This window comes from Rhizobium sp. LARHSG275, assembly GCF_052871115.1.
On sequence record NZ_JBIXJN010000010.1, the window covers coordinates 55,170 to 110,504 of the forward strand.

At 60.5% G+C, this 55,335-nt stretch carries 56 protein-coding genes, 1 tRNA gene and 2 pseudogenes (2 of these 59 running past the window's edge); 25 read left to right on the forward strand and 34 right to left on the reverse strand.

All coding sequences use genetic code 11. The annotated features are described in order from the left end of the window. Positions 1-1,384, reverse strand: the 5' portion of a protein-coding gene (locus tag ACIPSK_RS15175; RefSeq protein WP_162117166.1) for an adenylate/guanylate cyclase domain-containing protein. Its footprint begins 1,862 nt before the window's first position; 1,384 of the gene's 3,246 nt are visible here — the first part of the coding sequence; it begins with the start codon at positions 1,382-1,384; the stop codon falls past the left edge of the window. A 272-nt stretch (positions 1,385-1,656) separates the two neighbouring features. Between ACIPSK_RS15175 and ACIPSK_RS15180 the strand changes: the two genes are divergently transcribed. Then, complete coding sequence (locus ACIPSK_RS15180; RefSeq protein WP_162117165.1) at positions 1,657-1,908, forward strand: ribbon-helix-helix domain-containing protein; 252 nt, start codon at positions 1,657-1,659, stop codon at positions 1,906-1,908. Positions 1,909-1,910: 2 nt separating this feature from the next. Next, positions 1,911-2,261, forward strand: a complete 351-nt coding sequence (locus ACIPSK_RS15185) for a type II toxin-antitoxin system RelE/ParE family toxin (RefSeq protein ID WP_162117164.1) — start codon at positions 1,911-1,913, stop codon at positions 2,259-2,261. A gap of 209 nt (positions 2,262-2,470) precedes the next feature. On the opposite strand, the gene ilvB is transcribed toward ACIPSK_RS15185, so the two are convergent. Further along, entirely contained in the window at positions 2,471-4,174 is a 1,704-nt protein-coding gene (gene ilvB, locus ACIPSK_RS15190; RefSeq protein WP_162117163.1) for a biosynthetic-type acetolactate synthase large subunit, read from the reverse strand. Between the two features lie 424 nt (positions 4,175-4,598). Then, positions 4,599-5,687 carry a LacI family DNA-binding transcriptional regulator gene (locus ACIPSK_RS15195; protein ID WP_162117162.1) on the reverse strand — a complete coding sequence of 363 codons (1,089 nt, stop codon included), beginning with the start codon at positions 5,685-5,687 and terminating at the stop codon, positions 4,599-4,601. 346 nt (positions 5,688-6,033) lie between these two features. Here ACIPSK_RS15195 and ACIPSK_RS15200 point away from each other — a divergent pair, with 346 nt between their 5' ends. The 5 genes and pseudogenes from ACIPSK_RS15200 to ACIPSK_RS15220 form a co-directional block, all read left to right on the forward strand. Beyond that, the gene (locus tag ACIPSK_RS15200) at positions 6,034-6,996 is read left to right on the forward strand and encodes a sugar-binding protein (RefSeq protein ID WP_162117161.1); all 963 of its coding nucleotides are present in this window, start codon (positions 6,034-6,036) and stop codon (positions 6,994-6,996) included. A 79-nt stretch (positions 6,997-7,075) separates the two neighbouring features. Further along, complete coding sequence (locus ACIPSK_RS15205) at positions 7,076-8,617, forward strand: sugar ABC transporter ATP-binding protein (RefSeq protein WP_162117160.1); 1,542 nt, start codon at positions 7,076-7,078, stop codon at positions 8,615-8,617. Between the two features lie 42 nt (positions 8,618-8,659). Next, positions 8,660-9,685, forward strand: a complete 1,026-nt coding sequence (locus tag ACIPSK_RS15210) for an ABC transporter permease (protein WP_162117159.1) — start codon at positions 8,660-8,662, stop codon at positions 9,683-9,685. Positions 9,686-9,828: 143 nt separating this feature from the next. Next, positions 9,829-10,191, forward strand: a complete 363-nt coding sequence (locus ACIPSK_RS15215; protein ID WP_162117033.1) for a hypothetical protein — start codon at positions 9,829-9,831, stop codon at positions 10,189-10,191. An 18-nt stretch (positions 10,192-10,209) separates the two neighbouring features. Next, positions 10,210-10,521 (forward strand): annotated as a pseudogene (locus ACIPSK_RS15220) (OB-fold nucleic acid binding domain-containing protein); the annotation flags it as partial. A gap of 60 nt (positions 10,522-10,581) precedes the next feature. Here ACIPSK_RS15220 and ACIPSK_RS15225 read toward each other — a convergent pair. From ACIPSK_RS15225 to ACIPSK_RS15250, 6 genes and pseudogenes are all read right to left on the reverse strand, one after another. Continuing rightward, positions 10,582-10,941, reverse strand: a pseudogene (locus ACIPSK_RS15225) (helix-turn-helix domain-containing protein); the annotation flags it as partial. Positions 10,942-11,373: 432 nt separating this feature from the next. After that, on the reverse strand, positions 11,374-13,524 hold the full coding sequence (locus ACIPSK_RS15230) for a mechanosensitive ion channel family protein (RefSeq protein WP_162117158.1): 2,151 nt from the start codon (positions 13,522-13,524) through the stop codon (positions 11,374-11,376). A 340-nt stretch (positions 13,525-13,864) separates the two neighbouring features. Then, a complete protein-coding gene (locus ACIPSK_RS15235; protein ID WP_162117157.1) occupies positions 13,865-14,554 on the reverse strand; it encodes a DUF599 domain-containing protein in 690 nt (229 codons plus the stop codon). Positions 14,555-14,651: 97 nt separating this feature from the next. Further along, positions 14,652-15,614, reverse strand: coding sequence for a 5-oxoprolinase subunit C family protein (locus ACIPSK_RS15240; RefSeq protein ID WP_162117156.1), 963 nt, complete (start codon positions 15,612-15,614; stop codon positions 14,652-14,654). Further along, positions 15,611-16,318, reverse strand: coding sequence for a 5-oxoprolinase subunit B family protein (locus tag ACIPSK_RS15245; protein ID WP_168724792.1), 708 nt, complete (start codon positions 16,316-16,318; stop codon positions 15,611-15,613). The genes ACIPSK_RS15240 and ACIPSK_RS15245 overlap by 4 nt, the downstream gene beginning before the upstream one ends. A 111-nt stretch (positions 16,319-16,429) precedes the next feature. Beyond that, complete coding sequence (locus ACIPSK_RS15250; RefSeq protein ID WP_162117155.1) at positions 16,430-17,209, reverse strand: LamB/YcsF family protein; 780 nt, start codon at positions 17,207-17,209, stop codon at positions 16,430-16,432. Here ACIPSK_RS15250 and ACIPSK_RS15255 point away from each other — a divergent pair. Then, positions 17,093-17,581: a hypothetical protein gene (locus tag ACIPSK_RS15255; RefSeq protein WP_162117032.1), complete on the forward strand. Its 489-nt coding sequence runs from the start codon at positions 17,093-17,095 to the stop codon at positions 17,579-17,581. The genes ACIPSK_RS15250 and ACIPSK_RS15255 overlap by 117 nt on opposite strands. Beyond that, entirely contained in the window at positions 17,578-18,099 is a 522-nt protein-coding gene (locus tag ACIPSK_RS15260; protein WP_162117154.1) for a PAS domain-containing protein, read from the forward strand. The genes ACIPSK_RS15255 and ACIPSK_RS15260 overlap by 4 nt, the downstream gene beginning before the upstream one ends. Positions 18,100-18,174: 75 nt before the next feature. On the opposite strand, the gene ACIPSK_RS15265 is transcribed toward ACIPSK_RS15260, so the two are convergent. Both ACIPSK_RS15265 and ACIPSK_RS15270 read right to left on the reverse strand, forming a co-directional pair. Next, positions 18,175-18,552: a hypothetical protein gene (locus ACIPSK_RS15265; RefSeq protein ID WP_162117153.1), complete on the reverse strand. Its 378-nt coding sequence runs from the start codon at positions 18,550-18,552 to the stop codon at positions 18,175-18,177. Between the two features lie 65 nt (positions 18,553-18,617). Beyond that, positions 18,618-19,295, reverse strand: coding sequence for a hypothetical protein (locus tag ACIPSK_RS15270; RefSeq protein ID WP_162117173.1), 678 nt, complete (start codon positions 19,293-19,295; stop codon positions 18,618-18,620). Positions 19,296-19,576: 281 nt separating this feature from the next. Here ACIPSK_RS15270 and ACIPSK_RS15275 point away from each other — a divergent pair, with 281 nt between their 5' ends. Continuing rightward, positions 19,577-20,185 carry a TerC family protein gene (locus tag ACIPSK_RS15275; RefSeq protein ID WP_017964345.1) on the forward strand — a complete coding sequence of 203 codons (609 nt, stop codon included), beginning with the start codon at positions 19,577-19,579 and terminating at the stop codon, positions 20,183-20,185. A 21-nt stretch (positions 20,186-20,206) separates the two neighbouring features. On the opposite strand, the gene ACIPSK_RS15280 is transcribed toward ACIPSK_RS15275, so the two are convergent. The 3 genes from ACIPSK_RS15280 to metG are packed head-to-tail and all read right to left on the reverse strand — an operon-like array spanning position 20,207 to position 23,373. Beyond that, a complete protein-coding gene (locus ACIPSK_RS15280) occupies positions 20,207-21,031 on the reverse strand; it encodes an MBL fold metallo-hydrolase (RefSeq protein WP_162117152.1) in 825 nt (274 codons plus the stop codon). A gap of 4 nt (positions 21,032-21,035) precedes the next feature. Next, a complete protein-coding gene (locus ACIPSK_RS15285; protein ID WP_162117151.1) occupies positions 21,036-21,818 on the reverse strand; it encodes a TatD family hydrolase in 783 nt (260 codons plus the stop codon). A gap of 4 nt (positions 21,819-21,822) precedes the next feature. Beyond that, complete coding sequence (gene metG, locus ACIPSK_RS15290) at positions 21,823-23,373, reverse strand: methionine--tRNA ligase (protein ID WP_162117150.1); 1,551 nt, start codon at positions 23,371-23,373, stop codon at positions 21,823-21,825. A gap of 234 nt (positions 23,374-23,607) precedes the next feature. Between metG and ACIPSK_RS15295 the strand changes: the two genes are divergently transcribed. Continuing rightward, on the forward strand, positions 23,608-24,396 hold the full coding sequence (locus tag ACIPSK_RS15295; RefSeq protein ID WP_017964350.1) for a sulfite exporter TauE/SafE family protein: 789 nt from the start codon (positions 23,608-23,610) through the stop codon (positions 24,394-24,396). Positions 24,397-24,476: 80 nt separating this feature from the next. On the opposite strand, the gene ACIPSK_RS15300 is transcribed toward ACIPSK_RS15295, so the two are convergent. The 4 genes from ACIPSK_RS15300 to ACIPSK_RS15315 all read right to left on the reverse strand — a co-directional run bounded on the left by ACIPSK_RS15300 (position 24,477) and on the right by ACIPSK_RS15315 (position 28,655). Next, positions 24,477-25,502, reverse strand: coding sequence for a DNA polymerase III subunit delta' (locus ACIPSK_RS15300; protein WP_162117149.1), 1,026 nt, complete (start codon positions 25,500-25,502; stop codon positions 24,477-24,479). Beyond that, positions 25,495-26,175, reverse strand: coding sequence for a dTMP kinase (gene tmk / locus ACIPSK_RS15305; protein WP_162117148.1), 681 nt, complete (start codon positions 26,173-26,175; stop codon positions 25,495-25,497). Before tmk ends, ACIPSK_RS15300 begins: the two co-directional genes overlap by 8 nt. Before the next feature lie 132 nt (positions 26,176-26,307). Further along, on the reverse strand, positions 26,308-27,501 hold the full coding sequence (locus ACIPSK_RS15310) for a D-alanyl-D-alanine carboxypeptidase family protein (RefSeq protein WP_162117147.1): 1,194 nt from the start codon (positions 27,499-27,501) through the stop codon (positions 26,308-26,310). Between the two features lie 71 nt (positions 27,502-27,572). Continuing rightward, positions 27,573-28,655, reverse strand: a complete 1,083-nt coding sequence (locus ACIPSK_RS15315) for a septal ring lytic transglycosylase RlpA family protein (protein WP_162117146.1) — start codon at positions 28,653-28,655, stop codon at positions 27,573-27,575. A gap of 405 nt (positions 28,656-29,060) precedes the next feature. Here ACIPSK_RS15315 and ACIPSK_RS15320 point away from each other — a divergent pair, with 405 nt between their 5' ends. Further along, positions 29,061-29,570 carry a hypothetical protein gene (locus ACIPSK_RS15320; protein ID WP_162117145.1) on the forward strand — a complete coding sequence of 170 codons (510 nt, stop codon included), beginning with the start codon at positions 29,061-29,063 and terminating at the stop codon, positions 29,568-29,570. 115 nt (positions 29,571-29,685) lie between these two features. After that, positions 29,686-29,889: a hypothetical protein gene (locus ACIPSK_RS15325; protein WP_017964356.1), complete on the forward strand. Its 204-nt coding sequence runs from the start codon at positions 29,686-29,688 to the stop codon at positions 29,887-29,889. Between the two features lie 107 nt (positions 29,890-29,996). Here the strand turns inward: ACIPSK_RS15325 and ACIPSK_RS15330 are convergent, their stop codons facing one another. Continuing rightward, positions 29,997-30,323 carry a GYD domain-containing protein gene (locus ACIPSK_RS15330; protein WP_162117144.1) on the reverse strand — a complete coding sequence of 109 codons (327 nt, stop codon included), beginning with the start codon at positions 30,321-30,323 and terminating at the stop codon, positions 29,997-29,999. Between the two features lie 232 nt (positions 30,324-30,555). After that, positions 30,556-31,611 carry a type I restriction endonuclease gene (locus ACIPSK_RS15335; RefSeq protein ID WP_162117143.1) on the reverse strand — a complete coding sequence of 352 codons (1,056 nt, stop codon included), beginning with the start codon at positions 31,609-31,611 and terminating at the stop codon, positions 30,556-30,558. Between the two features lie 473 nt (positions 31,612-32,084). Between ACIPSK_RS15335 and ACIPSK_RS15340 the strand changes: the two genes are divergently transcribed. Further along, positions 32,085-32,174 (forward strand) — tRNA-Ser (locus ACIPSK_RS15340). 508 nt (positions 32,175-32,682) lie between these two features. Here ACIPSK_RS15340 and ACIPSK_RS15345 read toward each other — a convergent pair. Next, the gene (locus tag ACIPSK_RS15345) at positions 32,683-32,997 is read right to left on the reverse strand and encodes a hypothetical protein (RefSeq protein WP_017964360.1); all 315 of its coding nucleotides are present in this window, start codon (positions 32,995-32,997) and stop codon (positions 32,683-32,685) included. A 329-nt stretch (positions 32,998-33,326) separates the two neighbouring features. Further along, entirely contained in the window at positions 33,327-33,980 is a 654-nt protein-coding gene (locus tag ACIPSK_RS15350) for a hydrolase (protein ID WP_162117142.1), read from the reverse strand. Between the two features lie 153 nt (positions 33,981-34,133). On the opposite strand from ACIPSK_RS15350, the gene ACIPSK_RS15355 reads away from it, so the two are divergent. Then, complete coding sequence (locus tag ACIPSK_RS15355; protein ID WP_017964362.1) at positions 34,134-35,030, forward strand: LysR family transcriptional regulator; 897 nt, start codon at positions 34,134-34,136, stop codon at positions 35,028-35,030. Between the two features lie 475 nt (positions 35,031-35,505). On the opposite strand, the gene ACIPSK_RS15360 is transcribed toward ACIPSK_RS15355, so the two are convergent. Both ACIPSK_RS15360 and ACIPSK_RS15365 read right to left on the reverse strand, forming a co-directional pair. After that, complete coding sequence (locus ACIPSK_RS15360) at positions 35,506-36,648, reverse strand: hypothetical protein (RefSeq protein ID WP_162117141.1); 1,143 nt, start codon at positions 36,646-36,648, stop codon at positions 35,506-35,508. Between the two features lie 67 nt (positions 36,649-36,715). Continuing rightward, entirely contained in the window at positions 36,716-37,123 is a 408-nt protein-coding gene (locus tag ACIPSK_RS15365; protein WP_017964365.1) for a DUF3024 domain-containing protein, read from the reverse strand. Positions 37,124-37,284: 161 nt separating this feature from the next. On the opposite strand from ACIPSK_RS15365, the gene ACIPSK_RS15370 reads away from it, so the two are divergent. Next, positions 37,285-37,605: a hypothetical protein gene (locus tag ACIPSK_RS15370; RefSeq protein ID WP_017964366.1), complete on the forward strand. Its 321-nt coding sequence runs from the start codon at positions 37,285-37,287 to the stop codon at positions 37,603-37,605. A gap of 120 nt (positions 37,606-37,725) precedes the next feature. On the opposite strand, the gene ACIPSK_RS15375 is transcribed toward ACIPSK_RS15370, so the two are convergent. The 3 genes from ACIPSK_RS15375 to ACIPSK_RS15385 all read right to left on the reverse strand — a co-directional run bounded on the left by ACIPSK_RS15375 (position 37,726) and on the right by ACIPSK_RS15385 (position 40,203). Continuing rightward, a complete protein-coding gene (locus ACIPSK_RS15375; RefSeq protein WP_017964367.1) occupies positions 37,726-38,553 on the reverse strand; it encodes a transglutaminase-like domain-containing protein in 828 nt (275 codons plus the stop codon). Between the two features lie 97 nt (positions 38,554-38,650). Continuing rightward, complete coding sequence (locus tag ACIPSK_RS15380) at positions 38,651-39,532, reverse strand: transglutaminase family protein (protein WP_026154157.1); 882 nt, start codon at positions 39,530-39,532, stop codon at positions 38,651-38,653. Positions 39,533-40,047: 515 nt separating this feature from the next. Beyond that, the gene (locus tag ACIPSK_RS15385) at positions 40,048-40,203 is read right to left on the reverse strand and encodes a hypothetical protein (RefSeq protein ID WP_017964370.1); all 156 of its coding nucleotides are present in this window, start codon (positions 40,201-40,203) and stop codon (positions 40,048-40,050) included. A 192-nt stretch (positions 40,204-40,395) separates the two neighbouring features. Between ACIPSK_RS15385 and ACIPSK_RS15390 the strand changes: the two genes are divergently transcribed. After that, the gene (locus ACIPSK_RS15390; protein ID WP_017964371.1) at positions 40,396-40,533 is read left to right on the forward strand and encodes a hypothetical protein; all 138 of its coding nucleotides are present in this window, start codon (positions 40,396-40,398) and stop codon (positions 40,531-40,533) included. A gap of 549 nt (positions 40,534-41,082) precedes the next feature. Next, positions 41,083-41,337 (forward strand): GlsB/YeaQ/YmgE family stress response membrane protein, encoded by a 255-nt coding sequence (locus tag ACIPSK_RS15395; RefSeq protein ID WP_162117140.1) that lies wholly within the window; start codon positions 41,083-41,085, stop codon positions 41,335-41,337. Positions 41,338-41,437: 100 nt separating this feature from the next. On the opposite strand, the gene ACIPSK_RS15400 is transcribed toward ACIPSK_RS15395, so the two are convergent. After that, complete coding sequence (locus ACIPSK_RS15400; protein WP_026154158.1) at positions 41,438-41,719, reverse strand: hypothetical protein; 282 nt, start codon at positions 41,717-41,719, stop codon at positions 41,438-41,440. A gap of 219 nt (positions 41,720-41,938) precedes the next feature. On the opposite strand from ACIPSK_RS15400, the gene ACIPSK_RS15405 reads away from it, so the two are divergent. The 7 genes from ACIPSK_RS15405 to ACIPSK_RS15435 all read left to right on the forward strand — a co-directional run bounded on the left by ACIPSK_RS15405 (position 41,939) and on the right by ACIPSK_RS15435 (position 49,149). After that, positions 41,939-43,831 carry a peptidylprolyl isomerase gene (locus ACIPSK_RS15405; RefSeq protein WP_162117139.1) on the forward strand — a complete coding sequence of 631 codons (1,893 nt, stop codon included), beginning with the start codon at positions 41,939-41,941 and terminating at the stop codon, positions 43,829-43,831. A gap of 8 nt (positions 43,832-43,839) precedes the next feature. After that, positions 43,840-44,856 carry an anthranilate phosphoribosyltransferase gene (gene trpD, locus ACIPSK_RS15410; RefSeq protein WP_162117138.1) on the forward strand — a complete coding sequence of 339 codons (1,017 nt, stop codon included), beginning with the start codon at positions 43,840-43,842 and terminating at the stop codon, positions 44,854-44,856. 9 nt (positions 44,857-44,865) lie between these two features. Beyond that, a complete protein-coding gene (gene trpC, locus ACIPSK_RS15415; protein ID WP_162117137.1) occupies positions 44,866-45,678 on the forward strand; it encodes an indole-3-glycerol phosphate synthase TrpC in 813 nt (270 codons plus the stop codon). 1 nt (position 45,679) lies between these two features. Beyond that, on the forward strand, positions 45,680-46,177 hold the full coding sequence (moaC, locus tag ACIPSK_RS15420; RefSeq protein ID WP_162117136.1) for a cyclic pyranopterin monophosphate synthase MoaC: 498 nt from the start codon (positions 45,680-45,682) through the stop codon (positions 46,175-46,177). Then, a complete protein-coding gene (locus ACIPSK_RS15425; protein ID WP_162117135.1) occupies positions 46,174-47,397 on the forward strand; it encodes a molybdopterin molybdotransferase MoeA in 1,224 nt (407 codons plus the stop codon). Before moaC ends, ACIPSK_RS15425 begins: the two co-directional genes overlap by 4 nt. A 109-nt stretch (positions 47,398-47,506) precedes the next feature. Then, the gene (locus tag ACIPSK_RS15430; protein WP_162117134.1) at positions 47,507-48,475 is read left to right on the forward strand and encodes a hypothetical protein; all 969 of its coding nucleotides are present in this window, start codon (positions 47,507-47,509) and stop codon (positions 48,473-48,475) included. 29 nt (positions 48,476-48,504) lie between these two features. Then, a complete protein-coding gene (locus ACIPSK_RS15435; protein WP_162117133.1) occupies positions 48,505-49,149 on the forward strand; it encodes a hypothetical protein in 645 nt (214 codons plus the stop codon). A 44-nt stretch (positions 49,150-49,193) separates the two neighbouring features. Here the strand turns inward: ACIPSK_RS15435 and ACIPSK_RS15440 are convergent, their stop codons facing one another. The 6 genes from ACIPSK_RS15440 to ACIPSK_RS15465 form a co-directional block, all read right to left on the reverse strand. Further along, on the reverse strand, positions 49,194-49,868 hold the full coding sequence (locus tag ACIPSK_RS15440; protein ID WP_162117132.1) for a class I SAM-dependent methyltransferase: 675 nt from the start codon (positions 49,866-49,868) through the stop codon (positions 49,194-49,196). Between the two features lie 25 nt (positions 49,869-49,893). Next, entirely contained in the window at positions 49,894-50,328 is a 435-nt protein-coding gene (locus tag ACIPSK_RS15445; RefSeq protein WP_017964381.1) for a GNAT family N-acetyltransferase, read from the reverse strand. A gap of 65 nt (positions 50,329-50,393) precedes the next feature. After that, positions 50,394-52,364: a DEAD/DEAH box helicase gene (locus tag ACIPSK_RS15450; protein WP_162117131.1), complete on the reverse strand. Its 1,971-nt coding sequence runs from the start codon at positions 52,362-52,364 to the stop codon at positions 50,394-50,396. 99 nt (positions 52,365-52,463) lie between these two features. Beyond that, on the reverse strand, positions 52,464-54,320 hold the full coding sequence (locus ACIPSK_RS15455; protein WP_162117130.1) for a CHASE2 domain-containing protein: 1,857 nt from the start codon (positions 54,318-54,320) through the stop codon (positions 52,464-52,466). Positions 54,321-54,325: 5 nt separating this feature from the next. Then, positions 54,326-54,844 (reverse strand): FecR domain-containing protein, encoded by a 519-nt coding sequence (locus ACIPSK_RS15460; protein WP_162117129.1) that lies wholly within the window; start codon positions 54,842-54,844, stop codon positions 54,326-54,328. A 138-nt stretch (positions 54,845-54,982) separates the two neighbouring features. Next, positions 54,983-55,335, reverse strand: the final stretch of a protein-coding gene (locus ACIPSK_RS15465; RefSeq protein WP_162117128.1) for a citrate synthase. It continues 793 nt past the right edge of the window; the window shows 353 of its 1,146 coding nt (coding positions 794-1,146); the start codon falls outside the window, past its right edge — the gene reads right to left on this strand; the stop codon is at positions 54,983-54,985.

The following is a 55,335-nucleotide window of genomic DNA, read 5'->3' on the forward strand; positions in this document are numbered from 1 at the left end:
GCTCCAGCCGGTCCATCATGAAGCGAAGCACTTCCAGCGAGGCAGCGTCCGCCCAGTGCAGATCCTCGATGACAAGCAGCAGGGGACCTTGCGCCAGCCGCCGCTCGAAGACGGTGCGGACGGCATAGAAGATCTGCCGCCGCAGCTGCTCCGGCTCGATGTGCCGCAACGCGCCATCGGGATCGCCGAGGCCGAGGACATGCAGAAAGAGCGGCAAAAGTCCCTCGACCTCCTCCTGCGTCAGATCGAGCGCGCGGAACCCCGTTGCCAGCAACTGCCGCGCCCTGTCGAGATCGTCTCGCTCGCCGATGCCATAGGCGCTGCGCACGACCGCGCCGAGCGTTCCATAGGATTGTTCGCCGAGGGGAGAGCAGGTCGCTTTGCGGATGGCGAGGCCTTGGAAACGGGCGGCATTGCTGGCTATCGCGACGAATTCATTGACCAGCCGCGACTTGCCGATGCCCGCTTCGCCGATCAGTCGGACAAGCTGCGCAGCACCACCGCAGGCAAGATCGAGGCATGTCAGCAACCGCGACATTTCCGCATCCCGTCCGATCATCGGCGCCTGAAGGCCGAGACTCTCGAGCCCGCGCGCCGTATGCGGCGCTTCCGACAGCCCCGTCAGCCGATGGACAAGGACGTTTCCGCTTTTGCCGCGCAACGCCTGCGCACCGAGACTCTCGAAGGCAAAGGCATGGCGGGTGAGGCGATAGGTCAGCGGCCCGACAAGGATATCGTTTTCGCCGGCCATGGATTGCAGCCGTTGGGCGGTGTTCACGGTGTCGCCGGTCACCGAATAGGATTTTGCACTGACCGCGCCGAAGCCGCCAGTGACGACAGGGCCGCTATTGATGCCGATATGCAGACGCAGCGGCACGCCGGCGCGGGCGTGCCAGCGCTCGCCGACCTGTGTCGCCCGACCGATCATATCGAGTGCGGCACCGAGCGCCCGGACCGGATCGTCCTCATGAGCGACCGGCGCGCCGAACAGCGCCAGTAGCGCATCGCCGACGAACTTGTCGACGAAGCCGCCATAAGCCTCGACCGCCTGGGTCATCTCTTCGAACAATTCGTTCTGCAGCACCCGCATGACTTCGGGGTCGATCTGCTCGCTCAGCGTCGTGAAGCCGCAGAGATCGGCGAAGAGCACGGTTACCGGCCGCCGGTCGGCGTCGCCCTCCGATTTAGACAGTGCCGTCTCGATCTTAGGCTTCGTTGCGGGTTGGACTTTACCGGAAATCGGCGCGCCACATTGGGGGCAGAAGGCAAAATCGGGCTGACAGGGATTGCCGCAGGCGGCGCAGGAAAGCGGCTGCCTTGCGCCGCATCGCGGACAGAAAGCAAAACCGCTTTGAATATCGAAACCGCAGCCGGCACACTCCATCGCATGCGTCTCACGAAAGCCCAAACTGTTACGGCTATTTCAGCCGCAATCAGCGGGCCTCAAAACAGGGACAAGCATGAACCTGCTGTCCCAGGCCCGCAAGCGCTAAACAAGCGGCGGACCGACGATGATGATCTTGTTCAAATGATGCCTGAGAAAGCCAGGCTGCCGAGCGGGTTCGAAAGACCATATCGCAATCCAATTCTTTGTGATGAATATTGACAATATATGCTACGCTTCCCACGATAGAAGAGGAGCAAAAGGGTAAGCCGATGGCATCAGGCAGCATTCATGTGAAGGTCAGCGGCGCGCTGCAAGACCACATTCAACAGCAGATCGGTGACGACGGTCTCTATGAGAATGCGAGCGAGTACATTCGCGCCCTGATCCGACGCGATTTGCAAACGCGCGACGAGGCATGGGATGGCCTGCAAAAGGAACTTGCACCTGCGATGCGTGCCGACGACAGCGAGTTTGTCGCCGTTTCCGCTGAAGACGTTATCCGCCGCAACAAGCGCCGCTGAGCATGGCAGCTTATCGGTTTTATCCACGCGCTGACGCCGCGCAAGACAAGATTTGGCGCGACACTTTCGAGGCGTGGGGAGAAAAGCAGGCAGATGCGTACATTCTCGGGCTGCATGTTTATTTGCAGCGTTTATGCGAAGATCGGCTGATCTGGCGACAGCTTCCGCAACGTCTGGCGGTTCCCGCAGACATCAGGCGTCGGGCCTATTTCAGCCGCTATGAGCATCACTACCTGTTCTTTCGTGAGCTTGAGAACGGTGATCTCGGCGTCATGAGCATTCTTCACGAACGGATGGATTTACCGGTGCGGCTTAAAGAGGACTTGGCCGCGCTTTCAAACAAAGGGTCATGACACAGGATCTTTGATCGGAGGGCGGGTATCTGGAATTTCTCGGGCAGCAATTCGGCGTGTCTGCGGGCTGGAGAAAATCGATCCCATCGAACGGTACAAAGACATGATCGAGACGCCAGTCTCGATCATGAGGTCCTTGGCCAGCATCGACGATGACTGCGGTTCGCAGGATCGCACGGCTTGCTTTTGGCGTGTTCGATCACCGGCCCTTACTGCCGAAGGGTGCCGGCGAACCTCGCAACCCGGCAGTGAAGGAGCACTGGCCGGTCCGCGTCGATCATCTCCTCGATCCTGGCGTCGAGTTCGCTCGGGCTCTCGCAACGAAGGCCGACGCCGCCATAGGCTTCCGCGAGCTTGGTGAAATCGGGCAGTGAGGCCGAATAAGAGCGCGCTCGACTGTTGCCATCCGGCATGGGATCCCATTCTTGCGCCATGCCCGGATGCTCATCGCTCAAGACGAAAATCTTGATCGGCGCTTGATGCTGTATGGCCGTCGACAGCTCTTTCATCGTCGTTTGCACCGACGCGTCGCCGGCAATGTCGATGACAAGGCGCCCGGGATGTGCGAGTTGCGCGCCCAGCGCGGCAGGAAGGCCGAAGCCCATCGTCCCCAATCCCCCCGAGGTAATCCAGCGATTGGGTTTGTCGAAGCCGAAGAACTGCGCCACCGACATCTGCTGACCGATCTCCGTGGCGATGATGGGGTCGTGCGGCTTTGTCAGTGCATGCAGGCGCTCCAGGGCATGTTGCGGCATGATTGCATGGTCCAGCCGCCGGTAGGAAAACGAATGGTAGGTTCGCCAATGATCGATCTGCAACCACCACGCCCGCAACCGCTTCTGGTCGGGCATAATGGAGAGCAACCGCCAGGCATGGATCATATCCGCCAGCACATGCGCGGCGTCGCCTTGAATGCCGATATCGACGGGAACGCGTTTGTTGATCGACGAGGCATCTATATCGATCTGGATCTTCTTTGAACGAGGCGAAAACTCATGGACGCGCGAGATCGCAAGATCGTCAAACCGCGCGCCGATGGCGACCATCAGATCGCAATCGCCAATTGCCATATTGGCTTCGTGCGATCCGTCCTGTCCGGCGACCCGTAGCCAGTTCGGCCCGGTAGCCGGATAGGCCCCAAGCCCCATGATGGTGGAAGTTACGGGAAAGCCGGTGAGGTCGACGAACTCACGCAACAATCTGGACGCCTCCGGTCCGGCGTTGATGATGCCGCCGCCGGTATAGATGATGGGCCGTCGGGCTTCGGCCATCAATGCGACAGCTGCCCGGATCGCGTTCTGATCGCCATGCATTGCCGGCTGATAGCTCGGCAGCGGAGCTACCTTGTCAGGTGCGACGTAGGTTCCGCTGGCAAACAGCACGTCCTTCGGCATGTCGACGAGAACAGGGCCGGGCCGACCGGCCGCCGCGATCCGGAAAGCCAGGTGGATCGTTTTGGCCAGATCGTTGACGTGTTTGACCAGGAAATTGTGCTTCGTGCAGGGACGAGTGATGCCGACCGTATCGCATTCCTGAAAAGCATCCGTGCCGATCAGACTAGTCGGCACCTGGCCAGCGAGGCAGACGATCGGAATGGAGTCCATAAGGGCATTCTGCAGTGCGGTAACCGCATTTGTAACGCCCGGTCCCGATGTCACCAGCATGACGCCAACTCTTCCGGTCGAGCGGGCATAGCCTTCGGCCGCGTGTCCGGCGCCTTGTTCATGGCGTACCAGGAAATGTTTGATGTCCTCCTGTTGGAAGACTTCGTCATAGATCGGCAGCACCGCTGCGCCGGGGTAACCGAAAATGTGTTCGACACTATTGTCGCGCAGCGCTTGCAGAACGATCTCGCCGCCGTTCATGCGACGATCAGAAGGGTTAAGGGAAGAGTTGGCTTTCTCGCCGGTCATATCTGGGTTCCGTCGTGAGTGAGGTGATGGGTGCGACGGGGCATAAAAAAAGGCCCCGTCAGGGACCAGTTTTCGGCGCATGGGTGGCTATTGCCGGACGATCAGACCGTCCTGCCCATGCGCGATATCACCACTACGAGAACCATTGCGATTTTCATGGGCGCTAGAGCTAGCTCCAAATCTACACGTCGTCAACGTCGTCTCTGCGCAGATCGTATCTGTGGTTGGGATAATTTGAGATCGGGGGTTCGGTCAGTGACGACGCAAGGGCAGGGCGATCCGTTCGCCAGCCTATCGACCAAAGGCAAGCTCTGCCCGTTCTATCGCTGGGGAAGCGATTTCGACCACTTCCTCCAATGTGCGCCGGTCAGGGGTTCCGAGCGAGTTGGGCTCCACTCAGTGGATGAGTGGCCCGGCGCGAACGCTATGGCGACGTATATGCGCCATCGAGGATCTGCCGCGCCTCGGCCCGCGGCGCGGCGACGGAATGACGCTTGACGAGCGAGCATTCGAGCTTCGCAATGGGATAGCGCTTGCCGGGCGTATTTTCCGGGTTGAGATGTTCGATTGCCCATTGCCCCATGGCAAGATGTGGAAGGACCGACGTCGTCAGAGGGGGTACGAGATGTCGCGCAATTTCTTCGTCGTCATAACCCACCACCGACATGTCCTGGGGAATGCGAAGCCCTGCGTCCTTGAGCGCTTCGTAACACCCGATGGCAGTGCGGTCGTTCTGGCAGAAGATCGCGGTGGGCGGCTCTTTCAGAGCAAGCAGTTTCATCGTGGAGGCATAGCCGGCACCGGCCGACCAGTCGCCTTCAATAACCAATTCCGGATCGAAAGGTATATCGGCGGTCGCTAGCGCGCGGCGATATCCCGTCAGCCGGTCCTGCGCCGCCTGCATCCAGATTTCGCCGGTGATCGTCGCGATACGATGGTGTCCGTGCATGATCAGATGGCGGGTGGAGCTCTGCCCCCCCGCGATCTCGCTCGGCACCACGGCGGGAAAGGCATGGTCCGCCGTATAACAGTTCAGCAGGACCGTCGGGATATTAAGCTTGCGGACATAGGAAGGAAGCTCCACCTGGCGGGTATAGATTGTCATATATATGAGCGCCGATATGCCTCCGCTCGTCAACGCCTCGATTGCTTTCGGCTCCATCACGGGATCACTGAGCGTTTGGGCTACCAGAAGGACATTGCCGGCGTTCCAGGAGGCTTGCCGCGCGCCTTCGATCGCAACGATCGCTTCCGGGCTGGTGGCCAGTTGATCCACGGCGAAACCGATGACGTTGTCCAGTCCCGAATAAGAGGCCTTCGTCGTATAGGTCTTCTCCATATAGCCGAGCGCGCGCGCCGCCTCCAATACGCGATCACGCGTCTGCTGTGAGATGCGGGTGCCGGGTGTGTCGTTGAGGACGAAGGAGACGGCCGCCTGCGAGCAGCCAGCCGCCGCCGCGATGTCCATCATCGTCACGCGCACAGGCTTATTTTCGGTCTTGGGCTTTCGCATTCGTGGAAACTGTCTCTGCTTGGGATAACCGTTCAGGGTTGTTGATCGTCGTTTTTGCTAATATATTAGCATCTATCTGAAAGCGCTGGCAATTGCATGAATTGTTGCAACACTATCGATTGTTGGCAATGCCAGTACAAAATTACCATCCCAGCCATTGCCCGATGAAATGTTTTGATCTGCATTGATAATACTATTTACTAATTAAATTTCTTGTATACCGTCAGGGAGCGATCGGAACCTATGCCACTCGTCGCTTTGCGACGGCCCTGGGAGGGGGCGCGCATCCGGCCGGCCGTAAATCGGAAACGGGCCCGTGCAACTGCGGCCCCTCGGGAGGTGTATTATGAAACAGCTGAAACGCAATGCAGCCTTGTTTTTCGCCGGGTTGATGCTGAGCGCGGCGCCGATTGCCGTATCGCATGCTGCCGACAAGCCGACACTCGCATTTGTCGTCAACGGTGCATCCGACTTCTGGAAAGCCGCAGAGGCGGGCGTGAAGAAGGCGCAGGGCGAGATGCCCGACTACCAGATGGAGCTGAAGTACCCTGAGCAGGCATCTGTCGCCGTTCAGCAACGGCTTATGGAAGACTTGGTCAGTGCCGGCGTCAAGGGGATCATGGTTTCCGCAGTCGATCCCAAGACCCAGACGGACGGCTTGAACAAGATCGGATCGCAGACTGCTCTCTTCACCACAGATAGCGACGCGCCGCAGACCAACCGCGTCGCCTATATCGGCTCATCGAATATCGACGCCGGCATGCAGGCCGCCGAAATCGCCAAGAAAGCGATGCCGGACGGCGGCAAATGCATCGGCTTCGTTGGCCTGCTCGGCGCCGACAATGCCAAGGAACGCATCCAGGGCATGAAGGACGGCCTGAAGGGCACGAAGATCGAGCTGACAGATGTACGCGGCGACGATATCGACCAGACCCGCGCAAAGAAGAACGTCGAGGACGCGCTGGTGGCCAGCCCCGACGTCACCTGCATGGTCGGTTTCTACTCCTACAATACGCCGCGCATCTATGAGGCGTTGCGCGACGCCGGCAAACTCGGCCAGATCACCGTCGTCGGCTTTGATGACGATCCGATCACGCTCGGCGGCGTCAAGGAAGGCACGGTCGCAGCGACCGTCGTGCAACAGCCGTTCGAATGGGCCTATCAGGGCATGATGCTGATGGCGGCCTACCTCAAGGGCGACAAGTCAGGCGTTCCTAGCAACGGCTTGATCATCATACCGACGGTAATCATCGGCAAGGATGACGTTGACAAATATGCCGCCAGCCTGAAGGCCATGGCTGGAAAATAACTCTCCGTCGCGGCGGCGGCACTCGCCGCTGCCGCGAGGGACGTCCCATGCCGACAGCATTAGCAGCTATGGACAGGCGATGAACCACAGCTCCGACTTCCCGTCACCGGACGCGCTTGCAACGCCGTTCCTTTCGCTTTCCGGCGTTGGCAAGACCTATCCGGGCGTCGTTGCGCTTGAGGGCCTGTCGATCGACATCATACCGGGCGAGGTCATCGGCCTCGTCGGCGAGAACGGAGCTGGAAAATCGACGTTGATGAAGATTCTCGGCGGCGTGATAGCACCCGACCGAGGCGCGATTCTGCTCGACGGAGCAGAGCTTCGTTTCCTCACTGTGGAATCGAGCATCGCATCCGGCATCGCCTTCGTTCACCAAGAACTCAATCTCTTTGAGAATCTCGACGTTGCTGCCAATATCTTCCTGGGCCGCGAGCCGCTGAAGGCCGGACCTTTCAAGCTCGTCGATCGCAATCGGCTGCGAGACATGGTGAAGCCGCTCTTGAAGCGGGTAGGGGCTCATTTTTCCGCCGACACACCCGTGGCATCGCTTTCCCTTGCCGAGCAGCAGATGGTGGAAATCGCCAAGGCGCTGTCCATCAACGCCAGGCTCGTCATCTTCGATGAACCCACGTCCAGCCTGCCGCTGGCCGAAACCGAGCGTCTCCTGAGCATTATCAAATCACTGAAAGCCGATGGCATCAGTGTGGTTTTCATTTCGCATCGCCTCCACGAGGTTGAGCGCGTCGCAGACCGGGTCGTAGTCCTGCGCGACGGCACGCTTGTGGGCACGCTTGCCAAGAAAGACATCGGTCACGACCAGATGGTCAAGCTGATGATCGGCCGGGTGCTTGCGGCCCGGACCGCAAAACCGCAGCGCTCGCCCGGCTCGGTTGCGCTGAAGGCTAGCGGCGTGCGCACCGAGGCCTATCCCGGCCGTCCCGTTGATCTGGAAATCCGGTATGGAGAAATCATGGGACTTGCAGGGCTCGTGGGGTCGGGCCGCACCGAGCTTGCAAGGGTACTCTTCGGCATTGACCGTAGCTACGGCGGAGCCATTCTGCAGGACGGGCGGCAAATTGCGATCAGGTCTGCCCGGGACGCCGTTGCTCGTGGCATTTTCCTGGTACCGGAGGATCGCAAGCGCAACGGCATTCTTCTTGATTTCCCGATCGCCCAGAACATAACCCTTGCCGATCTCCCCAAGCTCTCCAGCCGCTTCATGCTTTCTGCCGAGCGGGAGAGGGCGGCGGCCGAAAAACAACGCGTTCGCCTCGGTATCAAGGCGCCTTCCGTTTCGTCGCGAACCGGCACTCTGTCCGGCGGCAACCAGCAGAAGGTGGTGCTTGCCAAATGGTTGTCGATGAGCCCGAAGGTGATGATCTTCGACGAGCCGACACGCGGCATCGATATCGGCGCGAAGAATGAGATCTACGGCCTGATGCGAGCGCTTGCCGATGCCGGCGTCGCAGTCCTGATGATCTCCAGCGACATGGAAGAGGTGATCGGCGTTTCCGACCGCATCGCCGTCATGCACGAGGGCCAGATCGCCGGCATTTTGGAAGAGGACGAAATCAGCCAGGAAAGCGTCCTTTTGCTTGCCGTCGGCAAAAGGGTAAAATAGCGGCTGCGGCCAATAGAAATAAGTATCGGGGATGGATTTCGAATGATCAAAAAAGATCTAGGACTGCTGCTTTTGATCGTCGTCGTCGGCATCGTCGTCGCCATCATCAACCCGCGTTTCCTGCTGCCGATCAACCTGGCCAACACTGCCAACCTGATCGGCCTGTTCGGCATCCTGTCGATCGGCCAAGCCTTTGTCATCATCACCGGCGGTATCGAGCTTTCCGTGGGTTCGCTCGTCGCACTTCTCGGCGTGCTGTTCGTCGATTTCATCGCGGTCCAGGATATGTCATGGATGCTGGCGCTGCCGCTCATTCTCGCGCTCGGCGCCGTCATCGGTGCCGTCCACGGCTGGCTGATCACCCGGCTCAACCTGCAACCCTTCGTCGTCACCCTCTGCGGCCTCCTGATCTATCGTGGGGCAGCGCGCTTCTATACGGCCGACGGAACGGCGGGCTTTGCTTTCGGCCAAAATTTCCCTGACCTCGAATTCCTGACCGCGGGACGGTTTTACGGCGTTCCCAACACCTTCACCGCACTCGTCATCATTGCCGTGGTCATGTGGGTCATGCTGCATCGCTCTGTCTTCGGGCGTTATCTTTACGCGATCGGGAAGAACGAGGAGGCGGCCCGCTATTCCGGTATCCGTACCGGCCGCATGGTGATGTCGGCCTATGTCATCTGCGGGCTGCTGACGGCGCTATCGGCAATTTATTTCGCCATGTACACGCGCTCGATCTCGCCGGCGAGCCATGGCCAGTTCTACGAACTCTACGCGATTGCCGCTGCCGTGCTCGGCGGCTTTTCGCTCCGCGGCGGCGAGGGATCGATCGTCGGCGTCGTGCTGGGAACGGTCCTGCTCCAGGAGTTGCAGAATCTCGTGAATCTCCTTGGTATACCCTCGTCGCTGAATTTCGCTGTCATGGGTGGCGTGATCCTCATCGGCGTCCTGATCGACCAACAATGGCACGCGATCCGCGCAAAGCGCCGCCTCGTCTTCGCCGCCCGACAGACCGAATCCCGTCTTTCGAAGGAAGGCAGTTTGCCAGCGGTTGCCAATCAGGACTAGGTCAGTGGATGGCGGCCATGCGTGTCGTGACCTTGCCCCGTTGAAATAATCCGATTTGCAAGATCAGATCGAGCGGGTGAGGGGCACTGCCGCTTTCACGGACATGAATCCGTGATCGGCCGCAAAGGAAAAGGCCTTTTTTTATGAGCGATAACGGACAAAAAATGCGAAGATATCTACTTAGCTTGATAAAAATCCTTATGATAAATGAGAAGAAATATGGATTTTATGCCATTCTATCCGGGCTTTTAATTTCCTTATTTGCGTGGATTCCTCTTGTAATTGTGGCGACAACTTTGACCTCTGAGTTCGCAATTGGGCCAGTGCTTGCGAATTTGTGTGTCATTCTTGTATTTTCGCCTGTTGTTATATTATTTTATGTTTCATTTGCTTTGTTAGTTGATGAGGTTTCCGGATATTTAACGAGGCGAACCGTGATTGGAAAAGAACATGGTTCTCTTAAACGCAAAATTCGGCAGATAGTGGGGTCGGAAAGAGATGCGTAAAGCAGACGGCAAAAGCAGAAACGGAACATCGTCACCTGCCAGGAAGCGATGAACGCCCGCGACGGCCGCTGGCTCATGACGGCCGGCCTCGTCCTTGTCCGCCAGAAGCCCGGCTCCGCCAAGGGCGTCATGTTCCTGACGATCGAGGACGAAACCGGCCCGGCGAATGTCGTCGTCTGGCCATCGCTTTTGGAAAAGAGACGCTGCGCTGTGCTCGGCTCGTCGATGATCGCGATCAACGGAAAGATTCAACGAGAAGGCGACGTCGTTCATCTGGTCGCTCAGCAGTTCTTCGATCTGAGCGGTGACCTATCGGGTTTGGCGGATCGCGGCATCGCGCCGGCCGAGTGGCTGGAAAACCCGCTTCTTGCGCTCGCGTCGCGAGACTCAGATGCCGGCCTCGGTCATCCATTGCCGCAGCGTCTCCTTGGCGACCGAGATCTAATGCGGCTCGATCAGCTTCTCGCGCGCCAGCGCCGGACCGAAATCCAGATAGCGTTCGCGGATGAGATCCAGCGCCGCATTGCGAAACTCCTCGCTATGGCGCCGATTGCTCGGCTGCGATCGCTTCTTGGAAACAAGGCCGGCTGGACCATCCAGGTCATAGGCCTGCAGCAGCCGATGGACCTGACTTCGACTGAGGTCGAGCAGTTCGGCAGCCTGGACAACGCTCAGGCGTTCGTCACGGATCTTCTGGATGACTTCGAGGCGATGCAACTCTTTCTGCGACATGGTGATCATAAAGGACATGACGACTCCGACCGCTCATGGTCTCGACCAGGCTGAAGATCGTCATCCTTGCTCCCGACGTTGGCTTTGACCAGTGCGTCGAGAGGCGAGACTGTCGCATCTCTAACTGGCCCAACTGTCGCATTACTAAATAGCCCTTACATACATATACCGCATAAGATAGATTATGGAACCACCGAATGCCTTTTGATTACAATGTCATACCTTCGTCATCCATCTCATGCACCCACTCTTTTAAAATCGGCCTGCTCGAATTTGCATCTTGACGATCCAGCACATCGACGAGTTCATCTGCGGACGTGCCCTCATGGAACAGCTGATCCCAGCCAGCAGACTCTTTCGAAACCCGTGTCTCGGACGACGCCCACTTGGTGACAACGTCCGGATCAGACTGTTGGGCATTGACGGGATTCGACGGAAAGCTCGCCGTTGCTACTCCTCAAGTGTCGGGATGGCTTTCGATGGTCTTTGCAGCTCCGAGGCGGCAGCGGTTGCCGCTGCATCGGCGGGACCGCCGGAAACATGGACGGTCGGCGTTGCAAACTGGATGCCTTTTTCTGCGAATGTCTTCTTGAGCATGGCGAGCGCCTTTCGGCGAACGCCGAACTGTTCGCCGGGTTTCGTCATGAACTTCAGCCGTATCTGCACACCATAATCCGCCATCTGCTCGATCCCCTGCATTTTCAAGGGCTCGATGATGTTGGGGCCGAGTTCGGCATCCTCCAGAAGCTCAACGCCGATGCGTTTAATGGTCTTACGGACCTCCTCAAGGTCGCTGTCATAATTCAGGGTGAGCGTGATGATGTCGATGACCCAGTCACGGCTGAGGTTTTGCACCGCTCCGAGTTCGCCGAAGGGAACGATGGTGACCGGACCGCGGTGATGGCGCAAGCGGATCGATCGCAGCGAGAAACCTTCGACCGTGCCTTTATATTTCGCCGCCTGGATGTATTCGCCGATGCGAAAGGCATCGTCGAACAGATAAAAGACGCCAGAGATGATGTCCTTGACGAGTGTTTGCGCACCGAAACCGACGGCTATACCGACGACGCCAGCGCCCGCCAGCAGTGGTCCGATCTGGATGCCAACGGCATCCAGGATCATCAGGAAGCCGACAGCGCCGATCGCCAGGAACAGCACATTGCGAAGAATGGGAAGGAGGGTATTCAACCGCTGACGCCGGCGCGAATCGGCTCCCTCGTGATGTCCCCCCTGCTCGCTTCGCGACGCCACCGCCATCTGGCTGTCGATCAGCGTACTTGCGAGCTTCCAGATAACGTCGGTCACCAGTAGCACGATAACAATGCGGATTCCTGCGCGGATCAAACGCGTGGCCACCGTTTCGGCTGCGGCGAGATCACTGAGATTGACATACCACGCGCGGGCAATGAGCAGCGCGGCGACCACAATGAGGCCGTTCCGCAGCGTTTGCATGATGACAACAGACCATCCGACGATAGCCGGATCTTCCACCGCCTGCTGGTCGCCGGATTGTATAATGCGACGAATGATATCATGAGCCACCGAAACGGTAAGCGGCAGCAGCGTGATGACGACCACTGTCCAGAATGCACCGCGGAGCCCGGATACCCATAGCAGCCACGATAGCAGGATGCTCGCGCTGAAGCCGACACAGACCAGCCGGCTCACGGGCGGCCCGTCGGAACGAAAATGCCGCAGCCAGATCATAACCATCAAAGCGATTGAAACGACGCCAAGCCAGGCTGCGGTAAAGAGGTCGACCAAGATCGGTGAAGCCCCGATCGTCCCGATCACTTCGATGGTGGCCCAGCCAGCCGCCAGCACTGCGACGATGCCGAGGAGCCAGTAGTACCAGAACCAGGCAAGCGAGGTGACAAGCGTCAGAAGCCGCATATGCGGCAGGCGGGCGCCTGGCGCGATGACAATGCGGCCCACAAGCACGCCAAGGCGCACCATCAGCGCGGCTGATAGCAGAATGAGCGCGATATCGCGAAACACGGCAGGCCATGGAAAGAGGATAAACGCGCCGAGGCTTCCGATCAGGTAACCGACCAAGGCGAGAAGACCCATGGAAAGCCGGGCGGCGTGGAGCTTGATCCGCTGCCGGATGGTGTCGGCAGGCGCGTTCAGCACAAAATGGAGCAGCCCTCGCCCCGACCACCAGGCAAGGCGCTGGGCAACGAACCCGCCTGCGACGAAGAGCACGACTGCCAAGATCAGCCCGACAGGTTCGATACGATCATCCGTTTGGAAGACCCGGATCGCCGACTGGATCTGCCCGGGCAGGGTCGGAACGGCATCGACGAGTGTGAGCAACCTCTGGCGCAAATCCTGTAGTGACGTGGCAATCGACGTCGGTGCAGCCTCTTGCGTGACTGCTACCGGCTGCGCCGGTTGCTGATTGCCGGGGACGATCCGATTGACCAGCGCTCGTCCGGAATCATCATTCGGCAATTCGATAATAACCCGGATTGGCGCCAAGGAATTGGTCGACTCAGCCGCCGAGGCGGGGTTTGCGCTCGCGAGCAGAAGCGTTGAAAATACCAGCGTCAGGAATGCGCACACTCTGCGGAGGCGATGACGGTCGTCGATGATGCGCATGTGGCCGTGGTCCCCGCGATGGTGTCGTCGCTTTTGCTGGGTTTGTCGAAACTTCGGACTTTGTGAAGCGTTGCACGACCAACGTCAATCGACGAACCGGTCTCGGGGACGCAGACTGCGAACCAAAGGCTAGAGCATGACGCCGAAAAGTGTGAGCGGTTTTCGGACGACATCATGCTCTAACTATATAATGTAGAACAGGATTCAGATTTTAGGCCGACCCGGCCTAAAATCATCCTGTTCTAGGCGGCGTCAAGACCGCAAGCTTCTGAAGGCCTCCCTGATCTCCTGACAGAAGAGTTCAGGCTCCTCCCAGGCAGCGAAGTGACCGCCCTATGCTCTAATCAAGCAGCTTGCGTATGGCCATGATCCCTTTTGCAGCATCCGACCAGGATTGACGCCAGATCAACACGCCGACGCTGAGGATGGTCGCAACAGCGAAGGGCATTGGCCCGAGAAACCAGAAAGCGGCCGCGAAGGTGAAGTAATAAGACCGGACGCCGACGCTGAACGATCGAAGTGCAGGGTTCAAAACCAGGGTCAGGGCGTTCGTCCAGCCGGCAATGTCCCTCTCCTCATCGCGGGATGGGCTGGCCCCGATCGCCGCCAGGCAATAGTTGATCTGCCGGACCGCCCAGATGAAATCGGATAGGCCCCGCAGCAGCGTCGCCATGATCAGGAGGACCTTGCACTGGAAAAAGCACGCGGGGTCCTGAGCCGCAAACATCGTGATCAGGCCACCCGATCCATAGTTCGGCTCCATGAACAGCGCGCCGCTCAGCCCGACGATGACGATGAGATTGGCGGAGCCGAAGAAGGACGCCGAATTGATCGTGTGCCCAAGGATCGCGGCGTCGCCGATGAAGTTATTGTCTCGCGTCAGGACCTCCCGCATCCAGGCGGCGCGAATGCGCACCATATCAACGGAAAGGCTGTCGTTCTTCCTCGGCCACCCCGCTGCCATCAAAGGCTCGACCGCCACCCAGACGAGAAGGAAGAAGACGATCGCCGCGACGTTCAGAAAATCCATGGTGCCCCTGAACTCAAACTGGATTTTCCTGAACAGTACTTCGAGGTGACGGCAGCTCCAAGCGTCTATCGCCGCCCTGCACTTCAGATCGACAGGCCTATATTCGGTCGTCCCATGGTCCGTCGTGCACTGCCGCGAGGTAACGGGACATCGTCGAAGCCCGAAGCCGAATGTGCTCGATCGCCTGCTGCGGCGTCACAGCCAGGAAACCGACATGGTCGCGTGGGCGCAGCTGAACGAAGGCGTCCAGATCGCAATCCAGCACCGTGGCGATCTTGGGATATCCTCCGGTCGTCTGGTGGTCGGCCAGCAGAATGGTGGGAACACCGTCTCCGGCCACCTGCACCGAACCCCGCACGATCGCTTCCGATGGCATGTCCAGCGCGACGCTTGGCGCAAGCGACGGACCTTGGAGGCGTACGCCCATGCGGTCATAGGCGTCGCTCAGGCGGAAAGGCGACGAAAGGAAATTCGACAAGGTTTCTTTCGAGAAGAACCGATCCTGCGGACCGACCACCACACGCAGCTCGGATCGCGGTCTTGCAATGACCGGACATGTGATCGGACCATGTCGATCATCCCGCACGTCCGGATCGCCTATAGTGAGCGTCTGTCCGGCTGTAAGGCGCCCGCCGCCGAGGCCGGAGAGGCTGTGCGTCGACATGCTGCCCAGCCAGGTCTTCGCCTCGATATGACCGGCGAAGGCCAGATACGTCCAGCTTCCCCAGTGTCCCGGACGGATCGCCAGCCGCTCCCCGGCCCTCAAGGTGGCGACCATCCATGCGCCGCGCTTGTCGCCGGAATGCTCTACGATGAAGCCTCCTCCGGCGACGGCGAATGTAACGTCCCCCGACAGGCCGTCGAGAACCAGGCCGCCCATGGAGATTTCGATTGCCGGCTGACCGGCAGGATTGCCGACGGCGGCGTTGGCGGCTGCAAACGAGGTCCTGTCCATCGGACCGGAGGCCGGAACGCCATACCGCATCAATCCGTGACGTCCTTCGTCCTGGATAGCGACGTGAGGACCCGCGAAGTTGATCGCAAGGACAGCTTCGCTCATGCTGGGCTCCTCGCGTCGAATTCGGCCCTCGACATGCGGCGGAAACGCACCGCGTCGCCGACGTCGAAAAGGAACGGACGGTCGTTGGACGCAGCGTCGAGGATCTTCGTCGGCGAGCGGCCGATGATCCACCAGCCGGTCGGCATGGTGAGCGTGCTCACCAGGCACTGCGGGCCGGCGATCAGCACGCTTCCGGCGGCGATGCCGCGAATAGGCGCCGGCTTCCTCGGCTGCTGAATGGCTTTGGGCACGCCTGCGAGGTAAGCGTATCCTGGAGCGAAGCCGTACATGAAGACGCTGTAGTCGCCGGAGAGATGGGCGGATATAACGTCTTCTGGCGACAATCCGCTTGCCTCGGCGACCGCGGCAAGATCGGGCGCAAGATCAGGATCGTAGCAGACTTCGATTTCGCGCATCGCTCCAATCGTCTCTGGAACCTCAGCCGTCAGAAGGCCGACAATGGCCGCTTCCGTCGTCCGGTGATCGGCCACGAGCGGATCGAAGCATACGAGAATGCTGGCATAGGCCGGAACGGCTTCGACGAATCCTTCAAAAGGTGCGGCCTTCAAGGCGGCATCCAGCTTGACGACCTGATCGTGGATCCGCTTATCGATGGTCGCGCCGAATTCGACGAGCACCGCGTGGCCGCCCACGGGACGGTAGTTCGGAACGCTGCCGGACGCTGCGGACGGGTCCTGTGACAAATCAGCCGGCGCCTTCGATCAGAATGAAATCCGCATCCGCTGCCCGCGCGCAGGTCCCATAGGCGTCAGAATCGGTGACGGTAACCTGGGCGATAAGATAGCCTTTGGCCATCACCTGTTTTCCTTTGTCGGCTGGAGGAATGGTGCCACCTCGATGCCTGCCTTTTGCAATTCCTGGCGCACGTGGACGGCCATGGCGAGCGCTCCTGGGCTGTCCCCGTGAACGCAGATCGAGTGCGCATCGAGAGTGATCGGAACGCCGTCGACCGTCGGCATGAGGCCGCTGGACAGATACTCGATCAATCTCGAAGCTGCCTCCACGGGATCATCGATCATCGCTCCCGGCAAGTTGCGCGGAACGAGCCGACCCGTGGAGAGGTAGCCGCGGTCGGCAAAAATCTCGCTGAAGACGGTCATCCCGGTATCGCGGGCCGCATGTTCAAGCTCTGTCCCAGAGATCGCCAGTATGGCAAGTTCCGGCGACACCGCTCGGGTCGCACGGATGATGGCGTCGGCGACCGGCCGTTCGTCGGCCGCCCAATTGGCGAGTGCCCCGTGCGCCTTGATGTAACGGACTCGGGCGCCTGCCAGAGCTGCAGCTCCCATCAACGCCCCTATCTGGGTCGCCACAAGCTGCTCCACTTCCCGGATGCTCAACGGGATCAGGCGGCGTCCGAAACCTTCGCGATCTGCAAAGCCCGGATGAGCACCGGCGACGACACCCCGCTCGCTTGCAAGTCCAAGCGTCTCCACCATGGTCGCCGGATCTCCTGCGTGGCCGCCACATGCGATGTTCGCACTGGTGACGACGTCAAGGATCGCCTTGTCGTCGCCCATGCGCCAAGGTCCAAACGCCTCCCCCAGATCAGAATTGAGATCGATTTTCGTCATGATTCCCGTCAACCCTTCGCGCCGGTCGTCAGCTTCGTCGCATTGTGGAACGTCGAAGCCGAGGTGGAGCACACCTTTGCCCTGCGCGTCAAGAAAACGACGGCTGCTGGGCTGCTCATGGCGAGCTTATGTGGCGGTCTCGGGCCGCCTTTCGCGCGGGGCTTCGGTGGCAAGCTTACCATTGATCCGGCACAGATCGAATCCATCAGACGTGGGTTACTGCCAGGCGAAGAATCCTTAAATCGATTCCGATTTGAGGAATTATGCAGTAAGATCGGCGGCGTAATCGTCGAGCACGTCGTATTCTCTCAAGAGTCAGGTGACTTGATCGACCAGCAGCAGTGGCGCGCGCAGAATGTGGATGTGGAATGAACCTTGTCGACAGCACCGGCACGTCGGAATTTTCCGTTGCCGAAGAGCCTGGCATCTTCACTTGGGAATTGGCGACCGACAAGGTTTATGCGGATTCGGCGCTGGCAAACCTCTTTGGGCTTGATCCGGAACAGACCCTCACGGGGCTGCCGGTCATACGATACCTCGACCGGATTCACCCGGACGACAAGCCATCTGTGGCCAAGGCGATTTCAGAATCGGTGATCACAGGAAATCCGTATCGCTGTGATTATCGTGTATTTGATCGAAGCGGGCAAATAGTGGCGGTGGCTGCCTTCGGCCGCTGCTTCAGGGATGAAGCCGGAAACCCGTCGCAATATGCGGGCATCGTATTTCCGACGAATGATCACGTCCAGCAGGACGAATTATCTGCTCACTGCAGGGCGGCACTGAAAATTGCGCGGTCATCCGGCCTGCAGGCGACGGCCGATGCGCTTGAAGCGATTCTCAAGGAGCTTGCCAAGCCGATGCCATCGGACACCGTGCAGGTTCATTGATTCCTTCGGCGCACTGGTAGCTCTCAAAGCATGTCACGCTGAAGGGCGGCGTTGGCAATCAGGCTCTCACGTCCGTCACTGCCGTCTCACCTCCTGGATATGACCGGCAAATCCTGCAAGCAGCACGCCGAGCGGAAGACGCCGAACCAGCCTGGCTGCAATGAAGGTTGCACCGATCGCCGCGGCAAGTTTAAGCCAGGGATAGTCGCCGAGCTGGACATGGGCGCTTGCATCGACCGATGTCGCCTTGGCTTTAAGCGCCGCTTCTGCATCCTCGCGCAGCACGCCTATGCGGGCATTCAGCAGCCTGACTTCATGCTGCAGGGCGTTCAGGCTCTCGTCGGCCTTTTCACGAGGGGTCTGCTCTGTGGCATCGGCAAAGGGCGGATCGCCTTCCTCGATCAGTTCGTCGGGGTCAGGCGTAAGGCCGTGGCGGTTGATGGACGATTGCATCGACATGTCCTCGAATAGGTGAGCGAAGGAATTAAGGCCCGGCATTGCAGCCGGGCCTCCTGATATCAATGGTCGCGCCGGAAACCCTGGCGCTGGTGAGATCCGCCTTGCGATTGAGTTTGGGATTGGCCTTGGGATTGGCGATTGGTTTCGTCCGTTGACGTGGTGCCAGGGTCGGGGAAGGTATAGGCACGCACCTTGGCACTTCCATGCGCGGTGTCCCGCATTGCCACCGGGCGCGCATCGTCGAATGCGCTCTCGGACACGGCGAGGTCTTCCGAGGCTTTGCCGCCATGCGCCGATCCGGCAAAGCCGGTATTGGACGCGCCTTGCTGTCTGTCCTCCAACGACCAGAGATCTGCCCGCTCATCCATGTCGATGCTGCCTTCGTCGTCCAGAATATCGTGGACGGTCTCATAAAGTGCGTCATCGATATCATTGACCTGGACGAGGAAGCCGCCTCGCCGCAGCCCTTCTGCATAGACCGCACGATCCTCATCGGGGAAGAAGAAGTCTGCCAGCGCGTCGAAGAAGCCGCTGCGGTCGTCGCTCATGACGCCGGCATTTTTTCTGTCCGCCTCATATCCGGGCATCAGCCTTATTCTCGCAACCGGCACGCCCGCATCTTCAAGACGCGAGACGGCGGATTCGGCCTCCGATCGGCTGTCGAAGAATGCAGCAAGACTGCTGCCCCCCATCGGGCCTGAAAAGGCTGGGTTGGTATCGTTGTAAATGCTGCCCATTTGGCTCTCCTCTCGGTGTGCAGATCCAGCCGCCAATCCGAAGTCTGGCCAACCTCTGGCCGAAGTCTGGCTGACGTCTGGTTTCCTGACTTGAAGAACCGGTGGCTGAGTTGAATGTTCCACGGGAATTGCGATGCTCTGCCATGTCGCCTGCGGTTCCATAACGTCGTCTGCCATCAGATGCGCAGAGCCACAAATTGCGCCGGCTGCGAAATCCCTCAGCGGTTGACGTCAAACCTTCGAAACGCTAGCACGGCTTTGACGCACTGGGGACAATTCATATGGATATCTTTACGGCAGCCGGTCTGACGGCTTTGCTGCAGGTCATCGCTATCGACCTCGTTCTCGCCGGCGACAACGCCGTGGTTATCGGCCTTGCCGCTGCCGGCCTGGAGGCCACGCAACGCCGCAAGGCGATCATCGTCGGCATTTTGGCCGCGACCGTACTGCGTATTCTCTTTGCCAGCGTTGCAGTCTATCTGCTGGCGATCGTCGGTCTGCTACTGGCCGGCGGCCTGCTGCTGCTCTGGGTCTGCTGGAAGATGTGGCGTGAGCTTCGCGCCGGTCACGGCGAGAACCACGAAGCGGCGGGTGCCGAAGGCGCGCCGAGAAAGACCTTCTTGCAGGCGGCGACCCAGATCGTCATCGCCGACGTCTCGATGTCGCTCGACAACGTTCTGGCCGTTGCGGGGGCAGCGCGCGAACATCCGAGCGTGCTGGTCATCGGTCTTGCCCTGTCGATCGCGCTGATGGGCATCGCCGCAAACCTGATCGCCCGCTTGCTCAACAACCATCGCTGGATCGCCTATGTCGGTCTGCTGATCATCCTCTATGTCTCGCTCGACATGATCCACCGCGGCGCCGTCGAGGTTCTGCCTTATATGCAGTGACCCTGCACTCAGTGCCGGGGCTCAGGCCCTGGCTCTGCCCTCGATCTCGAAGCTCATCTGGTCATACGCCGGCACCACATGATCCGGCGTCTCAGCCATTACCGCGTCGTAATCGAGCGGCGTGTGCATATGGGTGAGGATCGCCTGTTTCGGCTTCAGCCGGCCAATCCAGTCGAGCGACTGTTCCAGCGACAGATGGCTCGGATGATAGCTATATTGCAGCGCGTCGATGATCAGCACCTCGAGATCTTTAAGCTTCTCGACAGTTTGCGGCGGGAAGTCACTGATATCGCTGCAATAAGCCACATCGCCGATACGGAAGCCGAGAGAGTGGATATCCCCGTGCTGCTGGATATGCGGATGAAACGGGATCGTGCCTCCGGGGCCGTGGATTTCCAGGGGTTCATCGAGATTTTCGATGACGATCGGCAGCACGATCGGCGGATAATTGCTGCCCGGCGGCGTCTCCAAACAATAGCCGAAGGCTTCCCGCAGCCTGTCCATCGTAAATTGGTCGGCAAAGATCGGCACCCGGCGGCGCGTATTGTGAAAATAGCCGCGCAAATCGTCGATGCCATGAATATGGTCGGCGTGCGGATGGGTGTAGAGCACCGCATCGACATGATCGACGCCTGCCTTGATCATTTGCTCGCGGAAATCCGGTCCGGTGTCGATGACGACGGTGGTCACTCCGCCATCCGGTGCGAATTGCTGCACCATGAAGGCGGCGCGCGTGCGCCGGTTCTTCGGGTTGTCGGGATTGCAGGCGCCCCAGTCGCCGGTGATGCGCGGCACGCCCGGTGACGACGAACAGCCGAGAATGGTGAAACGCCGCCGGTAGAGCACGCCGCTAGATCCTCGGCATCTTCGAGAACAGGCGGAAAGCGTTCTCCGTCGTAATCCGCGCGACCTCTTCATAGGAAAGGCCGATCGTATCGGCCAGCACCTCGGCCGTGTTAACGACATAGGACGGCTCATTGCGCTTGCCGCGCCAGCGCTTCGGCGCCAGATAGGGCGCGTCCGTTTCCACAAGCAGCCGCTCATGCGGGACCGTCTTGGCGATCTCTCGCAGCCCTTCCGATTTCGGGAAGGTCAAAATGCCGGAGAAGGAGATATATCCGCCGAGCGCCACGCCGATCTTGGCAAGTTCGGGGCCTGCCGAGAAGCAGTGCAGGATAAACGGGAAGGCCCCCTTCCCGCTTTCCTCGGTCAGGATCTCAGCCATGTCCTCGTCGGCGCTGCGGCTGTGGATGACGAGCGGCAGCTGAGTCTCGCGCGCTGCCGCAATATGGCGCCGAAAGCCGGTCTGCTGGTCCTCAGGCTTTTGCGTGTCATAGAAATAGTCGAGACCGGCCTCGCCGATCGCCACCACCTTCTGATGGGCATTGGCGAGTCGCACCAGCTCTTCCGTCTGGATTTCCAGTTCTTCGTCGGCATTGTTCGGATGCGTGCCCACGGAGCAAAATACCGAGGGATATTTCTCCGTGATGGCAAGCAGCGTCTCGAGCTTGCGCACCCGCGTCGAGATCGTCACCATCTGTGCAACACCAGCCGAATGCGCACGCGCGACGATCTCGTCCCGCTCCGCCTCGAAGTCGGCGAAATCAAGATGGCAATGCGTATCGATCAGCACGGCCTCAAGCCTCCGGAGCCACGTAGCGCGGGAAGACCGGCGTCGGCGCTTCGAGGGCCGTTCCGGCAACCAGACGGCCGGCTTCGCCGAGGGCGGCAAAATCGCGCTTGTCTGCAGCTGCCGCGACAAGATCGAGCAGCTTGGCCGAGGATTCAGGCATGAAGGGCTGAAGCAGGATGGCGATCTGGCGCACGACTTCGGCGGTCACGTAAAGCACCGTGCCCATACGCTCCGGATCGGTCTTTTTCAGCGCCCACGGCGCCTGGCCGGCGAAATAACGATCGGTCTCGGAAACGACCGAAATGATCGAGGCGAGCGCCCGGTGGATCTGCTGCTTGCCCATGTCCTCGCGGGTCGAGGCGTGCAGCGCGTCGACCTCAGCCAGCATCGCTCTGTCCTCGTCGCTGAGCGCGCCGCATTGCGGGATCTTGCCGTCGCAATTCTTGACGATCATCGACAGCGACCGGCTGGCGAGATTGCCGATGCCGTTGGCGAGGTCGGAGTTGATGCGGGTGCCGATCGCCTCTTCGCTATAGCTGCCGTCCTGGCCGAAGGAGACTTCGCGCAGGAAGAAGTAACGCACCTGGTCGAGGCCGAAATGGTTCACCAGATTGACCGGGTCGACGACGTTGCCGAGCGACTTCGACATCTTCTCGCCCTTGTTGAGCAGGAAGCCGTGGGCAAAGACCCGCTTTGGCAGCGGCAGCTTCGCCGACATCAGAAAGGCCGGCCAGTAGACGGCGTGGAAGCGGATGATGTCCTTGCCGATGACGTGCACGTCGGCCGGCCAGTATTTCGCCCGCGGGCCGTTCCTGTCCTCGATATAGCCGGTCGCGGTGATGTAGTTGGTCAGCGCGTCGACCCAGACATACATCACATGGGCGGGATCGTTCGGCACCTTGATGCCCCAATCGAAGGTCGTGCGCGAGACCGAGAGGTCCTTGAGACCCGACTTGACGAAGGAGATCACCTCGTTGCGGCGCTCGGCCGGGCCGATGAAATCGGGGTTTTCCTCGTAATGCGCAAGCAGCTTCTCCTGATATTCGGAGAGCTTGAAGAAATAGCTTGCCTCTTCCACCCACTCGACAGCCGTGCCCTGCGGCCCGTAGCGCACGCCGTCGGCGCGCAGCTCCGTCTCGTTTTCCTGGTAATAGGCCTCGTCACGCACCGAATACCAGCCGGCATAGCTGTCCTTGTAGATGTCGCCATTGTCGGCCATCATCTTCCAGATATTGCGCGACGTTTCGTGATGACGCTCCTGCGTGGTGCGGATGAAATCATCGTTAGAAGCGTTGAGGAGCGTCGCCATCGCCTGGAATTCGCCGGAGTTGCGGTCGGCGAGCGCCTGCGCTGTGATGCCCTCGGCGCGCGCCGTCTGCTGCATCTTCTGGCCGTGTTCGTCGGTGCCGGTCAGGAAAAACACATCCTTGCCGTCGAGGCGCTGGTAACGCGCCATCGCATCGGTCGCGATCAGCTCATAGGCATGACCGATATGCGGCTTGCCATTGGGGTAGGAAATCGCGGTGGTGATGTAGAAGGGTGTCTTGTCTGTCATGGCGGCCAATGTCCGGCTAACTCTATAAAAATGGTCAGCCGCTCTTAGCGCATGTCACCGTCAAGCGAAACCTCAACTTTCCAGTTGCCGATGTTTTCCGGGACGACGGGGGCATGAACTTGACTCAGCTTCTCACCCAATCTACCCGTCATGAGACAGAGGGCGGGACAAGAACGAAGTGCCAGTTTTCATTTGCCGGGTTTGTGGTGGCCGCGCGCCGTCAGGGGCGCTTGTTTGACATTCGAGCCGCTCTATTCGCTGTCAGGTCTGTTCGTGGGCGCGCTCGTCGGCATCACCGGCGTTGGTGGCGGTTCGCTGATGACGCCCCTGCTGGTGCTGCTCTTCGGCGTCCATCCCGCCACCGCCGTTGGCACCGATCTTCTTTATGCGGCGATCACCAAGACGGCAGGTACGGCCGTTCACGGCATGCACGGGCGCGTCAACTGGAAGATCGTCGGCAGCCTCGCAGCCGGCAGCCTGCCGGCCGCCCTGCTGATGTTGTGGCTGCTGGCCGGCGTCGATCGCAAAAGCATCGGCGTGACCAATACCATCACCACCGCGCTCGGCTGGCTTCTGGTCATGACCGCGATCATGCTGGTCTTCCGTGGCCCGATCCTCGAATTGGCGCGCCGCGCCATCGGCGATCGCACGCCGCCGAAGCCGACGACCATCCTCGTCCTCACCGTCGTTCTCGGATCCGTTCTCGGCGTCCTCGTCACCTTGACCTCGGTCGGCGCCGGCGCGTTGGGGGTGACGATCCTGCTGATCCTTTATCCCAGGCTCGATGTGCGCGAGATCGTCGGTTCCGATATCGTCCATGCGGTACCGCTGACCTTGATCGGCGGCACGGGCTATTGGCTGATCGGCGAGATCGACTGGCCGATGCTGCTTGCCCTGTTGATCGGCTCCATCCCCGGCATCATCATCGGAAGCCTTCTGGCGCCGAGGCTGCACGAACGCACCATCCGCATCGTCCTTGCCGCCACCCTTGCCGTCGTCGCATTAAAGCTGCTGACCGGCTGACGATGCATGTCGCCCAAAAGTGTGCAGCGGTTTTGGGATAACGACATGCATAAATCAGAGAATTAAAGCGCTTTCGCGCTTTAAACGCCCGGCTGCTTGATATCGGCGAGAATGCTGATGATCGTCTGCTTGCGGTCGAGATTGTAGCCATCTGAAATGGTGAGCCGCTCGGTGATCTCGGAATAGAGCCGCGCCAGCCGCTCTGCCGCGGCGATCTGCCCCGCGCCTGCCGCCGCGCGCGCGCGGTTCATGATGTCGTCGCCGACATGGCTGACGAAGAAATCGAAGATCGTGTCGCTTTCCCGACCCGAAAGTGCGTCGGCCAGCCGATGCATCGCCTTGCGAGCCGTCGGCCCTTCGGCGGCAAGCATCTCGTCATAGGCGGCGATGATGTCGCCGCCGCCATAGTTCAACAGTTTCAGCGCCTCGCCGACGCTGCCTTTGGCGGCCGAAAGCACCGTTCCGCCCTCGCCTGATATGCCGAGATGGGCAAGGGCCGCGACGAGTGCTTCGTCGGCAAGCGGCGCCAGTTTCAGCGGCAGGCACCGCGAGCGGATCGTCGGCAGCAGCCGTCCCGGCGCGTGCGAGAGCACCAGGAACAGCGCCCGCTTCGGCGGTTCTTCCAGGATCTTCAGGATGGCGTTGGCTGCATTGCGGTTCATGTCGTCGGCAGGATCAATGATGACGATCCGCCAGTTGCCGGTGCCAGACGTCTGCGAGAAGAACTTGCCGGCGCGGCGCACCTCGTCGACGGTGATTGCCGATTTCACCTTGCCGGTCTTTTCGTCTACCGGCCGGGCAAGGTGCAGCAGGTTATGCGAGGCCCCGGAGGCGATCTGCCGGCTGACGGGAGAGGCAGGATCGGGATCGCCGATCATCTCCGCCGCTGTCTCGGGATCGGGATGCGAGAGCACGTGATTGGCGAAACGGAAGGCGAGCGTCGCCTTGCCGATGCCTTCCGGCCCCTCGATCAGGATGGCGTGATGGCCCTTGCCGGACCGGTAGGACTGCGCAAGGAACGCCTCCGCCTCTTCATGGCCGAACAGTCTGGTATTTTCCCCCGGCCAGATGGCGCCGTCGAGGAGTCCGGGCCTTTCCTCACTCATGATGGGCGGCTTCCGGCATTCGCAAACGGCCTGCGGGCGACAGCAGCTGTTTGACGATAGCCAGGATCTCGGCGGCGATCGCCTCCTCCGTCTGCATGGCGTTGACCACGTGGCAGCGCTCGGGCTCGCGGGCGGCGATATCGAGAAAGGCCTCGCGCCGTTTCTCGTGCGTTTCAAGCCGCTCTTTTTCGAAGCGATCGGGACCGTCAGCGGCAGCGCGCTTCTGCGCCCGCTCCAGCCCGACCCTGGCGGGGATATCGAGGATCACGGTACAATCCGGCATGACGCCGTTGATGGCGATACGCTGCAGCGTCTCGATGAAATCGGGCTCGAGATTGCCGGTGATGCCCTGGTAAACGCGGGAGGAATCCATGAAGCGGTCGCAGAGCACGACCTTGCCTGATGCAAGGGCTGGCCGGATCACCTCTTCGACATGGTCGTTGCGTGCCGCCGCAAAGAGGATCGCCTCCATCCGCGTGCCGAAGGCCTCGGCAGCGCCCGACAGCAGCACGTGGCGCACGGCCTCGGCACCCGGCGAACCGCCGGGTTCGCGCGTCACCAGCACGTCGTGACCTTCGCCCTTCAGCGCCTCGGCGAGGCGACGGATTTGCGTGGATTTCCCAGCGCCTTCCCCGCCTTCAAACGTAACGAATAATCCCGCACCGGATGACAATGACAACTTCCCGCATTCCAGGCGCCGCACGCGCCCCGCTCCTTCTATCTATCCGAAGATATCATGGAGGAAAACCTTTCGCCGCGGCGACATATTCACCTTTCCCGGCAAATTGCATTGGAAACCGAATGTTCAGCCGGGCGCGGACTTGTCCCAGAGCCAGGAGAAGAACAGCGATTCGCCGAGTTCCAGCATGGCGTCGACCGCCCGGCTGCTGAGCGAGCCCTCGCCGACTGCCTGCACCGTATAAAGCGGCACCTCCCTGAGCAGCCGGCTGCCGGCGAAAATCCTCAGCGTGCCCGCCTGGGTATCCGGCATGACCGGCGCCGTCAGCGGCCAGTGATAGATGATGCGCGCCGACAGCCGGTCGGGATTGCTGATCGGAATATAGACGCTGACCGGCGCCTTGGCGACGAGATCGACGGTGCGCGACGTGCCACCATAGACGCTGGCGGCACCGATCACTTCCTTCTCGGCGAAGATCTGCCGGTTCTCGAAGGCCGTCAGTCCCCACTCGAGCACCCGCTTGGTCTCCTCCGTCCGCTCCTTGTCGGAGGCGATGCCTGCGAGTGCCAGAAACAGCCGCCTGCCGTCGCGCTCGACCGAAGCGACGATCGAATAGCCCTCGCCCTCGGTAAAACCGGTTGCCAGCCCGTCGGCGCCGAGATCAAGCCCGAGCAGCGGGTTGCGGTTACGCTGGAAGATCTTGTTCCACTCGAAATCCGGTTGCGCAAAATAGGGATAGAGATTCGGATAGGATTGCTGAAGGGCGGCAGCGAGCGTCACCATCTCGCGTGCGGTCACCTTGCTCTTGCCATCGGGAAGGCCGGTGGAATTGCCGAACTCGGCCTTCTCCATGCCGAGTTCGCGGGCACGCCGCGTCATCGACGCGGCAAATTGCTGCTCGCTTCCTGCCATGCCCTCGGCGAGGATGATGCAGCTATCATTGGCGCCCTGGATGGCGACGCCCTTGATCAGGTCCTCGACGCGCACGTGTGATTTGAGGCTGGCAAACATCGTTGCCGTCCGCGACGGCGCGCCGCCCGTCCGCCAGGCATATTCGGATACGGGATATTCGGTATCGAGCGTGATCTGGCCCTTGGTCACCGCCTCGAAAACCAGATCCATCGTCATCAGCTTGGCGAGCGAAGCCGGCGAAAAGCCCTGGTCCTCGTTCTTGGCGAGAAGCACCGTGCCGGTGGCGGCCTCGATCATATAGGCCTGCGCCGCCTTGGTGGCGAAGCCGGAGGCACCGCCATCGGCTGCAAAGGCGCCGGTGGCGAACGGCATCAGGCATGCAAGCAGGCGAAGCACGGGCTTCAGCATCGCAATTTCCATTGATCGAGCGGCGTATTTCAGGAGGTTAGAACGCGAGGAAATCCGATGCAATTGCCAGTTCAGCGCGCGGCGAACTTTGCCTGATGACGCTTGGCCGCGGCAAGGATGGACTCTTGCGTCAGCCCGTCATTGCGCACCATCACCGCATCGAAGGCGAGATCGACGGTCACCGTCTTCACCTCTTCGTTCTGATAGCCGAGCGCCAGCGAATTCTCGGGCCGCTCGTAGGGCATCGGACCGATCTCCGGCAGCACGACCAACTGGTCCATCGCCTGAGCGCCATTGTTGAACGACGGCGCTGATGGCGCCACCAGAACATGGGCAGCCGGTGCCGCATTGTAGCGTGCGCTCGGCGTCGAACCGGCATAAGAGGTCGCCGACATCGGCACCGGCACGTTGGCCGGCGTCTCGTAGTCTTCCGAACTCTGCAACTGGTCGCGGGTGATCTTGCGGCTGTTGGAGGCGACCATCACGCCGGTTGCGATCTGCCCTTCCGGATTGACGCCGGGAATGCGGCTGCCCTTCGGCGAATATGAGGCCATCAGATAGGGCATGTCGTGGCCGTCCATGCGGGCGCGGCCGACATATTGCACGCGCACCTTACCGGTGCCGCTGTGCTGCAGGTCGAGCATGTCGGCCGTCTTGTTGGAAAGATCGATGATGCGGCCCTCGTGATAGGGGCCGCGATCGTTGACACGCACGATGACCGAGGAACCGCTTTCGAGATTGGTAACGCGCGCATAGCTCGGCAGCGGGAAGGTCGGATGGGCAGCGGAAAGATGCATCTGGTCGTAGACTTCGCCATTCGCCGTCAAGCGCCCGTGAAAGGCCGAACCATACCAGGAGGCGACGCCGACCTTGTTATAGGCGAAGTCTTCCTTCGGATAATACCACTTGCCCTTCACCTCGTAAGGGTTGCCGACGAGGTAGCGGCCGCCGCCCTTGGGGATGTTGTTGCCGGTGGCGACCCGCGGGCTCGCCTTGACGCCATATTCGGATTCAGAGAAATATTCTTTGCCGTGGGCTTTTTTCTTCGGCACCGCCTGCGTCGTGCCACACGCCGCAACCGTCGCACACATCGCCGAGATCGCCAGCCACCGTGCTGTCGTTGCGAAAGACGCCGCCCCGTATTCCAGTTTCATGTGCCCCACGCCGCTCAAAGATCGTTATGGTTAAGGAACCTTGCCCTATCTTGGGCCAACAACGCCTTATTCCCGCCCGCCTAATGAGGCTTTAATCTTGCTAGGTTCGTGGCAATTTTACGAACAATTTCGCGGCGATAGCGACAATTCTAATGATTATGGTTTACAAATTACTAACGCGAACCCTCCCTGCCCACCATTCCATCGCCGTAATGGGGCCAGAAATGAACGTGCCGATCCGGGGCATATGGTGAACATCCCGGCGCTTCCGAACGCCCCAACAGCTCCATATTGAAACAAGGCCTGTGCGTACTTGACGAGCGGCAGCGGGTCGGCGCGGCACCACCTTGCCTATCCCCGTGATATGACGCTATGCACTCTCGACGCCGGTTGGGGGACGTAGGAATGGGCCGAATTTTCAAAAACTTGATGTTGCTGGTGGTGATGACCGGCTCATCGGCCGTCGGCGCCGCCGCGGAGGATTTCCCCGCCTATTGGCGCAAGACGATGACCAACGATCCCCAGACGAATTTTTATCTTGCTGAGGCCCTGAAACCCTTACCGAACAAGAATGCCGAAACTATCAAGGTGGTCCGGCTGTCACTGATCGCCGGCAACCTATGCCTCGGCGCCGCCGTCGATAGGAGAACAGGCGAAGCCTTTCTGCAGCGGGCCGGATATAACCGCCTTCGTGGAAAGACGTGGGACGAAGCCGTCTTCCTCGCCGACGATTGGTTCAAATATTTCAACTACCGCTCCCTCGCCCATCTCTGCGCCGGCATCGACTATATTTTCGGGCCTGAGGGAAAACTGGTGCGCAATCTGGTAAAGCCCGGCAAGGGTGAGCCGAAGGGATCCTACGATCCCCAAAATCCCTACCTGCGGCTTCCGCCCTTGCGCAAGCCGAATGGGTAAGCAGCGTCGCCGATTGGATGCGATGTAACGCAGATCGCGTGTTTGACGCTTCCTTCGGTATGGGAACGAATTGTCCGCCGCGGGCTTTGAAGGTGTAGACCTTTGGAGGATCACCATGCACGATGAAACCGTGACGCAGCTCGACAGGGTCAGCCAGCAGTTGCATGCCCGATCTCGCGCGCTTTCCCAGCCGAATAAAGACAACGACATCGCAATCCTGATGTCGGCACTCGCCGTGACGATGGAGGCGGTTCGATCTCTCGGCGAGGATATGAACCAACTCAACGGCCCGAAGGGCCTTGGATCTGACGGAAGCTAGATGTTTGATCTCATGTCTCCGGCGCAATTTGCAGAGAGCTTGCGCCGGGAACGAGATACGCGCGAAGCGCTCATCTTCAGTATGGATGGAAACGGTGGGCACACCACCTATGCCGCCGGTGAACGATACCGAATCGACTTCGCCTTTTCCAAGGCTTCGATCGTATCCTCGACGCTGAGGAGGACGGTGGTCTCCATAGAACTGAGCGCGCCTCCTGCGCCGATCGCAAGTGCGACGGCCGCCATCGATACGTTATCAGGCGCCTCCCACAGATTCCAACCATCGTGCTCGCCGAAGGCGTACCAGAACCCATGCAGCTTTCCGCCGACGGATTCCATGTAACTGCGTGCCGCCTCTCGGCGATCCTCAGGGTTTTCGATCATTCGCGCCCAGGTTTCGGGCGTGTAGCTGAAGCGTGTGAGATACATGGCCATGGCTTGTTTCCTCCGCCAGAACGATACAGTTAACGCTCAAGCCTTGGAGAACGCGAGTCATTTCCAATATGCGGAACAGGCCGCTCCGCCTGTTCCGTTTCGCAAAGAGGCGGAGACTGAGAACGTGTCTCGCGAATGAGGGACGGGATGTCGCCTTGTATTCATTGAGGACGTAATATCTACGGGAACAGCGCTAGTGGACGCCTACCGGATGGCCAGAAAGCCCATCCCATTACGAATCCGCGTATTTCTTGGCCGTAGCCCGAAGCCGGTCGCTGTAGTCATAGATCTGGTCAAGACTATCCACGATTAGCCGCTCCTCACTCTCCCCGTCGAATAGACCGACGTATTTGACCGATCGATTGAACCAAAGTCGAGCGAGCGGTTTGCGGTTATTGTTGTCGATCAAGATACCGCAGTAGGACTTTTGGTCTCGCATGATTACGCGCTTCGAAGAGATGGTATCGCGGACAATAGCCTTCACGATCATATAGCCCTCGCGTTCTTCTTCTGTCGTCACGACATCAGGCTCCTCCTCGACGGGCGTATCGATCTTCTCGATTACCTCCTCAGTGTCAGCGAGGGCACTGGAAAGCCTACTCTTTACGGTGTCCATAATGACTTCACGAAAGGCTGTCCTAACAACGCCGGTCAGCATCTCTTTGACCTGTGCGGTCATTCGGCCCTCGTAGACGCCGCCAGAAACGGTGCGCACAAAATCATCGGTCGGCTCTTCGATCAGCTTGGAGATTACCTGCTTAATACCGGAGGTGTATTTCAGGCGCTCGGCCGTCGCCAGGATCGCCGCAACATCAAATGCGGACTTCTCGAATTTTCGTAGTCCGGTGACTATGCCAGCACTGAAATCTGTCACGTCAAAAACAAAAAATTGCCTGGTGTCGAGCTTATTGGGAGCGTCGAGGTCGGTGTAAAAATTGAATGTCCGTCCATTAGTTAGAATTGCGAATTTCGCGTTGGTTACGCTGAAATATCGGTAAAGCTGATCGAGATGTTTCTTGTCGAGTGACACTGAGATCGGCTTGCATTCGATCAGGATGCGGATCTCGTTATCGATCTTGATCGCATAGTCGACCTTCTCGCCCTTTTTCCCGACGGCATCGGCGGTGAACTCCGGCACGACCTCAGTTGGATCAAAGACATCGTAGCCCAAGGACCGAAGGAAAGGCAGCACGACGGCTGTCTTTACGGCCTCTTCTGTGGCCATTGTGCTTGAATGCGATTTCACGCGCTCAGATATCGCGCGCAGGCTTTCTTCTATCGTGCTCATGATTCCCCCAACCGTTATAAAAGGAAGAGTTGCTGAACTACGAATTCCAGTCAATCCAGCATTGCGGGGCAAATGACGAATTGACATGTGCGCGATCGGGTGGCTATCGACAAAAAGCTTTCCCGCTACTGCTAGATCTCCACAAGATGCAGAAGACACGGACTTTAATGGACGAGGATTGAAAACGTTCGGTATCTTTTTGCAGCGTCAGCGCTTTATTTCAGATCCCCTGTTACAAACGACGGCAGCGAAAAGGATCGGTGTGCTTGCCCTCGCTCATTAGAGGGGGCGCCACGTCGCAGTGCACAATGGCCTCTGGAGCCAGGGATGCCGGCAAATGCTGCAGAGCAAGTTGACGCTGCTTTCAAAGCTGCTAGAAAGCCAGCCATCGAATGATTGGGTAGCAAATCGGCAGCAACGGCCGGTTCACAGACATCAACAGAATGTTGGTGTCTCGACCTTTTCAATCAGATGGAAGAGTGTCCGAGTGGTTTAAGGAACCGGTCTTGAAAACCGGCGTGCGGGAAACCGTACCGTGGGTTCGAATCCCACCTCTTCCGCCACATCACATTGAGTTTGTTGAGTAATTTCCGATTTCTGCCCGGAAACTACAGCTTATCATAACGGCAGGTTCCATCTCAGTGGCATCGCGGCGATGTGGTAGGGCTTCCGTTTTGCTGTCGCCCCGATGATCGACTGGACGGATCGGCATTGAAGCTGGAGCCCTCAGAGCGCGTGTCGTACTCCTCGTCGTCCCGTGGTTATTGCCGCCTCCCTCATCTAGCCCTAATTCAGCACCCCCTAATCCTTGCGAAAATTCACGAGGCGCATAAATTCAATCTATCAGATGGCTTTTGCTGGTGACCACGGATGTACTGGCACCGTGCTGACGCAATCAAAGAAGGGTCGGCGCGAGCATTCGCCCGGCCCTTCTTTTATGCAAGACCGTTCTGTGGCTACTGTCGATAATGCCCATCCCTGCCCGACGCCCGTTCATCTCATGGCAGCGGAACTCGTGAAGGCCGAAGGCGCGCTGTGGGGCGCCAACGTTGGTGTCCGTGGCACTGCCGACTAAAAATCGAAGTACACGGTCACACCTGACCGACGACGATAGGGGTAATCGTCTCGATAGCCGTAATAGTCGCGGCTGCCGTAATACCGCGGACGATAGCACGAGCCGTAATACCGGCAGTCGCGGTAAGCGTATCGCTGTTTCTTCCAGTGGCCATACGCATGTCCATTATCGTGGCGACGGTGTTTGATCTGCTCGACGTCGGGGGTATGTATATGTACTGCGTTCGGCACGACGATCGGCGCGGCGCTTAGCGGCAGGGCGAAAGATGCAGCCAATACCGTGGCTGCAAGTGAGGCAAAAAGCATCTTCATCGGCGCATCCTTTCTGGCTGCGATTCTGGGTTAATCCGCATTAACCTGCGATGAACATCTGCGCGCTCCAGAATAACCGCCGGCGCCGCTGGTATGGTCGGTCATTCCTTCAGGATTCATAAGCCCGACACCTTCGAATGCGTTCGCAAGTTCTGCTCCAAACACAAGAGGGGCTGGAAGGGACTGCAAAGCCCTAGTTCTTGAGTCGATCATGCCCGCCGCGAGCATCCAGGGACGGACGGCCTTCCGATTGAGAGGGGATGAAGAGGCTCGATAAGCAATCAGCCTTCGCAACGCGTCGCTTGAAAATCTCTGCATCCCCGCTTAGATCAGCCTGCGTTGCCAGGCACAGGCGTGTTGAGCAGCTGCTGCTCCCACAGGTACGCGATACCGCTACCAGCGGCATGCTGCTTGAGCACCTCCGTCAACTCTGCGGCGTGCTCGGTCCGGGCCCAGTCGCGCTGCCATTCGGACGCCAACGCCAGCCAGGTCATCATGTTCGCGCCGGCCGCGGTCATGCGCTGGATGGCGACCTCATGGGCTTCGACCGAAGTCCCTCCCGATGCGTCAGCGATAACAGTCACATCCCAGCCTTCGCCGAGCGCCTGGATCACCGGCATTGCGACGCAGACCTCGGTCCACAGGCCGGCGATGATCAGCTGCTTGCGGCCGGTCGCCTTGACTGCGTCCACGACCTTCCGATCCTCCCAGGTATTGATGAACGTCCGGTCGATCACCTCCCGGCCGGGGAACACATCGGTGATTTGCGGAAAGATCAGACCGCCCCGATCGGCGATCACGCTCGTCAGGATGGTGGGGACACCGAAGGCCTTGGCGGCCTTCGCCAGGGCGGTCGAGTTGTTGACCATTGCGTGCGGATCGTGGCTGTTCAGGTTCGCGAGCTGGTATGGCTGGTGGTCGATCAGAACGAGTACCGAATCTTCGGGGCGAAGAAGCGAAGCAAGGCCATTACGAAAGGTCATTATTACATCCCTTGCTGCCGCCCACGAGCGGCATTGGTTTTGCGGGAGACATGAGCCGGGGGCGGCGTTGCCTGGAAGCAGTATTGCCGTTCCTATTCGAGATGCGGTAGCACCCTCCTATGGCAAGCTGTGTCGCGGAAAGGGGAACGCTATATGGACATCGAAGAACTGCAGACCTTCGTCGAAGTGGCTGATGCCGGGGGTGTTTCGCCAGCTGCGCTCCGGCTCGGCGTCTCCAAGTCAATCGTCAGTCGGCGGCTCTTCCGGCTTGAAGCGGAACTTGGTGTCCAGCTTCTTGCACGGACCACCCGGGGCGCCGCTCTCACGGAAGCAGGGGCCACGTTCCGAGATTATGCCGCGAGAGTCTGCGCCGAGATCGACGTGGCCAGGGAAACGATCCTACCCGCCGGTGACCTTCGCGGCCGCTTGCGAGTTGCCGTGCCACTTTCCTTCGGCCAGAGTCACTTCGCGCCTATCCTCGCGGAAATGGCGCGCCGCCACCCCCAGCTCCACATCCATACCTGCTACAGTGATCGCTTCGTCGATCTCATCACAGAGGGTTATGATTGTGCGATCCGGGTTGGCTATCTTCAGGACTCCAACTTGATCGCAAGACGCGTCGGACCGATCTATGGGAAGCTCGTCGCGAGCCCGGACTACATCAAGGTGCATGGGTCGCCCGAGACGCCGGAGGAACTCGTCGCTCATGAGGCCCTCATGCAGGGCACCGAAGCCTGGCAACTCATGGATGGCGACAAGATCATCACGGTTCGTCCGCAGGGGCGATTTAAGGCCGACAACGGCCCTGCTCTGGTCGCTGCCGCGGCAGCAGGACTAGGGATCGCTTACCTGCCTGATTGCCTTACCCATGAATTTATAGCCTCCGGCGCGCTTGTGCCGGTCATGACGCATTATCCACCACCCCCGGCGGCTGCATATGTCATCCGCCCGCCAGGTCAGCATCCTGCACGGAAGATACGGGTCCTCACCGAATTGCTGATTGAGTATTGCGAACCGGCTCCGCACCTCGCGCCTGCTCCTTTCCGTTGACAACGAGATGATATACAGGCTGAAGCAGGACGCGACCGCCATTAACTTAAGAATGGGGTCGGGCGGCAGATTGACGTCACGTCGCTGCCACGAGATCACGTGGCCGTCCTCTGGTCGGCGTCGCGAAGACGTCCCGGTGTCGTTCCTGGCGGGGATGAAGTCTGGTGTTATCCTTGCGGGAAACAGCGCGCGTCCTCAGCGCCGTCACTCAGATAGGCAGATAAGCAGGACGCGGCCGACCTCAGTCGATGATTCGCCGGGCAGCCCTCACGAGAAGTACGCGTATATCAGGACGCCAATAGAACCCCAGAAGATAAGCGGCGTCAGTATCATCCCCGCAACGATTATTTTAGTCATAGCAAAAACTCCGAACACCTCCGCACATGGCGCAGGAAGCTATCGCATTAACCGAGAGTCGCTATGGGCATGAAGTCCGGGATGGATCGGACCTTGGTCTGAGCTGCGCTCGCGCGGGCTAGCCGAAAGCGTTCAGCCGCTCGATGAAGCGCCCCTTCTGAGCGTGGCGTTCACGGATCGAATGTAGGCGGCGGGTGAAATCGGCAGTGCCGCCATTTTGTTCGGCGATCGTCTTCAGGTCGGCGAGCAGGCTGGCGGCGTTGTCATAGCCGGAGGCGTTGCGGCGCTCGATCTCGGTCTCAATCTCGCGCCAGACTGCATCGCCCCGTTGGATGATCGCGTTGAGCCGCGCGCGGCGGGCGCGGGCCTCTTCTGCCTCCCGCTTTTTTCGTTCCGCCGCCAGCTGCTCCTTTTCCTTGCGCTCGCGGATATGGCGAATCTCGCCGGCATGGGCTTGCAGTTCCGCAACCGTGGGCGGGGCGGCGGCCGGTTTGGCTGTGGAGGCCGCAGCGAAGAAGCTGCGGGCGCTTTTCTGCAACTCGCTTGCCACATACGGATCGCCCTCGATCAGACGGACGAGCATCATCGTCTTCTCTTTGTCGGGCAAGGCGGCGACAAAGCTTTGGACGGCATCCGATGCTTTGGAGCCGGCCAATGTCGTCTCGGCCGCGCGTTCGGCGGCCGCGGCAACGAGGTCGGCATCGAGACCGAAGAATTGCGCGAAGGCTTCAAGCGCATCGGTCATCGGGCCTAGCCCCGGCAGTGGCGCCACCTCCTCCGGCCCGAGCGTCCCCGCCTGAACAGCCATCAGCCACAAGAGATAGAAAAGCCTGAGATCACCGCTCAGCACCGCCGCGCGCAATGGCGCCAGCGCCGTGAGCCAGCCCGGCCCCTCTTCCCAATCAGCGTCGGATTCCACTTCCTCGCATATTATGTCGAGGATCAGGTTTTCGCCTGAGGTCGTGAGATCGGCGCCATCGACCGCGCTGAGAAATCCGTCGAGGCGTTGCTGGTCGACAAGCCGCTTTGGCAAGCGGATCATCAGGCGCCTCGTACCCCAATTGGCGAGATAGAGGTGCAAGTCGAACCAGCGCTCCATGAGGTTGGCCGGGTCACCCTTGAAGTCGCCCCATTCGTAGGAATTGGTGAAGCTCGTGGAGGTGATCCGCGCCCGGGTCGATAGCTCCCGGAGAGAGTGGCGATCCGCGCCGCTGAGGGGGCGGTCGATCGTTTGGAATTCGTAATATTGATATTCGCTCATGGCCGTGGTGGTCGAGATTTCATCGTGGACGAAGGCGGTTCCAGTCTGCGGCGCCGTTCTGTCTTGATCAGACCGGATGCAGCACGCCGTCAGTTTCGAGGATTCGCAGAGCCTCGGCAAGCGTTACGCCGGAATGAAGCCGCCACCATTTGCCTGTGTGCCGCATCCAATAGATATCGAACCGATCGGGTCCCATGCGGTCGATGCGGGCGAAGGGAGCATCGAACTCCTCGCCGCGATTGTTCTCAAAGCCGGATCTGTAGCGCTGCATGAACCGATACCGATTTCCCGCCCACGAGCCTCTGATATCGACGACGTAGTTCCATTCGGTTGGCCGGATCTCAGGCAGGAAACGCGGCTTCAGAACAGCTCGAATGAAGGCCTCGCAGGCCGCGATAATCGCCTGCTTCTCAAGATTGTCGGCCGGAGCCGGCTTCTCGCTCCGTGTCCTGATCCATTGTCTCTTGCCCGCCATATCCTCGGCCCATTTTCATTGCTACCGAACTTTACCCTGCGAATTAGGATGGATAATAGAATAACAAACCACTGAAAAAGCGAGCAGCGACGATGAAATTAGGCTGGCAACCACGGAAATGGCTCGAGAAAAAGAGCAAGCGCGGTAACCGCGGTTACCCCATGGGCACGATCGCCTTTTATGGGCCCGACAACCGCCGCGCCAGCAAGGCCGCCGTCAGCATCATGCCGGCGCTGCATGCGGATCCCCTCGATCTGCGCCGATGGTTTGCCGAAACCGGCGATCTCAGGATGGACGAGACCGTTATCGCCGAGATCGCGGCATTCCTGCGCGAGAATGAGGTGAAATCGGTGGTGATGGCGGAAGGAATCATCGGGTGCCCCCACGAGGAGGGAATCGACTATCCGGTCGGCGAGCCCTGCCCGGAATGCTCATATTGGAAGGGGCGAAACCGCTGGACCGGCAAGCTCGAGTCCAGTTGACTTCCGGGCATCTGGTGCTCGCATGTTCATGCCGGGCGCCGATCATGCGCCTTCGGAATTGGTTCGGCGGCCCGCCTGCTTGAAGAAGGCATAGAATTTCCCTCGCCGGCGATCCCGCAATCAGTCGGCCTTCACCACCTCCTGCGGTACCTCCTCGGTGATCACCTCGAAGCGGGAAAGCGTTGCCGGGCCGAAGGCCGTCGACATGGCGACGTCGGTGGCGTCGCGGCCGGTCGCCATCAGGATCCGGCCGATGCGCGGCGTGTTGTGGCGAGCATCGACCGTATGCCAGTGACCGCCGAGAAACACCTCGAACCAGGCGCTGAAATCCATCGGATTGGGATCGATCGGAACGCCGATATCGCCGAGATAGCCCGTGCAATATCGGGCCGGGATATTCATGCATCGGCAAAGCGCGATGGCGAGATGGGCAAAGTCGCGACAGACGCCCGCCTTGTCGGTGAAGCCGCCATGCGCGGTCCTGAGGACGTCGGCCTTCAGGTAATCAAAGGTGATATGATCATGGACGAAATCGCAGATCGCCTTGACGCGCGCCCAGCCAAGCGGCGTTGACGAGAACCTGGCCCACGCGAAATCAGCAAGCCTGTCGGTGTCGCAATAGCGGCTGCCGAGCAGGAAGACCAGCACATCGTCGGGCAGGTCATTGATTGCGTGCTGGACAGCATCGTCGGGAACGATGTCGGGTTGGCCGCTGTCGTAGATCTCGAATTCCGTAGAGATCGTTGTCAGTCCCGGCGGGGCGACGATCCGGCTGCAGGCATTGCCGAACACATCGGTATAGCTCCAGGCCTCGATCGGCCGGTCGAATGTCAGGATCTGGTCGCTGAGAAGATCGGCACGACGGGAGGGGTGAATATTGAGGACGAGCAGCATCGGCGTTGGCTGCGTGCATTCGTAGCCCAGATGAAACCCTGCGCGTATCTTCATTGTGGCTTCCTTGTCGCGTCTCTGCTTTGGCAGAGGTGAGTAGGGAACGCTGATCGCGCGACCCGGTTCCCGCAAGCCCGGGACCGTCACCGCATGGCTAGCCATATGGCCTTGTGGTGACGTTCACCTGCACCGTCATGCTGTCGAAATCCTTCCCATGCCCGTCATAACTGCCGCTCAACGGGACTGCCTGGCGCGGATCGCGGGCAACGGCGACACGAATGAGATCGCGGTTGCCGACGATCCCGTTGGTCGGATCGAACTCCGTCCAGCCGGCGCCTGGAAGATAAATCTGGCACCATGCATGCGTGGAGCCGCCCCCGAGCACGGTGGAGCCGTCCCGGTCGGGAACATAAACATAGCCCGTGACGAACCGTGCCGCGAGGCCGAGGACGCGTGCGGCCTCCATCATCAGAAGCGCGAAATCCCGGCAGGTGCCGGAACGAAGCCGCAAGGTCTGGACCGGCGTCTGCGTCCCATGTTCCTGGCGCCGCGCATAGACGAAGCTTTCCCGAATGGCGTAACAGAGCGTCATCAGCAGATGCCCGGTCTCGGTTGGACGCCCAAGGCGCACGAACTGGCGCGCCCAGCGTCCGACCTCGTCGTTCGGATCTGGATAATGGCGCTGCATCGCCGGCGTCAGATCGGCAATCTCATCCTTGTCGTATGAGAATGGATAGGTCAGCGCCTCGTCATCCACCTTAAGATCCAGTGCGACCTGGGGCGTATGATCAAGCGTGATCCAGGTTTCGAAACGAAGCTCGGACGCCGGCCTCGAAATATCGACGAGCGCCACGCAATTGCCGAAAACATCGTGGATCCAGCGCACATGACTTTCCTCAGGATAGATCGTCAACGACGCTTCGATCAGCCGCTGGTCGAAACTGTCGCGCGGTCGGAACATCAAGCGATGCTCGCCGAAGCCGACCTCCCTGACGTAACGATAGGACGTGATGTGGCGGACGGTGAAAATCGTCATGAGCCGCCGTCCGGTAATCTGTTCACTTTGCTGCTCCAAGACGGCGATGCCGCCTCTCCCTTGCGGAAGCGCCCTGCCCGCTTCTCCGCTCATCCCGATTTCTTGTCATATAAGCACATCCGAAAGATTGCTATTATATCTTCACCGATCGGCGGCGGGACCGTCCAACCTTAAGAGGGCACCATGCATATCTTCTGGGACGTCCTGACACTTCTGCTGACAATCGGCTCGCTCTATGGCGGTCGCGAATACCGGATTATCCGCGCCCGTGCCCGCGCCCAAAACTGGGGCAACTTCTGATCCGATCCAATATCATTGATTCGATCCTGGCATCTCTGATTCGATTCCGAATCATGGTCGCATCGGATCGTTGCCGGTCGCAGTTACGTCGAATGACGTAAAGCCACACGATTAAGGAAGTGCTTTATTAGTGGAGGCGGAGTCTATCCGTCCATTCTCCCTGTTATCCTAAGCCCGCCTCACCCCAGGCGGGCTTTTTTATTCCGTCGCCTGCATCACTTCTTGGCGCCGGCGGAAAGCACCCGATGTGTCGCGTCGTCCATTGCGTGGCTTGCTTCCTGTCCGTCCTTCTTCAGCCCGTATGCGGTATTGCCGCAGCCCGAAAGTGTCAGCAGGCAGATGCAGGCGATGGCGATTGCAGCTTTTGACATCAAGTGTTTTCCCCGGATTGGATGGCGTTTCAGAGCATGATGCCAAAGTGTCAGCCGTTTCGGACGACATCATGCTCTAACTCTTAATTAGAACGGGATTTTAGGCTGCTGGCCTAAAATCATCCTGTTCTAAGGAAGATGACGCATTCTTCGGCAAAATCAATCCGCAGATAACAGGCGCGAACTGGCGGCATGGACCCCGCGACGCCGCAGGCGTTAATGGGAGCTATCCAAGCCGGGGTTAACGACATGGATTATCAGATTGCCTTCGCCGCAACGGTCGCAACGGCATCTTTCCTCTTCTTCATGCTGATCGTTCACCGAATCTGATTGCCCGCCGGCCGCGTGTGATCACCGGAATAGCGCCGGCCGTTTCCGGCCCGCTTGCCTACGATCCACAGAGATTGCATCTTCGGGTGCAACTGTTTCTGTAGTCAATGTCGACGAGCCGTCGCAGACCGGAAGGCCTGGAGCGCAAAGATCGCAGATGATCGTCAACTGACAAAGCAAGGCTGCAGAAGAAACGTTTCGTCACCCGAAAGTATTACAACAACCGTGAATGTATTGAATACTAATTAATTGCCAGCCTTAACTATCCGTTAACAATATTGTTGCGCTCAGTCAGCTTCCGCTTATGCTTTACGCAAAACGGGAGAGGAAAGATGTTTAGCAAAAGTTTGATTATGCCGTTCAGCTTCGCAATGCTGGCCATTGCCGGCCTATTGTTCCAGATTGCCGCCCACGCGCTGCACTCTCCGGTCACCCTGCTGCCGTGAGTCACATAAGTTGCTGAGCCTGGAAGCGATCTCAGTAACTGGGAGTGGAACTTCCTGTCGTTTCGTGCATTCTGTGACTCGTTTTGCCAGGAGGGAGATAACCATGGAAAACGCAGGCGTGGGTTGGATTGCAGCCATCATCATCGGTGGCATCGCCGGATGGCTGGCGGAAAAGGTCATGAGCAGCAGCATGGGCTTGCTCATGAACATATTGCTCGGCATCGTCGGCGCCATCGTCGCCAACTGGGTCCTGGGCCTGTTGCACATCCAGCCGCTTGCCGGTTGGCTGGGCTATCTGATCACCGGTTTCGTCGGTGCTTGCATCCTGATCGCGATCGGGCGCGTCATCCGCCGTTGAACCGGTCGCAATAGCTAGCCTCTGTGGCTTTTGCTGTCCTCGGAAATATTGAAAGCCGGGCGTTCATGACGTCCGGCTTTTCTTCATCCTGAATTCCCGTTCAGCGGCGGCTGAGCATGCCAAACACGTAGGCAATGCCTGCCGTCACCGCGAGTGCCATGAGCGGTTCTTCGCGCACCTTATCGCGCAGCCGTTCCGTCATCAGCGAAGCCTCGTCGGTCACGGCCGACTTCGCCCCCTGTCCCAGCGCCACCACGCTTTCCGTCAGGCGTGAGAGATCGTTGCGAAGGGCTGCGACCTGCGCCGACAGATCGTCTGCTGCTATGTCAGCCTTGACGCGCGCGGCGGTGGATTCGGCGGAAGCGGTTTTCAATTCTGCCATGGTCTGCTCCTGTTTCATGGGATGCCGCTTCAACGAAATGGCGGCCCGAAAGGTTCCGTCGGAGCCGATCTTTTGTTCGCCGCAACGCCGCCGCGGCGGAGCGGCCACCTTGTGCAGCTTTTCGCGCGACAAACCCTTCATTTCCTGTCGGGTTTGTTTTAAGGAACGTCGAATGTCCGCCCGCGCGCGGGTCAATGATACTGCGAGGTTTGCGTTTCTATGTTCCACATCCTGAGAAGAGCCGCTCAGACCTGGGTCGCCAAGCTGCTGATGCTTCTGCTGGTCGCGTCCTTCGGCATCTGGGGCGTCTCCCGGTCGCTGATCACGGGCAGCAACAGCACCACGGTCGTGACCGTCGGCGATCAGCATGTGGACGTCAACGAATTCCACCTCGCCTATCAGCGCCAGGTGGCAAGCGTCAGCCAGCAGTTCGGCACCCGCCTCACCCCCGAGCAGGCCCGCGCCTTCGGCATCGAGCAGCAGGTGCTCGCCCAGCTCGTCGCCGGCGCCTCGCTCGACCAACTCGCCGAAGACATGAACCTCGGCCTGTCGCAGGATCGCCTCGCCCAGCTGATTGCCGACGATCCGGCTTTCAAGGCCGTCAACGGCCAGTTCGACCGCGAACTCTTCGTCTCGCGTCTTCGCAATGCCGGCATCCGCCAGGACGATTACATCAAGGAGCGCAGCAAGGTCGCAGTCCGTAGCCAGGTCGTCGATGCCATCTCCAACGGCTTCACGGCGCCGAAGACGCTGGTCGACGCGCTGAAGCTCTATGGCGATGAAAGCCGCAGTATCGATTACCTGCTGCTCACCAACGCCAATATCGAGCCGATCAAGGCGCCCGCCGACGACGTACTGGCGACGTGGTTCGAGGGTGTCAAGCAGCGCTACCGGGCGCCCGAATACCGCAAGCTCGTCTATCTCAAGCTGCAGCCCGCCGATATCGCCGATGCCGCGACCGTCACCGACGACCAGATCCACGAAGCCTTCGACAAGAGCAAGGATACCTATCGCACGCCGGAAAGCCGCACCATCGAGCAGCTGACTTTCGCCAGCAAGGATCTTGCCACCGCCGCCGAAACGGCGCTGAAGAGCGGCACCAGCTTCGACCAGCTGGTTTCCGACCAGGGCAAGACGGCAAGCGATGTGCTGCTCGGCGAGTTCACCAAGGACAAGGTTCCCGACCAGGCCGTTGCCGATGCGGCCTTTGCAGTTTCGCGCGATGGCGGCACGACGCCTGTCGTCGATGGCTCCTTCGGCCCCGTCATCCTGCGCGTCACCAACATCAAGCCTGAAACGACGAAGAATTTCGACGAGGTGAAGGAAGATATCCGCAAACAGCTGGCGCTCTCCAACGCCTCTCAGGAAGTGATCAACGTTCACGATCGCATCGAGGATCTGCGCGCAGGCGGTTCCGCGCTCGAGGATATTGCCGGCCAGCTGAAGCTCACCGCAGTGGCCGTCGACGCCGTCGATATGACCGGCGCCGACAAGGACGGCAAGGAGGTCAAGGATCTCCCTGCCAAGCAGCAACTGCTCGGCGAAGCCTTCAAGACCGAGGTCGGCGTCGATGCGCCGCCGCTTTCGATCGGCAATGACGGCTATGTCTGGTTCAATGTCCGCGAAATCACGCCGGATCGCGAGCGCCCGGTGGCCGAGGTGCGCGAAAAAGCCATCGAGGACTGGACGGCGGAGCAGCAGAAGGCCGAACTCGCCAAAAAGGCCGCTGAATTGAAGGCTGAGGCGCAAAAGGGCAAGGCACTTGCAGATATCGCAACGCCGCTCGGTATTGCCGTCGAAAGCAAGAGTGGCATCACCCGCTCCACCGATGATGCGGTCCTCGGCCGCGCCGGCGCCACTGCCGCCTTTTCCGGCCCGGTCGATACGGTCGCAAGTGCTGTCGGCGCCGATCCCTCGACGCAGATCCTGCTGAAGGTCACCGAGGTCAACACCCAGCCGACCGGCGATGTGCTGAACAACCGCGATGCCCAGATCACCGCCATGGCCGATGCCGCCGGCGACGATATTCTCGATCAGATGGTCAACCTGCTGCAGACGCAGTATGGCGCTCAGATCAACCAGACGCTCGCCGAAAAGGCGACGGTCCGCTAGGAGGCTTTATGACCGATCTGAAGCCGTTCCTGGCCAAGGCCGCAAGCCGCGAGCCGCTGACGCGTGACGAGGCCCGTGCCGCCTTCGACATCCTGATGTCGGGCCAGGCGACCCCCTCGCAGATCGGCGGCTTCCTGATGGCGCTGCGTGTGCGCGGCGAAACGGTCGATGAGATCGTCGGCGCGGTGACCGCGATGCGCTCGAAGATGCTGACCGTCGAGGCCCCGGCCGATGCGATCGACATCGTCGGCACCGGCGGCGATGCCAGCGGCACCTATAACATCTCGACGCTGGCAGCGCTGATCGTCGCCGGCGCCGGTGTTCCCGTCGCCAAACACGGCAACCGGGCGCTGAGTTCGAAATCGGGCGCGGCCGACAATCTGGCGGCACTCGGCGTCAAGCTCGATGTCGGTCCCGAGATCATCTCCCGTTGTATCGCCGAAGCCGGCGTCGGCTTCATGTTCGCGCAGCTGCATCATTCCGCCATGCGCCATGTCGGCCCCTCGCGGGTGGAGCTTGGCACGCGGACGATCTTCAATCTGCTCGGGCCACTTTCCAGTCCGGCCGGCGTCCGCCGCCAGCTGCTCGGCGTCTTCTCGCCGCAATGGCTGGTGCCGCTTGCCGAAGTCATGCGCGATCTCGGCTCCGAATGCGTCTGGGTGGTCCATGGCGACGGCCTCGACGAGATCACCACGACCGGCATTACAAAAGTCGCGGCACTCGAAGACGGCAAGATCCGCACCTTCGAACTCTCGCCCGCCGATTTCGGCGTCAGCCCTTGCGTGCTCGCCGACATCAAGGGCGGTGATGGTGTCGCCAACGCCGCAGCCCTTCGCGAGGTGCTCGGCGGCGCCAAGAACGCCTATCGCGATATCTCGCTCGCCAATGCCGCCGCCTCGCTCGTCATCGCTGGCAAGGTCGAAACGATCCGCGACGGCATGACGCTGGCCACGCATTCGCTGGATAGCGGTGCCACGGCGCTCGCCCTCGACAAACTCATCGCCGTTTCCAACGATATCGACTAGGATTGCCCGATGACCGATATCCTGAAGAAGATCGAACTCTACAAGCGCGAGGAGATCGCCGCTGCCAAGGCGACAGTGTCGCTTGCCGATCTCAAGGCGATGCAAGCCGGCCAGTCCGCGCCGCGCGGCTTCCACAAGGCGCTCATTGCTAAGCGTGATGCCGGCGGCTTCGGCCTGATCGCCGAGATCAAGAAGGCGAGCCCCTCGAAGGGTCTCATTCGCCCGGACTTCGATCCGCCGTCGCTGGCGAGCGCCTATGAGGCCGGCGGTGCCGCCTGCCTTTCGGTGCTCACCGACACGCCGAGCTTTCAGGGGGCGCCGGAATTTTTGACAGCCGCCCGTGCTGCCTGCGCGCTGCCGGCGCTGCGCAAGGATTTCATGTTCGAAACCTATCAGGTGCACGAGGCCCGCGCCTGGGGCGCAGACTGCATCCTGCTGATCATGGCCTCGCTGTCCGAAGATGAAGCCGAACGCCTGCAAGACGAAGCCCTCGGCCTCGGCATGGACGTGCTGGCCGAGGTCCACGACGCCGAGGAGATGGAGCGGGCACTGAAACTTTCTTCGCCGCTCATCGGCATCAACAACCGCAATCTGCGCACTTTCGAGGTCAGCCTGACGGTCAGCGAGGCGCTTGCGCCCATGGTGCCCGACGACCGGCTGCTGGTCGGCGAAAGCGGCATCTTCACCCACGCCGATTGCAAGCGCTTGCAGGCCGTCGACATCAATACCTTCCTCGTCGGCGAGAGCCTGATGCGCAAGGACGACGTCGCCGCTGCCACCCGCGCGCTGCTCTTTGGCGAAGCCGCTATCGCGGCCGAATGATATGAGCGGCCAAAAGCCAAAGCTAACTCATATCGGGGCATCGGGCGAGGCGCATATGGTCGATGTCTCCGAGAAGGCCGAGACGGTGCGCATCGCCACTGCCGAGGGACATGTGAAGATGGCGGCGGAAACGCTCGCTCTCATCCGCCAAGGCGATGCCAGGAAGGGCGATGTCATCGGCACGGCGCGCCTTGCCGGCATCATGGCGGCAAAACGCACCGCCGATCTCATCCCGCTCTGCCATCCGCTGATGCTGACGAAGGTCACGGTCGAGATCGAGGAAGATACCACCCTGCCCGGTCTGCGCGTTACGGCAACCGCCAAGCTGACCGGCAAGACCGGTGTGGAGATGGAGGCGCTGACCGCCGTCTCGGTCGCTTGTCTGACGATCTACGACATGGCCAAGGCGGCCGATAAGGCAATGGAGATCAACGGCATCAGACTTCTTGAAAAGTCCGGCGGAAAGTCCGGCGATTTCCGTCATCCGGAGGCAAGATGAACCTTCTCCCGGTTGCCGAGGCCCTGAACCGCTTGCTCTCCAGCGCGAAGCCCATTGCTGCGTCCGAGACGCTGCCGCTTGCCGAGGCTGAGGGCCGCGTCCTGGCCGTCGATTTGACGGCCGGCCTGACCCAACCGCCCTTCAATGCCTCCGCCATGGATGGCTATGCGCTGCGCCGCGAAGACGCGCCGGAGCCGGGCGCCGAGCTGAAGGTCATCGGCATGTCTTCCGCCGGCCATGGCTTCGAGGGAAGCGTCAGCCAGGGTGAAGCCGTCCGCATCTTCACCGGCGCGCCTGTTCCGCCGGGCGCCGATAGCGTCTTGCTGCAGGAGGATGCCGAGAAGATCGAAGGCGGCATCAGAACCAATTTCCCTGTGCGGCAGGGCCAGCATGTGCGTCCCAGGGGCCAGGATTTCGCCGAAGGCGAAGCCGTGTTGTCGGCCGGCACCGTGCTTGATTTCTCGCGGCTGACGGTCGCCGCCGGCATGAACCGGCCTGATGTCGAGGTGCTGCGCCGCCCGCTGATCGCCATCCTTGCAACCGGCGACGAACTGCTGCCGCCTGGAAGCACGCCCGGCCCTTCACAGATCATCGCATCCAATACGTTTGGTATTGCAGCCCTTGCCCGCAAAGCCGGCGCCGATGTACTCGATCTCGGCATCGTGCCTGACGACAAGACCAAGATCACCGCAGCGATCGACATGGCGCGGGGCGCCAAGGTCGATGTGATCGTCACGCTCGGCGGCGCTTCGGTCGGCGACCATGATCTGGTGCAAGCCACGTTAATCGAGGCCGGCATGCAGCTTGATTTCTGGCGCATCGCCATGCGCCCCGGCAAACCGCTTATGGTCGGCAGCTTCGGCAAGACGCATGTGCTCGGCCTGCCCGGCAATCCGGTCTCGAGCCTCGTCTGTTCGCTGCTCTTCCTGGAGCCGCTGATCCGCAAGCTCGCCTCCCTGCCGCCGGTGCGGCGCGAGGCAACGGTGGAGACGGCTGTCACGCTGCGCGCCAACGACCACCGGCAGGACTATATCAGGGCGAAGCTCTCGAAATCCGCCGCCGGCCATTGGCTCGCCGAACCTTTCGGCAAGCAGGATTCCTCGATGATGAAGGTCTTCGCCGCAGCCGATTGCCTCGTCATCCGCCCGCCGCACGCGGGGGAATTGCCGGCGGGAGCGCCCTGCCCGGTCATGCTGTTGCGGCCGGATCTTCTGGCCTGATATTACAGTTGCAATCATTTTGACGTCTGAGCGATCTTTTTCTGCTCCTGTCGGGACGCGGGCGGAATTGATTAGACGCTCTATTCTTTACTAGGGATGTGACAAACAAGTGGAAATCCGTCTCCATCCTGATTTGTTGTCGTCCATGGACAATGGAAATTTCGCCGCGACGCTCGAAGCTCACGGCCTCTATAATACATTTCAGTTTGTACTCAGACTGTCGCCTGCGGTGCATCGAAAGCTTGCCGAGTTACCTGTTGGCATTGTCACCAATCATGAGGTCGGTTTTGAACGAACGCAGGCGTTCTCCACCTACCTACATGAGACAATTCACTGGTGGCAGCACGTCGGCTCTACATACGGGTTGATGCTCAGCCTGACATATCCGTCGCAGGCGCATGCAAACTACACCCATTTGAAAGAGCTTCTGCAAAAAGTGGGCTTTCAAAAGTCTGTTCGCGAGTTGGCACTTGCACTGCCCGGGCCCAGCACGATCGAAAATATCAGCGGGCTGGCTAATCGTATTGTCAACAATCACTTTGACTTCGGCGCGTTCCGCGCCCTAACCCACGACGCGAACTCGGCGAAGGCGGTTGTTCACGATCCTCTCTTCGAGTCCATCGGACACGCCCACCAAATTGCCTATGGTAACAACGTGCTCGTGCTGGCCGCCACTGCTGACCCTGATTTCAAGGTGTTGCAGCACCCGAAAGAATGGGAGGAGCCTTTTCATGCTCTGAACAATGAGAAGGAAAAAGGGTTTTACTTCGGTTCGCGGGTCGAGCTCTGGGGGATAGGCGCAAGAGAAATTTTTGAAGGCCAAGCGTGCTTTGCACAAATGCAATATCTGGCATTCGCCTCCGGAGGCAATCTTGATCTCAATGATTTCAAGGCACTCGGCATGCTGCATGGCGTGTATGAAGTAGCGTTTAATGCATTTCTTAAGGCAACACAGCTGGAGCGACCCTCATCTGTAATCCATCCGACGGTGGGACTATTCCTTCTCGTCTGTGACATGGAATCAATCCAGGATCAGGATTTCCGCATCGTATATGGCCGCACTATCACTCCTTCATAACCGACACTGACCCGGGCGCGCGTTTTTTGATGCTGGCGACAGTAGTTCGATTGAAATGCCCAACGGTGGTAACAGCAATCCAACATTACTCCCGTGAAGAATACATAGCTGTCACGGAGGAGCTGGCGCATCACTCATTGAACGACTCTCCCCTTGCTATTGCTGCCACATGTTCGGACTGGACGAAGGAAGGCGCACCGTTTCGGGAGCTTATGGAAGAGCACCGGTTGTTCAGATTTAAGCCGGGAAACATGCCGATTCGAGTGCTGTTTTCACACTTCCTCTCGTTCATGCGAGACAAGCTCAAGACACCGGAGTTTTTTTGCTGGCCTGGAGCGTGGATGGCAGGCGAGCGAGTGTCGGAACAAGCGTCTGAGCTATTTGATCGGCACAGTGCACTTTTCATGGACAAGGAGGATGATGACGGGATCTTTCCGCGACTTGTTCCTGGCCGCGATGCGTCCGTTGTTCAGGAAGTGTTCGACAGCTTTTACGCGATCAACCTCACCTACGACATGACGGATCAATGGATCAGGCGCCCCGGCCCTTTCACTTATAATTATCGCTGGCTTAGCCAAAGCGCTAGTCATGGCGATATAAAAGGTTTTGCCGACAGCCACTTTGAAACGATCTATGGTGTGAGGCCAGACGCTGTTCAGACTTTCGCTTATTGATTGATCCAGAGGTCAATATACCGAATTTCAAGCCGTGCTTCGTGTCACCTCTCACCGTTGCCGCAGAGAGTAAAGACGCCCGCCGGCACGGCACCGCCGCCTGTGCTGCCCCCGCCAAAATCCGCAACCGCATGGGTGGCGATCCGGCTGAGTTCGCCCTGCGGCAGGTAGGCGCGCGCGGGATCGCCGATCAGCACCTCGATACCGGCGGCCTGGCAACGCCGCAAGAAGGCCATCACCCGCAAGGCAAGCGAGGGATCGTAAAACAGGTCGCCGACCACGAGAAGGTCAGTCGCTGGTGGCTGACCCTCGATGATATCGGCGGCGACGGTCGCGATATCCACGCCGTTGATCGCCGCGTTGAGACAGATCGCGGCAATGGCATTGGCATCGATGTCGATAGCGGTCACCGTGGCTGCGCCGGCCTTGGCCACGGCAATGGCTACGAGCCCGGAGCCGGCGCCGAGATCGAGCACCCGGCGGCCGCGCACAATTTCCGGCCGGTCGAGCAGATGGCGGGCAAGCACCGCGCCGCCGGCCCAGGGATAGGCCCAGTAAGGCGGCGGATCGGCCTCTCCACGACCGGCAAGCCGCCAGAGCCCGCTCGCAGGTCCTGCCGTATGGAGCCGGATCTCGGGGATGGATGGAACGGGTGATATCGGCAGGTTGGCCTGAATGAAGGCGGCGGGATCGGGTTGCGGCGTGCCCGGGCGTTTCATGGTCGTCTGCTCCTGCCGACGAAGCTCAGTAGTTCTTCATGGCAAGATGCGGCATGCCACCGTCAAGAAATTCCGCGCCATAGGCAAAGAAGCCGAAACGCTCGTAAAGCGGCAGCTTGTCGGCCTGCGCTGTGAGATAGAAGCGATTGTCGCGCGCGCCGCGATGCAGTTCCATCGCTCGCCCGATCATTGCGGCTGCAATGCCCTGGCCGCGCCATCGGCCGGCAACCGCAACCCGGCCGATCTTCACATGTTCCTCGGCGTAGATGACTCGCAGCGTGCCGGATACTTCGCCCGCGATGACGGCGACGAGATGATGGGCGCTGAGATCGTCGGCATCGAATTCCTCGGCTTCGGGAACCTTCTGCTCATGCACGAAAACGGCGCGCCGCAGCCGGAAGGCCTCATTGCAGAGCGCACTGAAAACCGGAACGCTGAGAATCGCCGTTTCCATCACCATCCTTGCCTCCCTCAGGGATAAGACCCAAAGCCCTCCGCCGGACCAGCGAAGGGCTGCCGGCAAAATCAGCCGGGCTTCTTCTTTGAAAACTTATTCTTCGGTGCGCCGCCGCCCTTGCCCTCATATTTGGGGCCTTCGGATCTGGGGCCTTCGAATTTCGGCTTGTCGTATTTCGGCTTGTCGGACTTCGGGCCATCGAAGGCGGGTTTGCCCGGCTTCTTGCTCCAGGGCTTGCTATCCCGTTTGTCCCCGCCGCTATTGTCGGCTGCAGCATATCCGCCGCCCGGACCCTTGCCGAACTTGTTCTTCGGCCGCTCGCCACGGAACGAATCGTCCGGCCGCTCGTCACGGGATGGCTTGCCGGCATAGGGTTTTGGCGCAGACGCCCGGCTGAAATCCGGCGTGCCGGAAAGCCTGGTCACGCGGATGCCGCGTTCGAGCGCCTTGTTCGGACCGATCGCCGCCAGGAAGCTTTCGGCACTCGCCGCGGCGATCTCCACATAGGTTTCCTCGGGCTGCATCTTGATCGCGCCGATTTCGCGCTTCGTTACATTGCCGTTGCGGCAGAGCATCGGGATCAGCCAGCGCGGCTCGGCATTCTGCTTGCGCCCGACCGAGACGGAGAACCAGACGCTGGCGCCGAAATCTTCGCGCGGTCCCTTCTGCGCCGGCTCGTAGGGCTCGGCATTGTCGCGGCGCTTGCGGCTGCGCTCGTCCTGCACAGTAACCTCGATGAGATCTTCCGGCGCCGAATGATTGGTGCGGTAAAGACGTAAGAAAGCGGCGGCGAGCTTTTCGGCGCCGTGGATGGCGAGAAGCTGCTGCACCAACCCCTGCTCTTCCTCTTGCGGCGTTTCGTTGAAGATCGGATCGGTGAGCAGTCGCTCGTCGTCGCGCTCGCTCACTTCCTCGGCCGAGGGCGGTCGCGCCCAGGCAGCCGAAATACCGGCATTCTCGAGCAGGCGCTCGGCCTTGCGCCGTGCATTCAGCGGCACGATCATGGCGCTGATGCCCTTGCGTCCGGCCCGGCCGGTGCGGCCGCTGCGGTGCAGCAGCGTGTCCGGATTGGTCGGCAGGTCGGCATGAATGACGAGATCGAGTCCCGGCAGGTCGATGCCGCGGGCGGCAACGTCGGTCGCGATGCAGACCCGGGCGCGCCCGTCGCGCATCGCCTGCAGCGCGTGGGTGCGCTCGTTCTGCGTCAGCTCGCCTGATAGCGCTACCACTGCGAAATTGCGGTTGTTGAACCGCGCCGTCAGATGGTTGACGGCAGCACGCGTCGAGCAGAAGACGATGGCATTGGTCGCCTCGTAATAGCGCAGCACGTTGATGATCGCATTCTCGCGGTCGCTCGGGGCGACCATGAGCGCGCGATATTCGATGTCGATATGCTGCTTTTCCTCGGCCGCGGTGCTGATGCGCACGGCATTGCGCTGGTAGCTCTTGGCAAGCTTGGCGATCGCCGCCGGCACCGTTGCCGAAAACATCAGCGTCCGGCGTTCGTCCGGCGCCGCATCGAGAATGAATTCGAGGTCTTCGCGGAAGCCGAGATCGAGCATCTCGTCGGCCTCGTCGAGCACGGCAGCCTTCAGTTCCGACATGTCGAGCGCCCTGCGGCGAATATGGTCGCAGAGCCGGCCAGGCGTGCCGACGACAATATGGGCGCCGCGTTCGAGCGTGCGGCGCTCGCTGCGGATGTCCATGCCGCCGACGCAGCTGGCGATCACCGCGCCGGTCATCTCAAAGAGCCACTCGAGCTCGCGCTTCACCTGCAGGGCAAGTTCGCGCGTCGGGGCGATGACGAGAGCGAGCGGAGCTCCGGCATTGCCGAAGCGCTCCCTGCCTTCGAGCAGCGTCGGCGCCAGCGCCAGGCCGAAGGCGACGGTCTTGCCGGAGCCGGTCTGGGCCGAGACCAGCGCGTCGGAAGCGGCGAGCGCCGGATCGAGCATCGCCTTCTGCACCGGGGTAAGTTCGGCGTAACCGCGCTTCTGCAACGCCTTGGCGATCGCCGGAACGACGCCGTTGAATTCTGTCATGAGTTCGATCTTTCGGAGCTGTCAGGCGCGTTGCTGCGCCATGGCCGGAGCCAGCCGGCGGGGTATTTGCGCCGTTCCTAGCCCCTCCCGCGGCGATTGTCAAAGTGTGCGGCTGCGCCACAGCCAGGCGTCGATGCGGCTTGCCCGGCCACGCAACGCCGTTTCCAACGGTCCCTCCATGCGGCCGGACTGCGTGAGCACGCTATCGGGACCGGCGGCGCGGACGATTTCGGCGCTCAGCGCCAGCTCGACGCCATGGCGGGCGGCGACCTCCATCAGCCTGCTGCCGACATTGATGGTGTCGCCCGCCGCCGTGATCTGCTGCCGGTCGCCGGTGCCGAGACGCGAGGCGACGATCGGGCCGCAATGGGCGCCGACTTTAAAGCCGATCTTCTTTGGGGCAAAGCTCGCATGCGCTTGAAGCCAGGCCCGGGTGCGCTCGCAGAGGCTGACTGCGCAGGCAGCGGCGCGGGCGGCATCGTCATCGGCAGGCTCCGGCAGGCCGAACAGGATCATCGCCCCGTCGCCCATGAAGCTGGTGATGGCGCCGCCATGGGCGCGCGCCTCCTCGTCGACCAGTTCGAAGAATCCGCTCAGCATCTCGCTCACCTTGACCGGCCCGATATTTTCGCTGAGGCCGGTGAAACCGGAGAGATCGATGAAGATGACGGCGGCGTTCTGGCGCACAGGCGCGGCGAGGAAATTCGGATCGCGCGCCAGCCACTCGCCAAGGCCAGGCGCCTCGATGCGCTGCAGCAGCGCGCTCTGCTCGGCAAAATGGCGGGCGCGGCCGCGGTCGAGCCAGAGTTCGGCCGCCCCGAAGATCAGCGCCGGCGGCAGCGCTGCGGCGATCGGCAGCGCCGCACTCAGCCAGTAGCCATGTGCATAGGCCGACAGATTGAGCATCGCCCAGAGGACCAGCGTCAGCACGATGATGAGATAGCCTGCCGCACTCCGGCGCCAGGCGACCAGCGACACGAGCACGATCGGCAGTCCGACGGCGGTGGCGGCATCGATCAGCCGCATCCTGTGGTCACGCACCATGCCATCGCCGGTGACGAGATGGGTGATCGCCGTCGACATTACCTCGACGCCGGGCATGACGGGATCGAACGGCGTCGGGTAGACGTCGCCGCCGCCGGTGACAGTCGAACCGATGACGACGATCCGGCCTGCCACCGCATCCGCCGAAAGCTTGCCGTCCAGCGCATCGGCGGCGCTGAAGGTGGCGATGCTGCCGTGCCCGCCATAGAAGGTCACCGGCAGACGCTGGCCGATATCGGTGGGAATACGCAGCTTTCCGAGCATGATGGCGTCATGTTCGATCCTGGGATCAACGCCGAGCGCCACCGATGCGGCACGCAGCGGAAAAGCCGGATCCAGCCGGTCTGCGGCACGCGAGATCAGCGGAATGAAGCGCGGCGTGCCGGTCTGGTCGGTTGCGACATTGACGATCCCGACCGCGGCAGCCTCGGCAAAGCGGGGAAGCGGCAATAGCAGCTGGTTTGCCTCCGGGATCGCGGCAAGCGGATCCTCGGCCACATCGGTGACCCGCTGGCTGCTTTGCGCAAAAGTGGCCGCGGCTGCAATCACGCTCGGCCCCTGGCGAAGGGCTGATGTCAGCGCCGCATCACCCGCCTCCGGACCCGGATCGACCAGCAGAATATCGATCGCCAGGGCCTTCGGCTTCAACGCGGTGATCGCGTCGGCGAGGCGCGCGAGTGTCGCCCGATCGAGCGGATAGCCGTGCGCCCTAGCAGTGCGGTCGTCGATCGCGACGATCGAGACGACGGGAGGCGGTGTCTTCGCCCCGACAATGGCGCTGCGGATATCGGCAAGCGAGGCTTCCATCCGGTCGAGAAGGCCGCTTCCGGCATTGAGATTGGTATAGCCGAGCGCAGCCCCCCAAAGACCGGCGAGCAGCAGCGCGATCACTGTCAGCAGGCGATGGTTCATGGGACTTATTGGCCGAGCCGGGCAAGAAGGGCGGCGGCGCGCGGCGCCGGCCAGCGACGCACGACGAGAGGTTCGGTCCCGCCGCTGACGTCGACGCCCTCGCCGGGCGACAGCACCACTGCCTCGCCGGCCGGCCGGCGGACCGCGACGCTGCCCCTGACGACCAGCACAGAGGTCTTGCCGCCTGCGACATCAACAGCCCATTGCGTGCCGCGCACAGCGGCGATCGCCTGCGGCGTCACGACCTGGAAACCACCGGCGTGCTGGGTGTTATCGACATCGACGAGGATGGCCTTGCGGCGCAGCGATGCCGAATCGGGGCTGCCGTCACGGTTGCGGTCGACGAGGCTGTAGGCAGCGCCCGCCTCTGCCGTCACAGTGACGCCACCTGGACAACTGAGCACCTGGCGGGCGCCGGCATCACGCGAAACCGTGCAGCCGGCAGACTGCGCAAGGGCCGACCCATGCGGAATGAGGCCGACAGCGAGTATGGCGGCAAGCTGGCTGCGAAACGTCGTATTCATGGAAAGTCCCCTTGACCGTGCGGACGGCTCTTGTCGAAAGCGTCCGCCAACCGTCTTCTTCCATGAGAAGCATGATAGCCGAATTCGGATATTTCCCTAGGCAAAAAAAGCTAACCAGCGCAATCGGAGGCGGAATTCTTAAGTTCTGGTGCCCGTTTCAGGCGCCGGTCCTGCATAACGCGCCCGCGGCCGGATCAATTCGCCGCTGTCGATCTGCTCCATAGCATGCGCCAGCCAACCCACGGAACGGGCGAGCGAAAAGATGATGATCGGCGCCTCCCTCGGGAGATCGAAGGCGGCGGCCATTGCGGCAAGCGCAAAATCGACGTTGACCTTCTCGCCGACCATCTCCTCGCCCACTTTCCGGACCTCGGCAAATTGCGGCGGCAGGGGGAAGTGCGACAGCAGCGCCAAGGCCCTGGCATCGCCATCCGGATAGAGCGGATGGCCGAAGGCCGAAAGGCGATTGCCCTGGGCAAGCGTGCGGCGGA

Coding starts and splice junctions, on each gene's coding strand:
- ACIPSK_RS15180 (WP_162117165.1), top strand. CDS start 1,657: ATGGCATCAGGCAGCATTCATGTGAAGGTCAGCGGCGCGCTGCAAGAC.
- ACIPSK_RS15185 (WP_162117164.1), top strand. CDS start 1,911: ATGGCAGCTTATCGGTTTTATCCACGCGCTGACGCCGCGCAAGACAAG.
- ilvB (WP_162117163.1), bottom strand. CDS start 4,174: ATGACCGGCGAGAAAGCCAACTCTTCCCTTAACCCTTCTGATCGTCGC.
- ACIPSK_RS15195 (WP_162117162.1), bottom strand. CDS start 5,687: ATGCGAAAGCCCAAGACCGAAAATAAGCCTGTGCGCGTGACGATGATG.
- ACIPSK_RS15200 (WP_162117161.1), top strand. CDS start 6,034: ATGAAACAGCTGAAACGCAATGCAGCCTTGTTTTTCGCCGGGTTGATG.
- ACIPSK_RS15205 (WP_162117160.1), top strand. CDS start 7,076: ATGAACCACAGCTCCGACTTCCCGTCACCGGACGCGCTTGCAACGCCG.
- ACIPSK_RS15210 (WP_162117159.1), top strand. CDS start 8,660: ATGATCAAAAAAGATCTAGGACTGCTGCTTTTGATCGTCGTCGTCGGC.
- ACIPSK_RS15215 (WP_162117033.1), top strand. CDS start 9,829: ATGAGCGATAACGGACAAAAAATGCGAAGATATCTACTTAGCTTGATA.
- ACIPSK_RS15230 (WP_162117158.1), bottom strand. CDS start 13,524: ATGCGCATCATCGACGACCGTCATCGCCTCCGCAGAGTGTGCGCATTC.
- ACIPSK_RS15235 (WP_162117157.1), bottom strand. CDS start 14,554: ATGGATTTTCTGAACGTCGCGGCGATCGTCTTCTTCCTTCTCGTCTGG.
- ACIPSK_RS15240 (WP_162117156.1), bottom strand. CDS start 15,614: ATGAGCGAAGCTGTCCTTGCGATCAACTTCGCGGGTCCTCACGTCGCT.
- ACIPSK_RS15250 (WP_162117155.1), bottom strand. CDS start 17,209: ATGACGAAAATCGATCTCAATTCTGATCTGGGGGAGGCGTTTGGACCT.
- ACIPSK_RS15260 (WP_162117154.1), top strand. CDS start 17,578: ATGAACCTTGTCGACAGCACCGGCACGTCGGAATTTTCCGTTGCCGAA.
- ACIPSK_RS15265 (WP_162117153.1), bottom strand. CDS start 18,552: ATGCAATCGTCCATCAACCGCCACGGCCTTACGCCTGACCCCGACGAA.
- ACIPSK_RS15270 (WP_162117173.1), bottom strand. CDS start 19,295: ATGGGCAGCATTTACAACGATACCAACCCAGCCTTTTCAGGCCCGATG.
- ACIPSK_RS15275 (WP_017964345.1), top strand. CDS start 19,577: ATGGATATCTTTACGGCAGCCGGTCTGACGGCTTTGCTGCAGGTCATC.
- metG (WP_162117150.1), bottom strand. CDS start 23,373: ATGACAGACAAGACACCCTTCTACATCACCACCGCGATTTCCTACCCC.
- ACIPSK_RS15300 (WP_162117149.1), bottom strand. CDS start 25,502: ATGAGTGAGGAAAGGCCCGGACTCCTCGACGGCGCCATCTGGCCGGGG.
- ACIPSK_RS15310 (WP_162117147.1), bottom strand. CDS start 27,501: ATGCTGAAGCCCGTGCTTCGCCTGCTTGCATGCCTGATGCCGTTCGCC.
- ACIPSK_RS15315 (WP_162117146.1), bottom strand. CDS start 28,655: ATGAAACTGGAATACGGGGCGGCGTCTTTCGCAACGACAGCACGGTGG.
- ACIPSK_RS15320 (WP_162117145.1), top strand. CDS start 29,061: ATGGGCCGAATTTTCAAAAACTTGATGTTGCTGGTGGTGATGACCGGC.
- ACIPSK_RS15325 (WP_017964356.1), top strand. CDS start 29,686: ATGCACGATGAAACCGTGACGCAGCTCGACAGGGTCAGCCAGCAGTTG.
- ACIPSK_RS15330 (WP_162117144.1), bottom strand. CDS start 30,323: ATGGCCATGTATCTCACACGCTTCAGCTACACGCCCGAAACCTGGGCG.
- ACIPSK_RS15335 (WP_162117143.1), bottom strand. CDS start 31,611: ATGAGCACGATAGAAGAAAGCCTGCGCGCGATATCTGAGCGCGTGAAA.
- ACIPSK_RS15345 (WP_017964360.1), bottom strand. CDS start 32,997: ATGAAGATGCTTTTTGCCTCACTTGCAGCCACGGTATTGGCTGCATCT.
- ACIPSK_RS15350 (WP_162117142.1), bottom strand. CDS start 33,980: ATGACCTTTCGTAATGGCCTTGCTTCGCTTCTTCGCCCCGAAGATTCG.
- ACIPSK_RS15355 (WP_017964362.1), top strand. CDS start 34,134: ATGGACATCGAAGAACTGCAGACCTTCGTCGAAGTGGCTGATGCCGGG.
- ACIPSK_RS15360 (WP_162117141.1), bottom strand. CDS start 36,648: ATGAGCGAATATCAATATTACGAATTCCAAACGATCGACCGCCCCCTC.
- ACIPSK_RS15365 (WP_017964365.1), bottom strand. CDS start 37,123: ATGGCGGGCAAGAGACAATGGATCAGGACACGGAGCGAGAAGCCGGCT.
- ACIPSK_RS15370 (WP_017964366.1), top strand. CDS start 37,285: ATGGGCACGATCGCCTTTTATGGGCCCGACAACCGCCGCGCCAGCAAG.
- ACIPSK_RS15375 (WP_017964367.1), bottom strand. CDS start 38,553: ATGAAGATACGCGCAGGGTTTCATCTGGGCTACGAATGCACGCAGCCA.
- ACIPSK_RS15380 (WP_026154157.1), bottom strand. CDS start 39,532: ATGACGATTTTCACCGTCCGCCACATCACGTCCTATCGTTACGTCAGG.
- ACIPSK_RS15385 (WP_017964370.1), bottom strand. CDS start 40,203: ATGTCAAAAGCTGCAATCGCCATCGCCTGCATCTGCCTGCTGACACTT.
- ACIPSK_RS15390 (WP_017964371.1), top strand. CDS start 40,396: ATGGACCCCGCGACGCCGCAGGCGTTAATGGGAGCTATCCAAGCCGGG.
- ACIPSK_RS15395 (WP_162117140.1), top strand. CDS start 41,083: ATGGAAAACGCAGGCGTGGGTTGGATTGCAGCCATCATCATCGGTGGC.
- ACIPSK_RS15400 (WP_026154158.1), bottom strand. CDS start 41,719: ATGGCAGAATTGAAAACCGCTTCCGCCGAATCCACCGCCGCGCGCGTC.
- ACIPSK_RS15405 (WP_162117139.1), top strand. CDS start 41,939: ATGTTCCACATCCTGAGAAGAGCCGCTCAGACCTGGGTCGCCAAGCTG.
- trpD (WP_162117138.1), top strand. CDS start 43,840: ATGACCGATCTGAAGCCGTTCCTGGCCAAGGCCGCAAGCCGCGAGCCG.
- trpC (WP_162117137.1), top strand. CDS start 44,866: ATGACCGATATCCTGAAGAAGATCGAACTCTACAAGCGCGAGGAGATC.
- moaC (WP_162117136.1), top strand. CDS start 45,680: ATGAGCGGCCAAAAGCCAAAGCTAACTCATATCGGGGCATCGGGCGAG.
- ACIPSK_RS15425 (WP_162117135.1), top strand. CDS start 46,174: ATGAACCTTCTCCCGGTTGCCGAGGCCCTGAACCGCTTGCTCTCCAGC.
- ACIPSK_RS15435 (WP_162117133.1), top strand. CDS start 48,505: ATGCTGGCGACAGTAGTTCGATTGAAATGCCCAACGGTGGTAACAGCA.
- ACIPSK_RS15440 (WP_162117132.1), bottom strand. CDS start 49,868: ATGAAACGCCCGGGCACGCCGCAACCCGATCCCGCCGCCTTCATTCAG.
- ACIPSK_RS15445 (WP_017964381.1), bottom strand. CDS start 50,328: ATGGTGATGGAAACGGCGATTCTCAGCGTTCCGGTTTTCAGTGCGCTC.
- ACIPSK_RS15450 (WP_162117131.1), bottom strand. CDS start 52,364: ATGACAGAATTCAACGGCGTCGTTCCGGCGATCGCCAAGGCGTTGCAG.
- ACIPSK_RS15455 (WP_162117130.1), bottom strand. CDS start 54,320: ATGAACCATCGCCTGCTGACAGTGATCGCGCTGCTGCTCGCCGGTCTT.
- ACIPSK_RS15460 (WP_162117129.1), bottom strand. CDS start 54,844: ATGAATACGACGTTTCGCAGCCAGCTTGCCGCCATACTCGCTGTCGGC.